Annotated in this window: 49 protein-coding genes and 2 rRNA genes (1 of these 51 cut by a window edge); 37 read left to right on the forward strand and 14 right to left on the reverse strand. The window is 73.8% G+C overall.

The genetic code is table 11. The features are described 5' to 3' along the window. The 4 genes from FH715_RS23930 to FH715_RS28655 all read left to right on the forward strand — a co-directional run. Positions 1-107: ribosomal RNA gene (locus FH715_RS23930) — 23S ribosomal RNA — on the forward strand; the annotation flags it as partial. Positions 108-201: 94 nt separating this feature from the next. Continuing rightward, positions 202-318 (forward strand): 5S ribosomal RNA (gene rrf / locus FH715_RS23935). A gap of 259 nt (positions 319-577) precedes the next feature. After that, a complete protein-coding gene (locus tag FH715_RS28650; protein WP_211367761.1) occupies positions 578-1,519 on the forward strand; it encodes a hypothetical protein in 942 nt (313 codons plus the stop codon). Continuing rightward, entirely contained in the window at positions 1,516-2,226 is a 711-nt protein-coding gene (locus tag FH715_RS28655; RefSeq protein ID WP_246108938.1) for a tetratricopeptide repeat protein, read from the forward strand. Before FH715_RS28650 ends, FH715_RS28655 begins: the two co-directional genes overlap by 4 nt. A 9-nt stretch (positions 2,227-2,235) precedes the next feature. Here the strand turns inward: FH715_RS28655 and FH715_RS23945 are convergent, their stop codons facing one another. From FH715_RS23945 to FH715_RS23955, 3 genes are read right to left on the reverse strand one after another with little or no spacing between them, the layout of a single operon-like run. Further along, positions 2,236-4,044, reverse strand: a complete 1,809-nt coding sequence (locus tag FH715_RS23945; RefSeq protein WP_139648800.1) for an IucA/IucC family protein — start codon at positions 4,042-4,044, stop codon at positions 2,236-2,238. Continuing rightward, on the reverse strand, positions 4,041-4,625 hold the full coding sequence (locus FH715_RS23950) for a GNAT family N-acetyltransferase (protein ID WP_139648803.1): 585 nt from the start codon (positions 4,623-4,625) through the stop codon (positions 4,041-4,043). The genes FH715_RS23945 and FH715_RS23950 overlap by 4 nt, the downstream gene beginning before the upstream one ends. 48 nt (positions 4,626-4,673) lie before the next feature. Beyond that, positions 4,674-5,960 carry a DUF1015 family protein gene (locus FH715_RS23955; protein WP_139648805.1) on the reverse strand — a complete coding sequence of 429 codons (1,287 nt, stop codon included), beginning with the start codon at positions 5,958-5,960 and terminating at the stop codon, positions 4,674-4,676. Positions 5,961-6,004: 44 nt separating this feature from the next. Here FH715_RS23955 and FH715_RS23960 point away from each other — a divergent pair, with 44 nt between their 5' ends. The 6 genes from FH715_RS23960 (at position 6,005) to FH715_RS23985 (ending at position 12,684) form a co-directional block, all read left to right on the forward strand. Continuing rightward, the gene (locus FH715_RS23960) at positions 6,005-7,054 is read left to right on the forward strand and encodes an HAD-IIA family hydrolase (protein WP_139648806.1); all 1,050 of its coding nucleotides are present in this window, start codon (positions 6,005-6,007) and stop codon (positions 7,052-7,054) included. Positions 7,055-7,447: 393 nt separating this feature from the next. After that, positions 7,448-7,741: a hypothetical protein gene (locus tag FH715_RS23965; RefSeq protein ID WP_139648808.1), complete on the forward strand. Its 294-nt coding sequence runs from the start codon at positions 7,448-7,450 to the stop codon at positions 7,739-7,741. An 8-nt stretch (positions 7,742-7,749) separates the two neighbouring features. Beyond that, positions 7,750-8,571, forward strand: coding sequence for a TlyA family RNA methyltransferase (locus FH715_RS23970; protein ID WP_139648810.1), 822 nt, complete (start codon positions 7,750-7,752; stop codon positions 8,569-8,571). Between the two features lie 65 nt (positions 8,572-8,636). Continuing rightward, on the forward strand, positions 8,637-9,524 hold the full coding sequence (locus FH715_RS23975) for an NAD kinase (RefSeq protein WP_139648936.1): 888 nt from the start codon (positions 8,637-8,639) through the stop codon (positions 9,522-9,524). A 41-nt stretch (positions 9,525-9,565) separates the two neighbouring features. Then, on the forward strand, positions 9,566-11,353 hold the full coding sequence (recN, locus tag FH715_RS23980) for a DNA repair protein RecN (protein WP_139648813.1): 1,788 nt from the start codon (positions 9,566-9,568) through the stop codon (positions 11,351-11,353). 206 nt (positions 11,354-11,559) lie between these two features. Then, positions 11,560-12,684 (forward strand): glycosyltransferase family 4 protein, encoded by a 1,125-nt coding sequence (locus FH715_RS23985; protein ID WP_139648815.1) that lies wholly within the window; start codon positions 11,560-11,562, stop codon positions 12,682-12,684. Between the two features lie 493 nt (positions 12,685-13,177). Here the strand turns inward: FH715_RS23985 and FH715_RS23990 are convergent, their stop codons facing one another. After that, complete coding sequence (locus tag FH715_RS23990; RefSeq protein WP_211367757.1) at positions 13,178-14,206, reverse strand: LacI family DNA-binding transcriptional regulator; 1,029 nt, start codon at positions 14,204-14,206, stop codon at positions 13,178-13,180. A gap of 141 nt (positions 14,207-14,347) precedes the next feature. On the opposite strand from FH715_RS23990, the gene FH715_RS23995 reads away from it, so the two are divergent. Beyond that, positions 14,348-15,280, forward strand: coding sequence for a glycoside hydrolase family 16 protein (locus FH715_RS23995; RefSeq protein ID WP_139648819.1), 933 nt, complete (start codon positions 14,348-14,350; stop codon positions 15,278-15,280). Positions 15,281-15,361: 81 nt separating this feature from the next. Here the strand turns inward: FH715_RS23995 and FH715_RS24000 are convergent, their stop codons facing one another. Beyond that, complete coding sequence (locus tag FH715_RS24000) at positions 15,362-17,227, reverse strand: glycoside hydrolase family 15 protein (protein WP_139648821.1); 1,866 nt, start codon at positions 17,225-17,227, stop codon at positions 15,362-15,364. A gap of 288 nt (positions 17,228-17,515) precedes the next feature. On the opposite strand from FH715_RS24000, the gene FH715_RS24005 reads away from it, so the two are divergent. The 13 genes from FH715_RS24005 to der all read left to right on the forward strand — a co-directional run bounded on the left by FH715_RS24005 (position 17,516) and on the right by der (position 32,633). Beyond that, entirely contained in the window at positions 17,516-19,195 is a 1,680-nt protein-coding gene (locus tag FH715_RS24005; RefSeq protein WP_425472772.1) for a CTP synthase, read from the forward strand. A gap of 5 nt (positions 19,196-19,200) precedes the next feature. Beyond that, entirely contained in the window at positions 19,201-19,845 is a 645-nt protein-coding gene (locus FH715_RS24010) for an NUDIX domain-containing protein (protein ID WP_139648825.1), read from the forward strand. 55 nt (positions 19,846-19,900) lie between these two features. Further along, positions 19,901-22,015 carry a tetratricopeptide repeat protein gene (locus tag FH715_RS24015; RefSeq protein ID WP_425472773.1) on the forward strand — a complete coding sequence of 705 codons (2,115 nt, stop codon included), beginning with the start codon at positions 19,901-19,903 and terminating at the stop codon, positions 22,013-22,015. An 82-nt stretch (positions 22,016-22,097) separates the two neighbouring features. Further along, entirely contained in the window at positions 22,098-23,210 is a 1,113-nt protein-coding gene (gene ald, locus FH715_RS24020; RefSeq protein ID WP_139648827.1) for an alanine dehydrogenase, read from the forward strand. A gap of 488 nt (positions 23,211-23,698) precedes the next feature. Beyond that, positions 23,699-24,733, forward strand: a complete 1,035-nt coding sequence (locus FH715_RS24025) for a ParA family protein (RefSeq protein ID WP_097230285.1) — start codon at positions 23,699-23,701, stop codon at positions 24,731-24,733. Beyond that, positions 24,718-25,317 (forward strand): hypothetical protein, encoded by a 600-nt coding sequence (locus FH715_RS24030; RefSeq protein WP_211367758.1) that lies wholly within the window; start codon positions 24,718-24,720, stop codon positions 25,315-25,317. The genes FH715_RS24025 and FH715_RS24030 overlap by 16 nt, the downstream gene beginning before the upstream one ends. 49 nt (positions 25,318-25,366) lie before the next feature. After that, positions 25,367-26,506, forward strand: a complete 1,140-nt coding sequence (locus FH715_RS24035) for a segregation and condensation protein A (RefSeq protein ID WP_139648829.1) — start codon at positions 25,367-25,369, stop codon at positions 26,504-26,506. Beyond that, positions 26,503-27,180: an SMC-Scp complex subunit ScpB gene (scpB, locus tag FH715_RS24040; protein ID WP_246108941.1), complete on the forward strand. Its 678-nt coding sequence runs from the start codon at positions 26,503-26,505 to the stop codon at positions 27,178-27,180. Before FH715_RS24035 ends, scpB begins: the two co-directional genes overlap by 4 nt. Continuing rightward, positions 27,180-28,376 carry a pseudouridine synthase gene (locus FH715_RS24045; protein WP_139648831.1) on the forward strand — a complete coding sequence of 399 codons (1,197 nt, stop codon included), beginning with the start codon at positions 27,180-27,182 and terminating at the stop codon, positions 28,374-28,376. The genes scpB and FH715_RS24045 overlap by 1 nt, the downstream gene beginning before the upstream one ends. A gap of 79 nt (positions 28,377-28,455) precedes the next feature. Next, a complete protein-coding gene (locus FH715_RS24050) occupies positions 28,456-29,541 on the forward strand; it encodes a prephenate dehydrogenase (protein WP_139648833.1) in 1,086 nt (361 codons plus the stop codon). Positions 29,542-29,723: 182 nt separating this feature from the next. Then, positions 29,724-30,437, forward strand: a complete 714-nt coding sequence (gene cmk, locus FH715_RS24055) for a (d)CMP kinase (protein WP_139648835.1) — start codon at positions 29,724-29,726, stop codon at positions 30,435-30,437. A gap of 2 nt (positions 30,438-30,439) precedes the next feature. Then, on the forward strand, positions 30,440-31,084 hold the full coding sequence (locus tag FH715_RS24060) for a lysophospholipid acyltransferase family protein (protein ID WP_139648837.1): 645 nt from the start codon (positions 30,440-30,442) through the stop codon (positions 31,082-31,084). A 58-nt stretch (positions 31,085-31,142) separates the two neighbouring features. Then, entirely contained in the window at positions 31,143-32,633 is a 1,491-nt protein-coding gene (gene der, locus FH715_RS24065) for a ribosome biogenesis GTPase Der (protein WP_139648839.1), read from the forward strand. Positions 32,634-32,661: 28 nt separating this feature from the next. Here the strand turns inward: der and FH715_RS29470 are convergent, their stop codons facing one another. Together FH715_RS29470 and FH715_RS24075 are read right to left on the reverse strand one after the other, a co-directional pair. Continuing rightward, the gene (locus tag FH715_RS29470) at positions 32,662-32,910 is read right to left on the reverse strand and encodes a hypothetical protein (RefSeq protein WP_139648841.1); all 249 of its coding nucleotides are present in this window, start codon (positions 32,908-32,910) and stop codon (positions 32,662-32,664) included. A gap of 388 nt (positions 32,911-33,298) precedes the next feature. Further along, positions 33,299-34,102 carry a hypothetical protein gene (locus FH715_RS24075; RefSeq protein WP_139648941.1) on the reverse strand — a complete coding sequence of 268 codons (804 nt, stop codon included), beginning with the start codon at positions 34,100-34,102 and terminating at the stop codon, positions 33,299-33,301. Between the two features lie 463 nt (positions 34,103-34,565). Between FH715_RS24075 and FH715_RS24080 the strand changes: the two genes are divergently transcribed. Next, positions 34,566-34,781 (forward strand): hypothetical protein, encoded by a 216-nt coding sequence (locus tag FH715_RS24080; protein WP_097230276.1) that lies wholly within the window; start codon positions 34,566-34,568, stop codon positions 34,779-34,781. Between the two features lie 81 nt (positions 34,782-34,862). On the opposite strand, the gene FH715_RS24085 is transcribed toward FH715_RS24080, so the two are convergent. Next, the gene (locus tag FH715_RS24085) at positions 34,863-35,819 is read right to left on the reverse strand and encodes a phosphatase PAP2 family protein (RefSeq protein ID WP_246108942.1); all 957 of its coding nucleotides are present in this window, start codon (positions 35,817-35,819) and stop codon (positions 34,863-34,865) included. Between the two features lie 371 nt (positions 35,820-36,190). Between FH715_RS24085 and FH715_RS24090 the strand changes: the two genes are divergently transcribed. After that, on the forward strand, positions 36,191-37,750 hold the full coding sequence (locus FH715_RS24090; RefSeq protein ID WP_139648845.1) for an MFS transporter: 1,560 nt from the start codon (positions 36,191-36,193) through the stop codon (positions 37,748-37,750). 133 nt (positions 37,751-37,883) lie between these two features. Beyond that, positions 37,884-39,080, forward strand: a complete 1,197-nt coding sequence (locus FH715_RS24095; RefSeq protein WP_139648847.1) for an acyl-CoA dehydrogenase family protein — start codon at positions 37,884-37,886, stop codon at positions 39,078-39,080. An 88-nt stretch (positions 39,081-39,168) separates the two neighbouring features. Here the strand turns inward: FH715_RS24095 and FH715_RS24100 are convergent, their stop codons facing one another. Then, positions 39,169-39,609, reverse strand: coding sequence for a cell division protein SepF (locus tag FH715_RS24100; RefSeq protein WP_139648849.1), 441 nt, complete (start codon positions 39,607-39,609; stop codon positions 39,169-39,171). A 361-nt stretch (positions 39,610-39,970) separates the two neighbouring features. Between FH715_RS24100 and FH715_RS24105 the strand changes: the two genes are divergently transcribed. The 4 genes from FH715_RS24105 to FH715_RS24120 all read left to right on the forward strand — a co-directional run bounded on the left by FH715_RS24105 (position 39,971) and on the right by FH715_RS24120 (position 44,232). Next, positions 39,971-40,885 (forward strand): S1 family peptidase, encoded by a 915-nt coding sequence (locus tag FH715_RS24105; protein ID WP_139648851.1) that lies wholly within the window; start codon positions 39,971-39,973, stop codon positions 40,883-40,885. 494 nt (positions 40,886-41,379) lie between these two features. Beyond that, positions 41,380-42,450, forward strand: a complete 1,071-nt coding sequence (locus tag FH715_RS24110) for a S1 family peptidase (protein WP_139648853.1) — start codon at positions 41,380-41,382, stop codon at positions 42,448-42,450. A 153-nt stretch (positions 42,451-42,603) separates the two neighbouring features. After that, on the forward strand, positions 42,604-43,788 hold the full coding sequence (locus tag FH715_RS24115; RefSeq protein WP_139648855.1) for a DUF5685 family protein: 1,185 nt from the start codon (positions 42,604-42,606) through the stop codon (positions 43,786-43,788). 111 nt (positions 43,789-43,899) lie between these two features. Next, entirely contained in the window at positions 43,900-44,232 is a 333-nt protein-coding gene (locus FH715_RS24120; protein ID WP_139648857.1) for a chaplin, read from the forward strand. Between the two features lie 94 nt (positions 44,233-44,326). Here the strand turns inward: FH715_RS24120 and FH715_RS24125 are convergent, their stop codons facing one another. Together FH715_RS24125 and FH715_RS24130 are read right to left on the reverse strand one after the other, a co-directional pair. Further along, entirely contained in the window at positions 44,327-45,355 is a 1,029-nt protein-coding gene (locus tag FH715_RS24125; RefSeq protein WP_139648859.1) for an aspartate-semialdehyde dehydrogenase, read from the reverse strand. A 108-nt stretch (positions 45,356-45,463) separates the two neighbouring features. Then, complete coding sequence (locus FH715_RS24130; RefSeq protein WP_139648861.1) at positions 45,464-46,399, reverse strand: helix-turn-helix domain-containing protein; 936 nt, start codon at positions 46,397-46,399, stop codon at positions 45,464-45,466. Positions 46,400-46,590: 191 nt separating this feature from the next. On the opposite strand from FH715_RS24130, the gene FH715_RS24135 reads away from it, so the two are divergent. Further along, a complete protein-coding gene (locus tag FH715_RS24135) occupies positions 46,591-47,439 on the forward strand; it encodes a phytanoyl-CoA dioxygenase family protein (RefSeq protein ID WP_139648863.1) in 849 nt (282 codons plus the stop codon). A 142-nt stretch (positions 47,440-47,581) separates the two neighbouring features. Next, positions 47,582-48,406 (forward strand): pentapeptide repeat-containing protein, encoded by an 825-nt coding sequence (locus tag FH715_RS24140; RefSeq protein ID WP_139648943.1) that lies wholly within the window; start codon positions 47,582-47,584, stop codon positions 48,404-48,406. A gap of 99 nt (positions 48,407-48,505) precedes the next feature. Here the strand turns inward: FH715_RS24140 and FH715_RS24145 are convergent, their stop codons facing one another. Next, the gene (locus tag FH715_RS24145) at positions 48,506-48,709 is read right to left on the reverse strand and encodes a cold-shock protein (RefSeq protein ID WP_097230264.1); all 204 of its coding nucleotides are present in this window, start codon (positions 48,707-48,709) and stop codon (positions 48,506-48,508) included. Between the two features lie 212 nt (positions 48,710-48,921). Then, positions 48,922-49,602 carry an HAD family hydrolase gene (locus FH715_RS24150; RefSeq protein ID WP_246108943.1) on the reverse strand — a complete coding sequence of 227 codons (681 nt, stop codon included), beginning with the start codon at positions 49,600-49,602 and terminating at the stop codon, positions 48,922-48,924. A gap of 278 nt (positions 49,603-49,880) precedes the next feature. On the opposite strand from FH715_RS24150, the gene FH715_RS24155 reads away from it, so the two are divergent. From FH715_RS24155 to FH715_RS24165, 3 genes are all read left to right on the forward strand, one after another. Beyond that, positions 49,881-53,336 (forward strand): DNA polymerase III subunit alpha, encoded by a 3,456-nt coding sequence (locus FH715_RS24155; protein WP_139648865.1) that lies wholly within the window; start codon positions 49,881-49,883, stop codon positions 53,334-53,336. After that, positions 53,333-54,316, forward strand: coding sequence for a DNA polymerase Y family protein (locus FH715_RS24160; RefSeq protein WP_139648867.1), 984 nt, complete (start codon positions 53,333-53,335; stop codon positions 54,314-54,316). The genes FH715_RS24155 and FH715_RS24160 overlap by 4 nt, the downstream gene beginning before the upstream one ends. A gap of 124 nt (positions 54,317-54,440) precedes the next feature. Next, positions 54,441-55,307, forward strand: coding sequence for an esterase/lipase family protein (locus FH715_RS24165; RefSeq protein ID WP_139648869.1), 867 nt, complete (start codon positions 54,441-54,443; stop codon positions 55,305-55,307). 15 nt (positions 55,308-55,322) lie between these two features. On the opposite strand, the gene FH715_RS24170 is transcribed toward FH715_RS24165, so the two are convergent. Continuing rightward, positions 55,323-55,979: a pyridoxamine 5'-phosphate oxidase family protein gene (locus tag FH715_RS24170; protein ID WP_246108944.1), complete on the reverse strand. Its 657-nt coding sequence runs from the start codon at positions 55,977-55,979 to the stop codon at positions 55,323-55,325. Between the two features lie 238 nt (positions 55,980-56,217). On the opposite strand from FH715_RS24170, the gene FH715_RS24175 reads away from it, so the two are divergent. Next, a protein-coding gene (locus FH715_RS24175; RefSeq protein ID WP_139648872.1) for a pyridoxal phosphate-dependent decarboxylase family protein crosses the window boundary here: on the forward strand, positions 56,218-57,298 show its 5' portion. The gene runs 464 nt beyond the window's last position; 1,081 of the gene's 1,545 nt are visible here — the first part of the coding sequence; its start codon is at positions 56,218-56,220; its stop codon lies off the right edge, out of view.

The raw sequence follows: 57,298 nt of genomic DNA on the forward strand, positions 1-57,298 counted from the left end.
ACTTGATGGGGTAAGGCTCCCTGGAGACCACGGGGTTGATAGGCCGGAGATGGAAGCCTAGTGATAGGTGGAGTTGACCGGTACTAATAGGCCGAGGGCTTGTCCATAGATGCTCGCGTCCACTGTGAATTCAAACATCGCACTTGTTGTGCTTTCAAACTGAACAGTGTGCTTGTTCGCTTGGAGCACTTCTTTTAGTGTTTCGGTGGTCATGGCGGAGAGGAAACGCCCGGTTACATTCCGAACCCGGAAGCTAAGCTCTTCAGCGCCGATGGTACTGCATGGGGGACCGTGTGGGAGAGTAGGACGCCGCCGGACAATCATTGATGGGACCTCTGGTTCCCCAGCGTAACTGGCTGGGGAACCAGAGGTCCCTTTTTTGTTTCTGGCACCATTGCATGGAGAGAGAAGAAAGGGGTCACGGCGATGTCTGACTCTTCCGACGACCGTTCCTCGGAAAGGCCGGAGCGCGACGCGCGTGGGCGCGGTGGCGCTTCCGGGGCTCGCCGTGACGACGACCGGCCGCGTTCCGGACAGCAGGGCTGGCGCGGCGGCGAGCGGCGGGAGTTCCGCCGCGATGACCGTCCTCGGCAGGATGGCCGGGGCGGCGGTTTCCGTCGTGACGACCGGCCGCGCCAGGACGGGGACGGCCGGCGGGAGTTCCGCCGTGACGACCGTCCTCGGCAGGATGGCCGGGGCGGCGGTTTCCGTCGTGACGACCGGCCGCGCCAGGGCGGCGGCGACCGCGGGGACTTCCGGCGCGACGACCGTCCCAGGGACGATCGTCCTCGATGGAACGACCGCGACCGCGACCGCGACAGGAACCGGGACCGGGACGGCGACCGCGGTGGGTACCGCCGTGACGACCGGTTCCGTGACGACCGTTCGCGTCGGGATGACCGGCCGGGCGGCGGGGGTCGTTTCCGGGATGATCGCCCGAGGCGGGATGACCGGCCGCGTGACGATCGTCCGCGTGAGAATCGTTTCCGGGACGACCGTCCGAGGCGGGACGATCGGGACCGTGACCGGGGGTTCCGTCGTGACGACCGTGGCCGCGATGACCGGCCGGGCGGCGGCAGCGGCGGTGGGTACCGCCGTGACGATCGGCGGCGGCGGGATGACCGGCCGGGCGGCGGGGGTCGTTTCCGGGATGACCGGCCGAGGCGGGATGACCGGCCGCGTGACGATCGTCCGCGTGAGAATCGTTTCCGGGACGACCGTCCGAGGCGGGACGATCGCGACCGTGAACGCGGTGGGTACCGTCGAGACGACCGGCCGCGTCGCGACGACCGGCCGGGCGGCGGCGGTGGGTACCGTCGCGACGACCGTGACCGGGACCGTGGGCCCCGCCAGGGCGGCGACGGGCGGCGGGAGTTCCGCCGTGACGACCGGCCGCGCGGTGGCGGGTACCGGCGCGACGACCGCGGTGGTGGCGGTGGCTACCGGCGTGACGACCGCGACCGGGGTGAGCGTTCGGGGCGCCCGCCGCAGCGGCGGCTGCCGATCCCGGACGACGTGACGGGCGAGGAGATCGACCGTTCCGTGCGGCAGGAGCTGATGAGCCTGCCCAAGACGCTGGCCGAGGACGTCGCGAAGAACCTGGTGATGGTCGCCAAGCTGCTGGACGAGAACCCGCAGCGCGCCTACGAGTACTCCAGGACCGCGCTGCGGCTCGCCTCGCGGGTCGGCGCGGTGCGGGAGGCCGCCGGCTTCGCCGCCTACGGGGTGGCGAAGTACTCGGAGGCGCTCAACGAGTTCCGCGCGGCCAAGCGCATGACCGGTTCGACGCATCTGTGGCCGATCATGGCGGACTGCGAGCGCGGCATCGGCCGTCCCGAGCGGGCGCTGGCGATGGCCGGCGAGCCCGAGGTGAAGCGGCTCGACCGGGCGGGGCAGGTCGAGATGCGGCTGGTCGCGGCCGGCGCGCGGCGCGATCTGGGGCAGCCGGATGCCGCCGTGGTGACGCTCCAGAGTTCGGAGCTGTCCTCCACGGCGGTGCACCCGTGGACCGCGCGGCTGCGTTACGCCTACGCGGACGCGCTGCTCTCCGTGGGCCGGGAGTCGGAGGCGCGGGAGTGGTTCGCCAAGGCGCTGGAGGCGGACCAGGGCGGCACCACCAACGCCTCCGACCGGCTGGCGGAGTTGGACGGGATCGAGTTCGTCGACGCCCTGGACCCGGAGCTGGACGAGGAGCTGGACCGGGGAGTGACGGGCGACCGGGACTGAGTCGGGTTCCTAGCGCTCCGCGGGGCGGTGGTCGGCCAGCGGGTTGTCCAGTTGGCCGACCAGGTGGGACTGGTCCTCGTCGGGGTTCTCGATGTCGACCATCTGCTTGTTGTTCTTCAGCTGGAGGCGGTTGAGGCAGACCCGGTGGAAGGTGTCGGCGAAGAGGTCGTAGCGTGCGAACTTCTCCGCCAGTTCGGGCACCGAGCGCTGGTAGTCGGTGACGGCCTCCGAGACGGTGCGCCAGAAGGTGTCCTCGTCGAGGAGGCCGTCGTTGACCAGGATCGCGTTGAGGAAGCGGAAGACGCAGTCGAAGACGTCCGTGAAGACCGACAGCGGCCAGAGGTCGTCTTCGGGGGTGGGGAAGCGGACGCGTGCGACGTCCTCGGGCACCTCGCGGTCCTCGTTGAGGACGCCGATCTCCTCGGCGAGGTCCTTCATCAGGACGCGGACGGGGACGCCGTTCTCCAGGACCAGGATCACGTTCTCGCCGTGCGGCATGAACACCAGGTCGTGCGCGTAGGCGCAGTGGACCAGCGGGACGAGGTAGGCGTCGACATAGCGGCGCAGCCACCGCTCGGCGGGCAGCCCCGACTCCTTGATCAACCCGCCGACGAACGACGGGCCTTCGGGGTCGGCGTGGAGCAACGAGGCCATGGTGGCGAGCCGTTGGCCGGGGGCCAGCGCGGGGAGCGGGCTCTCGCGCCAGAGGGCGGCGAGCATCTTGAGATAGGAGGAGCGCTTCGGCGCGGCCTCCTCGTAGTGCCGCGGGTGGTAGCCGATCGCGGCGTGCTCCCTGAGGATGCCGAAACCGTACCGGTGCAGCACCTCGTCCCCGTTGACCAGTTCGAGCAGCCAGTCGTTGATGGCCGGGGTGACGCGCATGTAGCGGGCGGAGAGGCCGCGGACGAAGCCCATGTTGAGGACCGAGAGCGAGGTCTTCACGTAGTGCTTCTCGGGGTGGTCCTGGTTGAAGAACGTGCGGATCGACTGCTGCGCGCGGTAGCGGTCCTCGCTGCCGCCGAGATGGACCAGGCGGCGCTGGGCGACTTCGGCGGCGAAGGTGACGGAGATCTTGTTCCGCCACTGCCAGGGGTGGGTGGGCAGGAGGTAGTAGTCGTCCAGGTTCAACCCGAGGTCGGTCATCCGCCGGGCGAGCGTCGCCCGTTCGGCCTCGCTCAGCTCGCCGGCGAGCAGGGAGTCGTAGTCGAGGTCGGCGCAGGCGGTGAACGTGGCGTGGTCGCGGTGGGCGGCGAGCCAGGTCAGGTGGAGGGGGGCGCCGGCCTCGGGCGCGTAGGCGTGGTACTCGGCGGAGTCGAAGCCCAGGCGGCCGTTGTTGGCGACGAAGCAGGGGTGGCCCTCGAACATGCCGGCCTCGACGGTCTGGAAGTCGGTCGTCGCGAGGGCGGCGGGGTCGTGCGCGCGGTGGGTGAGGCGATAGGCGGCGCTGGCCAGCGTGGAGCTGACCTCCTCCAGATAGACGGGGAGGATCTCGTCGCTGAGCTGGAGCGACTCGCGGAATTCGAGGATCAGGTCGAGGGCGTCCAACGGCAGCCGTTCGCCGGCGCGTTCCCTGGTGATGCTGGCCGGGTCGACCAGCCAGTGGTCGAGGGTCAGGCGGCGGGCCTCGAAGCGGTAGACGACGGAGCCGTCGTCGCTGTGCAGGGCGTAGCTGCCGTCGGGCTGCTCCTTGGGGGCGAGCAGCAGTTCGTGGGAGAACTCGGCGATCGCCTTGCGTATCAGCAGGCGGGTGGCCCGCTCCCAGTACTCGGGGTTGAGGTGGGCGACGGTGGAGTCGGGGGTGGGTGTCGTGGGGGTCATCGGGCCGCTCCGGGGTGTCGCTGGCTGACGGCTGCCTGGTGCTGTGCGCGGGTGCAGAAGCTCAGAAGCCCGGTCTTGTCCGGGAGTTCGATCTCCCGCTCCGGTAGGAACCCGACGGCTTCGTTGAGTCGGTGGACCGCCTTGTTGCCGGCGTCGGGCTCGACGACGACCCGCTGGTGGGCGGGGTCGGCGAAGAGCAGCTCCATCACGGTCTCGATCACGGCCAGGGTGAAGCCGTGGAGCGGCGTTCCGGTGGGCGCGACGAGGAAGTGCATCCCGATGTCGCCCTCGCGCACCGGGTAGGTCGTGCCGACGGGTTCGCGCGCCGGGTCGTAGGTCTCGACCAGGAAGGCGGGCGTGCCGTCGTGGTGACCGAGGTGGGCGGTGCGCGCCGGGTCGGCGTCGATGGTGCGGTACTCCTCGACGACATCGTCGAGAGTCGCCTCGGTCATCATCCAGTAGACCGCCTTGGGGTGGGTGAGCCAGCGGTGCAGCAGCGGGCAGTCGACGTCGGGGTCGACCGGTCGCAGGGAGAAGGTGCCGAGGGCGGGGTGGTCGCGGGTGTAGGGCTGACCGCGCATGGAACTCCAAGTCGCAGAACGGGGGACTGGGAGTGAGGTTAGCCTGTCCTAACTTTCGTCGGCAATCCGGTCGGGCGCCTCGTCGGCCAGGTCACGCAGCACCAGACCACTCGCCGGCTTGGGCCCGAACGAGGTCGACTTCTGCGGCATCACCACGCCCGCCTCGGCCAGTTCGCGCACCGTCGCCTCGCTCACCGGCCGCAGCAGCACCGCGCTGCCGCCGAGCCGGCGGGCCTCGCCGAGGGCGCTGGGCGCGTCGTGCAGATAGCGCACCCGGGCGCCGTCGCCCGCGGCCTCCCGGCCGGGACACCAGAGGTGGTCGACCAGCGCGGAGTGCAGCACCGTCGCGTCCAACTCCCGCCAGCGGGACGGCCGGTCCTGCGGAACGGTGCGCGCCAGCAGCTCGGGGCACGGCCGGTCCAGCAGATGGAACGCGTCACCGTCGGCCAGCAGCAGCGCGGGGCCCTCGGCGGCCCCCAGCCGAGCCAGCGCGGACTCCGGCGGGCCGGGCACCCGGGTGGCGCGGAAGGCGCCGCCCAGGCGGCGCAGCGCGTCGTCCGGGGTCAGCCAGGGCAGCACCCGGTGGATCGCCCGCACCCGCAGCGGGTGGCGCGCGGCGTCCACCAGCAGCACCAGGGTGCGGTCCCACGGCGGGCGCCCGCCGTGCTCCCCGTGCAGCCGCAGCGCGGTCGCCCAACGGTGGTGACCGTCCGCGATCAGCGCCCGGTGGTGGGCCAACTCCACGTTGACGGCCGCCTGTTCGGAGCGGTCGTGGATCGGCCAGACACGGTGGCGCACCCCGTTGGGGGTGACGGTGTCCAGCAGCGGGCGGCCCTCCGCGGCGCGCTCGACGGCGGTCGCGGCGGGGCCGGCCGGGTCGCCCCGGTAGGAGAGCAGCAGGGGTTCGAGGTTGGCGTGGGTCGCCCGCATCAGCGACGCCCGTTCCTCGACGACGTCCGCCATCACGCTCTCGTGCGGCAGCACCACGCCCGCGGCCGGCGGGGAGAGCGCCAGCGCGCCCAGCAGCCCGCGTTGCAGCACGCCCGCCGCCTCGGTGCGCTGCTCGTACACGTACAGCCCGGGGCGGGGGTCGGCGGTCAGCACGCCGTTGGCGCGCCAGTGGCGCAGCCGCGCGGCGGCGGCGGCGTGGTCGGCGCCCTCCGGGAGGATCAGCCGGACCACGTTGTGGGGTTCGGCGGTCTCCAGGCGTTTTCGGCCGTCCGGTTGGACGACCACGTCGTAGGGGGGTGAGGTGACGGCGGCCAGATCGCGCACGCGCTGGGGTTGGTAGCGCACGGCGTGGAACGGGGCGAGGGTGAGGCCCGCTACATGCATCCTGGCATGGTAAGCCGCGCGGCCGTGCGCGATGATGCCGTGCGATGGCTGACTCGACGAACGACCTCAGGACACGCCCCTCCGGCTCCACCGAGCCGCTGCACCGGGCCTACGACACGGCGCTGTTGGACCTGGACGGAGTGGTCTACGCGGGCGGCGCCGCCGTGCCGCACGCCGTCCCGGCGCTCGCGGAGGCGCGCGAGGCGGGGATGGGGCTCGCGTATGTCACCAACAACGCCGCCCGCACGCCCGGGACCGTGGCCGAGCACCTCTCCGCGCTGGGCGTTCCCGCCGAACCCGACGAGGTCGTCACCTCGGCGCAGGCCGTCGCCCGGCTGATCGCGGAGGCCCTGCCGGCCGGCGCGCGGGTGCTGTGCGCCGGCGGCGAGGGGCTGCGGGTGGCTTTGGCCGAACGGGGGTTGACGCCGGTGGACTCGGCGGAGGACGAACCGGCCGCCGTCGTCCAGGGCTACGGCGGCCCCGACCTGCCGTGGGGCGTCCTCACGGAGGCCGCGCTCGCGGTCAACCGCGGCCTGCCGTGGTACGCCTCCAACACCGACCTGACCATCCCCAGCGGGCGAGGCATCGCGCCGGGGAACGGCGCGGCGGTCGAGGTGGTGCGGATCGCCAACGGCCACCGCCGCGCCCCGGTCGTGGCCGGCAAGCCGCAGCCGCCGATGCACCGGGAGACGATCATCCGGACGGGCGCGCGGCGGCCGTTGGTGGTCGGTGACCGGCTGGACACGGACATCGAGGGCGCGTGGGCGGGGGGCGTGGACTCGTTGCTGGTGCTCACCGGCGTGGCGGACCCGGCCCAGCTGCTGGCCGCCGAGCCGAGGCACCGGCCGACCTATGTCGCGGCCGACCTGCGCGGCCTGCTCGCCCCGCACCCCGAGGTGCGGTCGGCCGCCGACGGCGGGTACCGGTGCGGGGGGTGGTGGGCCGGCACGGAGTCGGGCCGCCTGGCCGTCCGTGCGGCCGGGGGTGTCGGCGGTGCGGACCCGGTTGACGGGCTGCGGGCGCTGTGCGCGGCGGCGTGGTCGGCGGACGTGGCGCCGGACGCGGAGGGGGCGCTGGCGGCGCTGGGGTGGTGACGGGGGTGGACTTTCGCCGCTGGGTGGCGGGGGTTGGTCGACCGCGGTGCCGCGCTGGTTGGGTGGGTTGTCGTCCTCGGCCCGGTGGGTGGTTGCTCGCGCCGTTCCCCGCGCCCCTGGTTGGTCGTGGCGTGTGTGGGTGGTCGGGTGCGCGTTGTGCCGGCGGTGGCCCGTGAGGGGCGCGGGGAACTGCGCGGTGCATGGGTGGCGGGGGTTGGTCGACCGTGGTGCCGCGCTGGTCGGGTGGGTTGTCGTCCTCGGCCCGGTGGTGGCTTGCTCGCGCGGTTCCCCGCGCCCCCGGTTGGTCGTGGCGCGTATGGGCGGCCGGGGGAGCACCCCCGGCGGGGGTGCCGTTGTCGGGGCCCGAGCGGCCCGAGCGGGTAGCGTCGGGGCATGTGTTCCGCGCAGATCGATGAGCCCGGTGAGCCCCAGGTGCCCCAGGTGCCCGAGGAGCCGGCGGAAGAGGCCGAAGGGCCCGCCCCGTTGGGGGTGGGGGTGACCGGCACCGGGCACGGGCCGGTGGACGCGGTGCTGGCGCGGCTGGCCGACGTGGACCAACTCGGTGTCGGGGGCCACCGCGAGGTGTACGAGGATGTGCACGACGGCCTGCGGCGGACGCTGGCCGCGCTTGACGAGCAGCCATCCGGCCCGCCGGTGCCGCGGGCCCCCGAACACCCCAGGAGCTGAACGCCCCCGTGGCAGCGACACAGCGACGGCTCAGCCGGCTCGACGCGGAACTGGTGCGCCGCAAGCTGGCCCGTTCCCGTGACCACGCGCGTGGCCTGATCGAGGCCGGGCGGGTCACCGTCAACGGCAACCCCGCCGCCAAGCCGGCGACGCAGGTCGCGACCAGCGCGGCGCTGGTCGTCCGCGAGGACGCGGACGATCCCGGGTACGTCTCCCGCGGCGGTCACAAACTGGCCGGTGCGCTGGAGGCGTTCACCCGGCTCGGGCTGCGGGTGGAGGGGCGGGTGGCGTTGGACGCCGGCGCCTCGACCGGCGGGTTCACCGACGTGCTGCTGCGGGCCGGCGCCGCGGGCGTGATCGCGGTCGACGTGGGGTACGGGCAGTTGGCGTGGCGGCTGCGGGCGGACGAGCGGGTCACCGTCAGGGATCGGACCAACGTACGGGAGTTGACGCCGGAGGACGTCGGCGGGCGCCTCGTCGATCTCGTGGTCGGCGACCTGTCGTTCATCCCGTTGGGGCTGGTGCTGCCGGCGCTGGTGCGCTGCGCCGCGCCCGAGGCGGACCTGGTGCTGATGGTGAAGCCGCAGTTCGAGGTCGGGCGGGAACGGCTGGGCAGCGGCGGGGTGGTGCGTTCGGCCGCGCTGCGCGAGGAGGCGGTGCTCGGCGTCGGGCGACGCGCCGCCGAGCTGGGGCTCGGGGCGAGGGGCGTGGCTCCGAGTCCGCTCCCCGGGCCTTCGGGCAATGTTGAATACTTCCTGTGGCTGCGCGCCGGAGCACCCGCCCTGGACCCGGCCGCCGTGCACCGAGCCGTGACGGAAGGGCCCAGGTGACCGAAGTGACCAGCGAAGAAGCCGAGCCGCGTGACGAGCGAGGGCCCGAGGATCCGCCCCGCACGGTGTTCGTGCTCGCCCACACCGGGCGCCCCGCCGCCGTGCGCAGCGCGGAGCGGGTCGTCGCCGGGCTGCTGGGGCAGGGCGTCGGGGTGCGGTTGCTGGCCGAGGAGGCCGCCGACCTGCCGTTGCCGGACGCCGTCGAGCGGGTCGCGAAGACCGACTGCGACGGCCGGGTGCTGGACGGCTGCGAGCTGCTGGTGGTGCTCGGCGGTGACGGGACGCTGCTGCGCGGCGCCGAGTTCGCCCGCGCCTCCGGCGTCCCGATGCTCGGCGTCAACCTGGGGCGCGTCGGCTTTCTCGCCGAGGCCGAGCGGGAGGACCTGGACCACCTGGTGGAGCGGGTGGTGGGCCGGCGTTACGAGGTCGAGGAGCGGATGACGCTCGACGTCACCGTCCTGGGCGACGGCGAACTGCTGCACTCCGACTGGGCGCTGAACGAGGCGGCCGTCGAGAAGGCCGCGCGGGAACGCGTGCTGGAGCTGGTGATCGAGGTCGACGGGCGGCCGGTCTCCGGCTTCGGCGGGGACGGCGTGGTGTGCGCCACCCCGACCGGGTCGACGGCGTACGCGTTCTCGGCCGGCGGCCCGGTGGTCTGGCCCGAGGTGGAGGCGCTGCTGATGGTGCCGATCTCGGCGCACGCGCTCTTCGCGAAGCCGCTGGTCACCGCGCCGGACTCGATACTGGCCGTGGAGGTGGGGCAGCACACGGGGCCCGGTGTGCTGTGGTGCGACGGGCGGCGCAGCGTGGACCTGCCGGCGGGCGCCAGGATCGAGGTGCGGCGGGGTGCGGTGCCGGTGCGGTTGGCCCGGCTGCACCGGGCGCCGTTCACCGACCGGCTGGTGGCGAAGTTCGCGTTGCCGGTCGCCGGCTGGCGAGGTGCTCCGCACTGATGTTCGGGCACCGTCGTCGCCACGGGGCCCGTTAACCTCGTATGGTCGTATCCGTGTTGGAGGAAATGCGGATCAAGAGCCTCGGCGTGATCGACGACGCCGTGGTCGAGCTGTCCTCCGGCTTCACCGCTGTGACGGGTGAGACCGGTGCCGGCAAGACCATGGTCGTCACCAGCCTCGGGCTGCTGCTGGGCGGCCGGGCCGACGCGGGTTACGTACGCGTCGGCGCCCCGTCCGCCGTGGTCGAGGGCCGGATGGCGCTGCCGCCCGACGCCCCCGCCGCGCGCCGCGCGCAGGAGGCCGGCGCCGAACTGGACGAGGGAGCGTTGCTGCTCAGCCGCACCGTCTCGGCCGAGGGGCGCTCCCGGGCGCACGTCGGCGGGCGTTCGGTGCCCAACGGGCTGCTGGCCGAGCTGGGCGAGGAGCTGGTCGCCGTGCACGGCCAGACCGACCAGCAGGGGCTGCTGCGCCCGGCCAGACAGCGGGAGGCGCTGGACCGCTACGCGGGCGAGGGGGTCTCCGTTCCGCTCGCCGCCTACCAGGACACCTACCAGCGGCTGCGCGTGACCGCCGGCGAGCTGGCGACGTTGACCACCAGGGCGCGGGAGAGGGCCCAGGAGGCCGATCTGCTGCGGTTCGGCCTGGACGAGATCGCCGCGGCCGAGCCGCGCGCCGGGGAGGACGCGGAGCTGGCGGCCGAGGCCGAACGGCTCGGCCACGTCGAGGCGTTGGCCTCCGCCGCCGCGCAGGCGCACGGCGCGCTCGCCGGCGACCCGGCCGACCAGGAGGACGTGGACGCGGTCACCCTGGTCGGCGGCGCCGGCCGGGCGCTGGAGGCGGTGCGCTCCCACGACCGGGCACTGGCCGAGCTGGCCGACCGGCTCAACGAGGTCGGCATCCTGCTGGCCGACGCGGCCGGCGAGCTGGCGGGCTACGCCGACGGGTTGGAGGCCGACCCGCTGCGGCTGGCGGTCGTGGAGGAACGCCGGGCGCTGCTGGCCGGCCTGGTCCGCAAGTACGGCGAGGGGCCCGAAGCGGGCCTGGACGCCGTGCTCGCCTGGGCCGAGCAGGGCGCCGTCCGCCTCACCGAACTCGAAGGCGACGACGACCGCATCGGCGAACTCGCGGCCGAGCGTGACCGGCTGCGCGCGGAGCTGACCGAGCTGGCGCTCGCGTTGAGCGAGGCGCGCACGGACGCGGCCAAGCGGTTCGCCGACGCCGTCACCGAGGAGCTGACCCAGCTCGCCATGCCGCACGCCAGGGTGCAGGTCGCCGTGCGGCAGACCGAGGGCACCGAGTCCGACGAGGCGGACGACCTGGTCGAACTCCAGGGCCGCCACGTGCGGTTCGGCCCGCACGGCGCCGACGAGGTGGAGCTGCTGCTGGCCCCGCACCCCGGCGCCCCGCCCCGCCCCATCGCCAAGGGCGCCTCCGGCGGCGAGCTGTCCCGGGTGATGCTCGCCGTCGAGGTCGTCTTCGCCGACGCGGCGCCGGTGCCGACCTACCTCTTCGACGAGGTGGACGCCGGCGTCGGCGGCAAGGCCGCGGTCGAGGTCGGCCGCCGGCTCGCCAAGCTCGCCGACGTCGCACAGGTCGTGGTCGTCACCCACCTTCCGCAGGTCGCCGCGTTCGCCGACCGCCACCTGGTGGTGGAGAAGACCAACGACGGCACCGTCACCAGCTCCGGCGTGCGCCTGGTGCACGGCGAGGGCCGGGTGCGCGAGCTGTCCCGGATGCTCGCCGGCCAGGAGGACTCCGAGCTGGCCCGCGCCCACGCCGAGGAGCTGCTGGCGACCGCGGCGGCGCGACTGCGCGAGCGGGGGCGCTGACCGCCGCGCCCCCTCGTCCGAGTGAGTGGTCGGTGCTACCGCTGTACGGGGGTTGACTGGCATCCTGGAGGCCGTTGACACTCCCAGCGAACGCCGGGTCGCTGTGCGCGACGACGTACGCTGTCGGTGTCGGCGGCCCGGCCGTCGGCGGTAGTGACGAGGCCCGACGGCGTCGTTTCCGCAGGTCCAGTTAACGAGAGGTCGCCGTGAGCAGCTCGCCCCCGTCCCCGCGCCGCCGTGCGTCCCTGCACGTGGTGCAGCTCCTGGGCGGGGGAGGGGTGGGCACAGGGGACCATGTGCGCTCGCTCTCGGCGGGGTTGGCGGACCGCGGGCTGGCCGTCACGGTGGGCGCCGCCGGCTCGGCCGAGCGCCGCTACGGCTTCGCCTCGGCCGGGGCCCGCTTCGTCCCGCTGCCGGTCGACTCGACGCTCGCCGCCGTGCGGCTGCTGCGGCTGGCCTGCGCCGACGCCGACCTGGTCCACGCCCACGGCATACGCGCCGGGCTGCTGGCCACCCTCGCGCTGCGCGGCCGTTCCGTGCCGCTGGTGGTCACCTGGCACGCCCGCTCGACCGGCATCGGCCCCACCGCCCAACTCCGGCTGCTCTCCGAACGCCTGGTGGCGAGGACGGCCACCGTGGTGCTCGGCTCCACCTCCGACCTGGTGCATCGGGCGCGTCAACGGGGCGCGCGCGACGCGCGTCTCGCGCCGGTCGCACTTCCGGCGGCGCGTCGTTCCGCGCACGCCGACCGGATCGCCGAGACACACCGCGCCAAGCTCCGCGCGGACCTGGGCGCCCTGGACCGCCCGCTGCTGGTCGCCGCCGCCAAGTCTGGCCGCGACGGCGGGCTCGACCTGCTGCTGGCCGCCGCCCGCTACTGGCGCGACCGGCTTCCGCAGCCGCTGCTCGCGCTCGCCACGGACGGCCACGACCGGGCGTTGACGCGCGGGATCGAACGCGGGCGGCTGCCCGTCCGGCTGCTGGCGCCCGGGGAGGACCCGGTCGATCTGCTGCCGATCGCCGACCTGGCGCTGCTGCCGGCCCGTTGGGCCGGCCGGCCCCCGCTGGTCGACGGGGCACTGCGGCGCGGCGTCCCGCTGGTGGCGACCGCCGTCGGTGGGGTACCCGAAGTCGTCGGTGACGCCGGCGTGTTGGTCCCCTACGGCAAGCCCGCGGCGCTGGGCTCGGCGGTCAACGCGCTGCTGGACGACCCGGACCGCCGCGCCGCCCTGGCCATCGCCGGGCCCGCGCAGGCCCGCCGTTGGCCGACCGAGGACACCACGGCCGCCCAGGTGCTGAGCGTCTACGACGAGCTGGTCGCGGGTCGTTGACGCCGCTCGGGCGCCGTGTCCGCGCCCGCGGGCGGGGCGGCGTCCGAGCCGGGCCCGCGGGTGGATCGCCGTCCGCGCCTCGGGAGTCGGCCGCTCGCGCAGTTCCCCGCGCCCCTGGGAGGCCGGTGGGCTGGGGCCGCCGAACCACCCACGGTCGTTTGACGACGGCGCCCCGCCCCGTTGGCCCTGAGGGGCGCGGGGAACTGTCCACGTAGCGGTACTGGACGACGGCGCCTCGCCCCGGTGGCCCCGAGGGGCGCGGGGAACTGCGCGGGTAACCGTCCACGTAGCGGTACTGGATGACGGTGCCTCGCCCCGGTGGTCCTGAGGGGCGCGGGGAACTGCGCGGGCAACCCCCCACGTACCAGCACCCGACAGCGACGGACCACTCCACCCGGAGGGTGGTCGCGGGCAACCCCCCACACACCGGCACCCGACAGCGACGGACCACCCCACTCGGCCGGTGGTCGCCCCCGCTCCCCCCGGCAAGGGGCTACGCCGAGCCGCGCACCACCAGTTCCGACGGGATGACCACCGAACTCACCGGCGTCTGCGCGTCGTTGAGGCTGCGGACCAGCAGCCGCGCCATGATCTCGCCCATGTGGACGATGTCCTGCCGGACCGTGGTGAGCGGTGGGTCGGCCCAGGCCGCCGGGTCGAGGTCGTCGTAGCCGACGACCGCGACGTCCTCCGGCACGGACAGGCCGCGGGCGCGCAGCGTGCGCAGCGCGCCCGTGGCCATCAGGTCGTTGCCGGCGAAGACGGCGTCGGGGGCGGGGGAGCGGTCCAGCAGCTCGGCCATGGCGCGGGCGCCGCCGTCCACCGTGAAGTCGCCGTGCGCGTGCAGCGCGGGGTCCGGCTCCTCCAGCCCCAACGCGTCGCGGTAGCCCGCGAGTCGGTCGACCGCCGAGGTCTGGTCGAGCGGCCCGGTGATCACCGCGATCCGCCGGCGACCGCTCTCCGCGAGGTGGCGGACCGCGCGCCGCGCGCCGTCGCGGTTGTCGGTGTCCACGTAGACGAGCGAGTCGTCCTTCTCCCATCCCGGCCACCAGGGGCGCCCGCCGAAGACCGTCGGCAGCCCGGAGGCCGCGGCGATGCCGCGCAGCGGGTCGTTGGCGTGCAGCGAGAACATCAGCGTGCCGTCGACGTGTCCGCCGGCCAGATAGCGTCCCACCCGCTGGTAGTCGGCCTCCTCCTCGACCAGCATCAGCAGCAGCTGGAGGTCGTTGGCCGACAACTCGCGGCTGATGCCGCGCAGTTGACGCGCGAAGAACGGGTCGGCGAAGACCCGGGTCTCGGGCTCGGCGATCACCACGGCCACCGCTCCGGTGCGTCGGGTGACCAGTGAACGCGCCGCGCTGTTGGGAACGTATCCCAGCTCGGCGACCGAGCGTTTGACCTTCTCCCGAAGCTCGGGTCGGACCCCGGGGGTGCCGTTGACGACCCGGGACACGGTCGCCCGGGAGACCCCGGCGTGCGCCGCCACGGCCTCCAACGTGGGGTGGGCAGCGGACACCTTCACATCCTCTTGTCTCTCGTAGCCCCTTGACGGTACAGGCAAGCGGCGGCAGTGTGCAGTGTCACGACATGAGAGCGCTCTCACACCGTTCAACTCCCCGTTCCCCCACGGAACTTCCACCCCCACACGGAAGAGTGAATTGTCATGAGCAGAAGGAAAATGCGGCGTGGGCCGCTGGCGGCCGTCGCCGCCGTGGGTGCCGCGTTGGCGGCGCTCGCCACCGTCGCCCTTCCCCAGGCCGGCGCGCAGGAGAGCGACGCGGGACCGGCGCCGTTGGTCGAGGTCTTCCGCTCCGACTTCGACGGTCCGGCCGGCAGCCCGCCCGGTGACGACTGGATCATCGACACCGGCACCGGCTACGAGGGCGGCCCGCCCAACTGGGGCACCGGCGAACGCCAGACCTACACCGACAGCCCCGAGAACCTCGGCCTCGACGGCGAGGGCAACCTGAAGATCACCGCGCTGCGCGACGGTGACACCTGGACCTCGGGTCGCATCGAGACCCAGCGCGACGACTTCGCCGCCCCCGACGGCGGGGTGATGCGCATCGAGGCCGGCCTCCAGCTCCCGAACGTCTCCGGTGACGCGGCGCTCGGCTACTGGCCCGCGTTCTGGACGCTGGGCGGCGAGTACCGGGGTAACTACTGGAACTGGCCGGGCATCGGCGAGTTCGACATCATGGAGAACGTCAACGGCCTGCCGCAGGTCTGGGGCGTGCTGCACTGCGGGGTCAACCCCGGCGGCCCCTGCAACGAGACCGAGGGGCTCGGCGCCTCGACCGGGTGTGACAGCTGCCAGAGCGACTTCCACACCTACGCGATCGAACTCGACCGCACCGGTGACACCGAGTTTCTGCGCTGGTACCTGGACGGCACCGAGTACCACTCCGTCAGCTCCGCCGACATGGACGCGGAGACCTGGGCCGCCGCCACCGACCACGGCCACTTCGTGCTGCTGAACCTGGCGATGGGCGGGGCGTTCCCCGACGGAGTCGCCGGCCAGGCCACGCCCACGGAGGCCACCGAGCCGGGGCACTCGTACCTGATCGACTACGTCTCCGTGCAGCAGACCGGCTGACCGCGCCGGGGCGCGCCCCGGAGACGACGGCGCCCCGCCTGCCCGCGGCGAGCGGGTGGCGGGGCGCGCGGTCGCGACGCCTCAGCCGGCGTAGCCGCCCGAGGCGGTCAGGCGCAGCGCGGTGTCGATCAGCGGCACATGGCTGAACGCCTGGGGGAAGTTCCCGACCTGCCGCATCCGGCGCGGGTCCCACTCCTCGGCGAGCAGGCCGAGGTCGTTGCGCAGGGCCAGCAGCTTCTCGAAGAGCTTGCGGGCCTCGTCGACGCGGCCGATCATCGCGAGGTCGTCGGCCATCCAGAACGAGCAGGCCAGGAACGCGCCCTCGTCGCCCTCAAGACCGTCGACGCCCGCCTCGTCACCCGCGGTGGGGTAGCGCAGGATGAAGCCGTCGAGCGTGGACAGCTCGCGCTGGATGGCCTCGATCGTGCCTATCACCCGCTTGTCGTCCGGCGGCAGGAAGCCCATCTGCGGGATCAGCAGCAGCGAGGCGTCCAGCTCCTTGGAGCCGTAGGACTGGGTGAACGTGTTGCGCTCCGCGTCGTAGCCGTGCTCGCAGACCGCGCGGTGGATCTCGTCCCGCAGGTCGCGCCAGCGCTCCAGCGGGCCGTCGACCTCTCCCGACTCGATCAGCTTGACCGTGCGGTCGACGGCGACCCAGGTCATCACCTTGGAGTGGACGAAGTGCCGGCGCGGGCCGCGGACCTCCCAGATGCCCTCGTCCGGCTCGTTCCAGTGGTTCTCCAGGTACTTGATCAGCTTCAGCTGGAGCAGGTTGGCGTGGTCGTTGCGCGCCAGCCCGGTCATGTGGGCCACGTGCAGGGCCTCGGTGACCTCGCCGTAGACGTCCAGCTGGAGCTGGCCGGCGGCGCCGTTGCCGACGCGCACCGGCTGCGAGTTCTCGTAGCCGGGAAGCCAGCTCAACTCGGCCTCGGCCAGCTCGCGTTCGCCGGCGATGCCGTACATGATCTGGAGGTTCTGCGGGTCGCCCGCGAGGGCGCGCAGCAGCCACTCGCGCCAGGCCCTGGCCTCCTCGTGGTAGCCGGTGCGCAGCAGCGAGGAGAGCGTCATGGCCGCGTCGCGCAGCCAGGTGAACCGGTAGTCCCAGTTCCGCGAGCCGCCGATCTCCTCGGGCAGCGAGGTGGTCGGGGCGGCGACGACGGCGCCGGTCGGGGCGTAGGTCAGCGCCTTGAGGGTGATCAGCGAGCGGACGACGGCCTCGCGGTAGGGGCCGTGGTAGGTGCACTGGGCGACCCAGTCGCTCCAGAACGACTCGGTGGCGGCCAGCGCCTCCTCGGGAGCGGCGACCGGTGGCGGCTCCTTGTGCGAGGCCTGCCAGCTGATGGTGAACGCGACCCGGTCGCCGGCGGCGACCGTGAAGTCGGCGTAGGTGGTCAGGTCCTTGCCGTAGGTGTCGACCGTGGTGTCCAGCCAGACCGAGTCCGGTCCGGAGACGGCCACGGTCCGGTCGTCGACCTTGTGCACCCACGGCACGATCCAGCCGTAGGAGAACCGCATCCGCAGCGCGGAGCGCATCGGCACCCGGCCGCTGACGCCCTCGACGACGCGCACCAGCTGGGGCGCCATCTCACCGCGCGGCGGCATGAAGTCGGTCACCCGCACGGTGCCCCGGGGGGTGTCCCACTCGGACTCCAGGATCAGGGAGTCCCCGACGTAGCGGCGGCGGCTGGCGGGCGGCGGCGGCATGTCCTTGCCGTGCGCGGGCCCGACTCTCCAGAAGCCGTGTTCGTCGGTGCCCAGCAGCCCGGCGAAGACCGCGTGGGAGTCGAATCGCGGCAGACACAGCCAGTCGGCCGATCCGTCGCGGCAGATGAGGGCGGCGGTCTGCATGTCGCCGACCAGTGCGTAGTCCTCGATGCGCCCGGCCACTTGAAACTCCAGTCGAACGGCGCCGCCCCCCGTGGGACGTGCGGAAACTTCCTCGCCCATTCCGGCGTCCAGGCAGGATACGACGCCTGGAGGACATCCGCTGGACACCGGGGAAACCGTTCTCTGTGACCGGGTGCTCTTGTTCGTATTAGTCGGTAAATGTCGAAAGGCTGAGCTTGGGTGCTTTGTGCCGCACCTTCGCTGTTACCCTGGTAGCCCGTGGACCGGAGGGCCCGAAAACCTTCGAACACTCACCGTCGGCACCCCCGGGCGAGCAGCCCGTGCGGAGCCGTTGTGTATCCGCCTCGCGACCACGGGAGCCCCGTTTTGGCCATGCCGCCCAGTTCCATGACGACAAAGACGACCAAGTTCATCTTCGTCACCGGCGGGGTCGCCTCCTCGCTCGGCAAGGGGCTCACCGCTTCCAGCCTCGGTGCCCTCCTCAAGGCGCGCGGCCTGCGCGTCACGATGCAGAAGCTGGACCCCTATCTCAACGTCGACCCGGGCACGATGAACCCGTTCCAGCACGGCGAGGTGTTCGTCACCAACGACGGCGCCGAGACCGACCTGGACATCGGCCACTACGAGCGCTTCCTCGACGTCGACCTCGACGGCAGCGCCAACGTCACCACCGGCCAGATCTACTCCACCGTGATCGCCAAGGAGCGGCGCGGCGAGTACCTGGGCGACACGGTGCAGGTCATCCCGCACATCACCAACGAGATCAAGCACCGCATCCGGCGGATGGCCACCGACGACGTCGACGTGGTGATCACCGAGGTCGGCGGCACGGTCGGCGACATCGAGTCGCTGCCCTTCCTGGAGGCCGTCCGCCAGACGCGGCACGAGGTCGGGCGGGACAACGTCTTCGTCGTCCACATCTCGCTGCTGCCCTACATCGGCCCCTCCGGCGAGCTGAAGACCAAGCCGACCCAGCACTCGGTCGCCGCCCTGCGCAACATCGGCATCCAGCCGGACGCCATCGTGCTGCGCGCCGACCGCGAGGTGCCCACCGCCATCAAGCGGAAGATCTCGCTGATGTGCGACGTGGAGGAGGCCGCCGTGGTCGCCGCCATCGACGCCAAGTCGATCTACGACATCCCGCCCGTGCTGCACGCCGGCGGGCTGGACGCCTACGTGGTGCGCCGGCTCGACCTGCCGTTCCGCGACGTGGACTGGACGCAGTGGAACGACCTGCTCGGCCGCGTGCACCGCCCGGAGCACGAGGTCACGGTCGCGCTGGTCGGCAAGTACATCGACCTGCCCGACGCCTATCTGTCGGTCACCGAGGCGCTGCGCGCCGGTGGCTTCGCCAACAACGCGCGCGTGACCATCAAGTGGGTCACCTCCGAGGACTGCCGGGTGCCGGGCGGCGCCGAGCGGCAGCTGTCCGACTGCGACGCGATCTGCATCCCCGGAGGCTTCGGCGAGCGCGGCGTCGAGGGCAAGATCGCCGCGATCACCTACGCCAGGGAGCACCGGCTCCCGCTGCTCGGGCTCTGTCTCGGCCTCCAGTGCGTGGTGATCGAGGCGGCGCGCAGCCTGCTGGGCATCCCGGAGGCCAACTCGACGGAGTTCGACAAGGCCGTCGCGCACCCGGTGATCTCCACGATGGAGGAGCAGCTGGACATCGTGGCGGGCGAGGGCGACCTGGGCGGCACCATGCGGCTCGGGCTCTACCCGGCGAAGCTCGCCGAGGGCTCGATCGTCCGCGAGGCCTACCAGGACGAGCCGTACGTCGAGGAGCGCCACCGGCACCGCTACGAGGTGAACAACTCCTACCGCTCGGAGCTGGAGAAGAAGGCGGGACTCGTCTTCTCCGGCACCTCCCCCGACGGGAAGCTGGTGGAGTTCGTGGAGTACCCGCGCGAGGTCCACCCCTATCTGGTCGCCACGCAGGCGCACCCGGAGCTGCGCTCCCGGCCCACCAGGCCGCACCCGCTCTTCGCCGGGCTGGTCGGTGCCGCCGTGCGGGCCCGGCGCGAGACCCCCGGGGCGGACGTGGCGTCCGCCGCCGGGGGAGACTGAGGGGTATGACCGACCAGTCCTCGGCGCCGCTCGCCGACTCTCCGACGCAGTGGCCCGTCACCGCGACCGAGACCCCGTTCACCGGCAACAAGACCAGCGTCCGCACCGACGAGGTGCGGCTCCCCGACGGCGGCCGGGTGCACCGCGACTACCAGGTGCACCCCGGCTCCGTCGCGGTCCTCGCGCTGGACGAACGGGACCGGGCCGTGGTGATCGAGCAGTACCGGCACCCGGTGCGCCACCGGCTGTGGGAGATCCCCGCCGGGCTGCTCGACGTGCCGGGGGAGAACCCGCTGCACGCCGCCCAGCGCGAGCTGTACGAGGAGGCGCACGTCAAGGCCGAGGACTGGCGGGTGCTGACCGACGTGTACACGACGCCGGGCGGCAGCGACGAGGCGGTGCGGATCTTCCTCGCCCGGCAGCTGTCGGAGGCCGAGGGCGAGCGCTACGAGGTGCACGCCGAGGAGGCCGACATGCGGCTGGCCAGGGTGCCGGTCGCCGACCTGGCGCGTGGCGTGCTGGCCGGCCGGCTGCACAACACCTGCCTGGCGCTGGGCGTCCTCGCCTATGGCGCGGCCCTCGCCGGGGAGGGCCCCGAGGCGCTGCGGCCGGCCGACGCGCCCTGGCCGGCCCGGCCGTTCCCGGCCTGACGTGTCCTGACCCGACGCCTCGGTGGCCTTGGCATACGCTCACCCCGTGACGGATGTGACGGAACAGACGGTCACCGACGGCGGGGGCTTCCTCGGCCGCAGCCGCGAGCTGGCGGGCCTGCGCGGAGAGATCGAACGCGCGGGCCTCGACACCCTGGCCGGCCGCCCCGCGCCCCGGGGCAGGGTGCTGCTGGTGGCGGGCCGGCCCGGCACCGGCAGGACGGCGTTGGCCGAGGCGTTCGCGGCCGAGCTCGCCGCCTCGGGCGACTACCCCGACGGGCTGCTGACCGCCCGGCTGACCGAGCCGGGCGGCACCCCCGTCACCGTGGAACGCGCGGCGCGCGAGCTGCTGGCCCAGCTCGGTGTCGCGGCGCCGGCCGGCGGCGGCGACGAGGACCTGGCCGACCTGCTGCGCGAGACCCTCGACACCAGGTCGGCCGTGCTGCTGCTGGACGACATCGCCGGCGCCGAGCAGCTGGCCGAGCTGGTGCCCGAGCACCGCGCCTGCGTGGTGGTGGCTGTCGCCGGCGGCCCGTTGACCAAGGTGCCGGACGTGCGGCCCTGCGTGCTGGGCGGGCTGGACCGGCCCAACGCGATCCGGCTGCTGGAGCGCGGCGCGGGACCGGTGCGGATCACCGTCGACCCGGGGGCCGCCGACCATCTCGCGGAGATCTGCGGCGACCTGCCGGCCGCGTTGAAGCTCACCGCCGGCTGGCTCGCGCTCCACCCCGACCACACGCTGGTCGACGCGGTGCGCGGCTTCGCCGCCGGCGCCGAGCGGCTGCCCTCGCCCGAGGGCGACGCCGCGTCCGACCCGGCCGAGCTGCCGCTGCGCCGGGCCTTCGGCCTGGTGCACGCGGCGCTGCCGGCGCAGGCGGCGCGGCTGCTGCGGCTGCTGGCGCTGGCGCCGGGCGGGCTGGTCGACGACCATGTCGCGGCGGCGCTGGCGGGCGCGCCGATCGGGGTGGCCCGCACGCTGCTCGACGACTTCGTCGCCTTCGGGCTGCTGCACGCGGCCGACCCGGGCGGCCCGCCGGGCGTGGGGCCCGGTTACCGGGTGCCCGGCTGTCTGGCGCCGCTGCTGTCCGGGCTGTTGGAGGCGGAGGAGCGGCCGGGCGAGGTGCTGCTGGCGCGCGCCAGGATGCTGGAGCGCACGGTGCGCCAGCTGCGCGCCTGCCTGGCCACCACCGAGCCGGCCGGTTCGCCGGCCGCCCGCTGGCTGAGCGAGCTGCCGCGGGCGCTGCGCTTCGAGAGCCCGAAGGCCGCCGCCCGCTGGCTGGACGCCCGGCTGCCCGCGCTGTTGGCCGCCGCGCGACTGGCCGTGGACGACGGCGAGTTGGACACGTTGGCCCGTCGGGTGGTGGCGGCGCTGACCCGGGCCCTGATCGCCCACCGGGGCACGGAGGAGGCGGCGCCCGAGCTGTACCGGCTGCACGAGCTGGTGCTGGGGGTCGCCGAACGGCAGGGGCTGACCAGGGAGCAGGCCGCCGCCCTGCTGAACCTGGGCGATCTGGACGTGCGCACCGGCCGGCTCGCCGGGGCGCTGACCCGATACCGGGCCGCGCTGGAGGTGGCGCGCGGCGAGGGCGACGCGGCCGACCCGCTGGCCGTCGGCCGCACGCTGGAGTCCATCGGCGGGACCTACGCGGAGCTGAACGACTGGCAGCGCGCCGCCGACTGGTACGGGCGGGCCGTGGCGCTGGCCCAGACCCGCGACGACCTGGCGGCCGAGGCCAGGCTCCAGGGCCGGATCGGCGCCGTGCTCTCCTACGACGGGCAGCTGGAGGAGGCGCTGCGCGCCTGGCGGGCGGCGGCCTCGGCGCACCGCAGGTGCGGGGACGCCCACGCGTACGCGCGCGCGCTGACCGAGGCGGCCCGGGTGATGGAGTACGCCGGGCAGTACGAGGAGTCCGAACGCACCGGGCGCGAGGCGCTGCGGCTGGCCGCCGGGACCGGCGACCAGCGGTTGCAGGCGGCGCTGCGGATGCGGCTCGCGGACACCGCCGACCGTCTCGGCCGCACCGACACCGCCGCCGTGCACCGGGCGGTGGCCGAGCAGATCCTCGCCGCTCCCGAGGAGCCGCCCCACACGCCGGGGGCGGAGAGGGATTCCTCTGGTCCTCCAGAGGGAAACACTTGTGAAACGCAGACGAAGCGTCGCCATGATTGACTGAAAGCAAGGCCATGCGTCAGTCTTCCCTTGCTTAGAATGGCGAAAGCACCCCCTTCGCGACACAAGGACCGTGATCGACATGAAGGTTGGCATCCCCCGCGAGGTCAAGAACAACGAGTTCCGCGTGGCCATCACCCCGGCCGGAGTGCACGAGCTCGTCAGCGGCGGCCACCAGGTCTTTCTGGAGGGCGGCGCCGGTCTCGGCTCCGCCATCCCCGACGAGGAGTACCTCGCGGCCGGCGCCACCGTGCTGCCCGAGGCGGACCAGGTCTGGGCCGAGGCCGACCTGCTGCTGAAGGTCAAGGAGCCGGTCGCCGAGGAGTACCACCGGCTGCGCAAGGATCTGACGCTCTTCACCTATCTCCATCTCGCCGCGTCCCGCGAGTGCACCGACGCGCTGCTGGCCGCCGGTACCACCGCGATCGCCTACGAGACGGTCGAGGCGCGCGGCGGGCTGCCGCTGCTCGCCCCGATGTCGGAGGTGGCCGGGCGGCTCGCGCCGCAGGTCGGCGCCTACCACCTGATGCGCCCGACCGGCGGGCGCGGCGTCCTGCCGGGCGGCGTCCCCGGCAGCCCGGCCGGCCACGCGGTGGTCATCGGCGCGGGCGTCTCCGGGTGGAACGCGACGCAGATCGCGGTCGGGCTCGGCTTCCAGGTCACCGTCCTGGACAAGGACACCGACAAGCTCCGGGCCGTGGACCGCGTCTTCGGCACCCGGGTGCGCACCGTCACCTCACACGCCCTGTCGCTGGAGCGCGAGGTGCTCACCGCCGACCTGGTGATCGGCGCCGTCCTGGTCCCGGGCGCCCGCGCGCCCCGGCTGGTCAGCGGCGAGCTGGTCTCCCGGATGCGCCAGGGAAGTGTCCTTGTCGACATCGCGATCGACCAGGGCGGCTGCTTCGCCGACTCCCGCCCCACCACCCATGCCGAGCCGACGTTCCCCGTGCACGGCTCGCTCTTCTACTGCGTGGCCAACATGCCCGGCGCCGTGCCCAGTACCTCAACGCACGCGCTGACCAACGCGACGCTGCCGTACGTGGTCCAACTGGCCTCCCTCGGCTGGCGTTCCGCGCTGGGCGCCGACCCGGGCCTGGCGGCCGGGCTCAACACGCACGAGGGGCTGGTCGCCCACCGGCCGGTCGCCGAAGCTCACCAACTGGCCTTCACCGCGCCCTCCGAGGTGCTTGCCTGAGCCGCCCGGGACCCGGGGCGACACCCCCCGGGTCAACTCCCCGCGTCAACATCGGGAATGTCACACCGGCGCGTTCGATGACCGTGTCGATTCAGCCACTCGGGCGCTTGTCGGTGTCGTCCGATCCGTCCCCAACTCCGCGCTCACGTCGTGGTTTAGCGGTCCGAACGGGGGTGAGATGCCCCGGCTCGCGAAGCATGGGGCCTTGACAAGTGATTGTTCGATGGCCGACACATCCGTGCCGGTCCGGTGGATTGTGTTGCTGCGGACCGCCGACACGCCATAGAGTCGCCAAACGTCGGCATGGTGCAACGCTGACTCTGTCTAGAAGTTCCCTGGTCCCCAAGGAGGTAAGACGACTTGTGAATGAGTCGATAATTACTCCCAGGGGAGCACAGGTCCCGGAGCGGCGTCAGAGCGCCTCGGATTCGACGGGCAACGGCTCCGTCGCTGTTCATCCCTTCGCAACCCACCAGAGCCAACCGAGCATGACAGCGCATCAGAGCACGGACGGCCACGAGACCAGTGCCGTCACAGCGAACCGTACGGCCGGCGAGTCCGACCGTTATCCCGACTACGAAGACATCCCCGACGGCCAGTTCTACGACCCGGACGCCGAATACGAGCCGGACCCCGAATACGCGGCGACCATCGCCCCGGACGCGGCCCGGCAGCGTCGGGAGCGGATCGGCCCCACCGGCCGGCCCCTGCCGTACTTCCCCATCCCGGGACCGCTCAGCGAGCGCGGCCCGGCGAAGGTCATCGCCATGTGCAACCAGAAGGGCGGCGTCGGCAAGACCACGTCGGCCATCAACCTGGGCGCGGCGCTGGCCGAGTACGGACGCCGGGTCCTGCTGGTGGACTTCGACCCGCAGGGCGCGCTCTCCGTCGGCCTCGGGGTCAACCCGATGGAGCTGGACCTCACCGTCTACAACCTGCTGATGGAACGCGGCATGGCCCCCGACGAGGTGCTGCTCAAGACGGCGGTCGCCGGCATGGACCTGCTGCCGAGCAACATCGACCTCTCGGCGGCCGAGGTGCAGCTGGTCAGCGAGGTGGCGAGGGAGTCCACGCTCCAGCGTGCGCTCCAACCGCTGCTCAGCGACTACGACTTCATCATCATCGACTGCCAGCCCTCGCTGGGCCTGCTCACCGTGAACGCCCTCACCGCGGCGCACAAGGTGATCGTGCCGCTGGAGTGCGAGTTCTTCGCGCTGCGCGGCGTGGCCCTGCTCACCGAGACGATCGAGAAGGTCCAGGAGCGGCTCAACCCCGAGCTGCGGCTGGACGGCATCCTCGCCACGATGTACGACTCGCGCACCGTGCACAGCCGAGAGGTGCTCGCCCGGGTCGTCGAGGCGTTCGACGACAACGTGTACCACACGGTCATCGGCCGCACCGTCCGGTTCCCCGAGACCACCGTCGCGGGCGAGCCGATCACCACCTACGCCTCCAACTCGGTGGGGGCGGCGGCCTACCGACAGCTCGCCAGGGAGGTGCTCGCCCGGTGCCACGCCGAGTGAGCCTTCCGGCGGCCGACGAACTGTTCCGCAGCACGGGTGGGGCGGCCGTCCAGCCGTCGAGCCCCTCGACCTCACAGGAGAACGCGGCGGCGGAGCCCCAACGGGCCCCGTCCGCCGACCAGTCGGGCGAACCGGCGGGCTCCGGCGCGCCGGGGGCGCCCGACGAGGGCGCGGGCGAGGGGCGTGCGCGCCGCGAGCCCAGGCCCGGCGCGCCGCGGGAGCGCGGCGGTCGGGAGGAGCGGCTTCCCGCCCAGGCGAAGCGGGACGGCTCCGGCCGGCCCACCGTTCCCCCCGCCGGAGGCCAGCCCACGGCCCCGGGTCGCGGCGCCCCCGCGGCACCGCAGCGCAAGGGCCGTGCGGCGCGGCGGCCGAGTGGCCGCGAGCGGCACGACGAGAAGATCACCGTCTATGTCTCGGCGGAGGAGTTGATGGACCTGGAGCACGCGCGGTTGGTGCTGCGTGGCGAGCACGGGCTCGCCGTCGACCGGGGCCGCATCGTGCGCGAGGCGGTCGCCGTGGTCCTCGCCGACCTCGAATCCCGGGGCGACGCCAGCATCTTGGTGCGGCGCCTGCGCGGGCGCTGACCGCGCGGCGCGCGCCGCCCGACGGTGGCGCGGAGTAACGTGCCCGGCGATGACCCCGCCCGCCCGCCGCCGCCCCCTGGGCCGGGGCCCCTCCGGCCCCGAGGCGACGCCCGACGAACGGGCCGCCGCACACCCCGCGGCGGCCCCTTCGCCCGTGCCCCCGCCGGGGCGCGAACAGCGGGGCGAGCCGGCGACCACCGCCGTGGACGACCCGCCGCCGGGGGAGGCGGACCAGGCGGTCGCCGGGCGCGAGGACCCAACCCCGGCCCCCGCGCCGGACGATGACCCGCCCGCCCCCGCGGAGCCGGACGGTCCGGCCGAGGAGGACGCCCCCGACGACGGGAAGTTCCGCGTCGTACTGGAGAACTTCTCCGGCCCCTTCGACCTGCTTCTCCAACTGATCTCCCGACACCGGCTGGACGTCACCGAGGTGGCGCTCTCGCGGGTCACCGACGACTTCCTCGCCCACCTGCGGGCCATGGGGCCGGACGGCGACCTCGACCAGACCACCGAGTTCCTGGTCGTCGCCGCCACCCTGCTGGACCTCAAGGCCGCCCGGCTGCTGCCCACCGCCGAGGTGGAGGACGAGGCCGACCTGGCGCTGCTGGAGGCCAGGGACCTGCTCTTCGCGCGGCTCCTCCAGTACCGCGCGTTCAAGCGGGTCGCCGAGATCTTCGCCGACCGGCTGGCCGACGAGTCGCGGCGCCACCCGCGCACCGTCGGCCTGGAGCCGCACCACGCGGAGCTGCTGCCCGACGTCGTGATCAGGATCGGCCCCGAGGGCTTCGCGCAGCTCGCGGTCAAGGCCATGCAGCCCAAACCCAAGCCCGCCGTGTACGTCGAGCACATCCACGCCCCGCTGGTCAGCGTCCGCGAACAGGCCGAGGTGGTCGTCGGCAGGCTGCGCGAGGCCGGCGCGCTCACGTTCGCCGAGCTGACGGAGGACGCCCCGGACACGTTGACCGTGGTGGCCAGGTTCCTCGCGCTGCTGGAGCTGTACAGGGAACGCGCGGTCGCCCTCGAACAGCCGGAGGCCCTCGGCTCGTTGCTGGTCCGCTGGAGCGGCGCGGAGCCGGGACGGGCGCTGGTCAGCGACGAGTTCGACCAGGCGGCGGGGGACGGCGGCGGGCGCGGCGCACGTGACGAGGACGGAACCGAGGCGAGCGACAGGGAAGGCGGAACGGCATGACCACCCCCGAGGCCCCCGCACACCGGGACCCCGAGCAGGACGCGGAGCGGGACCCGGTCGACGAGCGGGAGGAGGCGCCCGTCGCCCTCCGGCCGGCGCTGGAGGCCGTGCTGATGGTCGTCGACGAGCCGGCGACCGAGGAGCACCTGGCCCGGGTGCTGGGGTACCCCCGTCGCGCCGTGGCCGACGCCCTGCGCGAGCTGGCGGACGAGTACACCAGGGACGGCCGGGGCTTCGAGCTGCGGCTGGTCGCCGGCGGCTGGCGCTACTACACCAGGCCGGCATACGCCTCCGTCGTGGACGGCTTCGTGCTGGACGGCCAGCACGCCCGGCTGACACAGGCGGCGCTGGAGACGCTGGCCGTGGTCGCCTACCGCCAGCCGGTGAGCCGTTCCCGGGTCTCCGCGATCCGCGGCGTGAACTGTGACGGCGTGATGCGGACCCTGCTCCAGCGCGGGCTGCTGGCCGAGGCGGGCACCGAACCCGAAACAGGTGCGATCCTGTATGTGACGACGCACTACTTCCTGGAACGGATGGGGCTGCGCGGCCTGGACGAGCTTCCGGAGCTGGCGCCCTTCCTCCCCGAGGCGGACCAGGTCGAGGGCGAGAGCCAGGAGGGGGTGCCGTCGTTCGACGTAGATGCAGACGACGGCGACTCCCCAACGGATCATTGATGCGAAGCAGTGGCAGGAACAACGACAACCGGAGCTCCGGCGGCAACGGCGGCCGAGGCCGCGACTCCAGCCGGAGCACGAGCCGGAACACCAGCCGGAACACCAGCCGGAGCTCCCAGCGGGACAACCGCGGCGCGGGCAACAGCCGCGACGACCGCCAGCAGCGGTCCGGCCGCCCCCCGCGCCCCGAGGAGCGCCGCTACGACCAGGGCGGACGCGGCGACGACAGGAACGCGCCCGGCGGCCGGGGCCGGGGCGGCCAGGGCGGCCCCGGAGGCCGGGGCGCTCCCGGTGGCAAGGGCGGCGGCCCCGGAGGCAAGGGCGCTCCCGGTGGCAAGGGCGGCGGCCCCGGCCGTCGGCGTCCCGCTCCGCCGGCCAGGTCGCGCGAGTACGAGGCGCAGATCGAGGAGCGCAACCGGGAGCGGCACGCCAACAAGTCGACGGCCTCGAAGCTGCCCAAGACGTTCGACGAGCCCGAGGGCGAACGCCTCCAGAAGGTGCTCGCCCGCGCCGGCCTCGGCTCCCGCAGGGCCTGCGAGGAGCTGATCGACCAGTCCAGGGTCGAGGTGAACGGCCGGATCGTCACCTCCCAGGGGAAGCGGGTCAACCCCGACCAGGACGAGATCAAGGTCGACGGGCTGACCGTGGCCAGCCAGTCGCACCTGTACTTCGCGCTGAACAAGCCGGCCGGCGTCGTCTCCGCGATGGAGGACCCGGAAGGCCGCCAGTGCCTCGGCGACTACGTGCAGAACCGCGAGACCCGCCTCTTCCACGTCGGCCGGCTCGACACCGAGACCGAGGGCCTGCTGCTGCTCACCAACCACGGCGAGCTGGCCCACCGGCTGACCCACCCCCGTTACGGCGTGACCAAGACCTATCTGGCCGCGATCCAGGGCCCCATCCCGCGTGACCTGGGCAAGCGGCTGAAGGAGGGCGTCCGGCTGGAGGACGGCCATGTGCGGGCCGACCACTTCCGGGTGGTGGAGAACACCGGGAAGAACTACCTGGTGGAGGTCGTGCTGCACGAGGGCCGCAAGCACATCGTGCGCCGGATGCTGGCCGAGGTCGGCTTCCCCGTCGACCGGCTGGTGCGCACCGGGTTCGGCCCGATCGTGCTGGGCGACCAGAAGTCCGGCTGGCTGCGCCGGATGACCAACACCGAGGTCGGCCGGCTGCTGCGCGAGGTCGGCCTCTGACCGGCCGGCCCGGCCCGCACGGCCGCTGACCTGTCGAAAACGTTCGGAACGTGTCGGGAGCGGCGACTACCCTGAGGGGATGCGCACCGCTCTCGTCATCGGCTGCGGTCTGATCGGGACCTCCGTCGCCCTGGCGCTCTCCGCGAGGGGCGTCCGCGTCCATCTCGACGACCACGACCACGACCGCCGCCGCACCGCCGCCGCCCTGGGCGCCGGCAGCGAGGAGCCGCCCGAGGGGCGGGTGGAGCTGGCCGTGGTCGCGGTGCCGCCGACCAGGATCGCCGCCACCGTCGTCGAGCTGCAACGGCGGGACGCCGCCCACGCCTACGTGGACGTGGGCAGCGTCAAGGCGGGGCCGGCGGGCGAGTTGGCCGCGCTCGGCGGGGATCCGACCAGCTACCTCGGCACCCACCCGATGGCGGGCCGGGAGCGCTCCGGGCCGCTGGCCGCCTCGGCCGACCTCTTCGAGGGCAGGCCCTGGGTGCTCACCCCGACGTCGCGCACCAGGACCGAGGCGGTCAACCTGGTCCTGGAGCTGGCCTCGCTCTGCCGCGCGGTGCCCGTGATGATGGAGGCGGCGGCCCACGACCGCGCCGTCGCGCTGGTCTCCCACACCCCCCAGCTGGTCTCCAGTCTGGTCGCCGCCCGGCTGGAGAGCGCCGAGGAGTCGGCCGTGCGGCTGTGCGGCCAGGGCATCAGGGACGTCACCAGGATCGCCGCCTCCGACCCCCGGATGTGGAGCGAGATCCTGGCGGCCAACCCCGGCCCGGTCGCCGACGTGCTGGCCGAGGTCGCGGGCGACCTGGAGCGGACGGTCAGTTCGCTGCGCGCCCTGGCCTCCGCCGACGAGGCGAAGCGCGCCGAGGGCGCCGAGGGCATCGAGGCGGTGCTCCGCCGGGGCAACGCGGGCCGGGAGCGGGTGCCGGGCAAGCACGGGGCGGCGCCGGCCAGTTATGAGACGGTCGCGGTGCTGATCAGTGACCGCCCGGGCGAGCTGGCGGCGATCTTCGCCGACGCCGGCCGCGCCGGCGTCAACATCGAGGACGTGCGGATCGAGCACGCGACCGGCCAGCAGTCCGGGCTGGTGCAGCTGATGGTCGAGCCGTCGGCCGCCCCGCCGCTGGCGGCGGCCCTGCGGGAGCGCGGCTGGTCCCTGCGGCGGTAGCGGCCCTCCCCGCCGTCGCCGTCGCGGTCGTCGACGGGCGGCCGGCGGGCGGCCCGCGCGGGGCCGGTACCCTTGCCCGATGGGCTCGCCCGGTCCCACCGCGCCGGGCCGCCCGCGCGCCAGCGGGGAACCCGGGCCCGTCGAGGGGGCCGGCGCCCGCTTCCCGTCCCGAACTGCGAAAGGTGTCCACTTCCGTGGCTGCAACTCCCGTCGTCGTCGCCATCGATGGCCCCTCCGGCACCGGCAAGTCGAGCACCTCCAAGGCGGTGGCCGCGCGGATGGGGATGCGTTACCTGGACACCGGGGCCCAGTACCGCGCGATCACCTGGTGGATGCTGCACGCCGGCGTCGACATCGACGACCCCCGCGCCGTGGCCGCCGCCGCGGGGAAGCCGAGCATCGTCTCCGGCACCGACCCGCTGGCGCCCAGCATCACCATCGACGGCACCGACGTCGCCGCCCCGATCCGGGGTGAGCGGGTCACCGGCGCGGTCAGCGCCGTCAGCGCGGTGCCCGAGGTGCGGACGCTGATCACCGACCTCCAGCGTTCCATCGCCGCCGAGGCCGACGGCGGCATCGTCGTCGAGGGCCGCGACATCGGTACCACCGTGCTGCCCGACGCCGACGTCAAGATCTTCCTGACTGCCTCGCCCGAGGTGCGGGCCGCCCGCCGCAGCGCCGAGGTGTCCGGCCGCGCCGGCGCCCCGGCGGCCGGCGGCGCCGACGTCGCCGCGACCCAGGCGGCGCTGCTGCGCCGCGACGCCGCCGACTCCGGCCGCAAGACCTCGCCGCTGGCGAAGGCGGGGGACGCCACCGAGGTGGACACCAGCGAGCTGACCCTGGAGCAGGTCATCGAGTGCGTGGTCACCCTCATCGAGGAGCGGGGGCGGCGGTAACGATGACCCCACCCGGCGCCAGGGGCGCCGTGGCCGGCCACCGGCTGGCGCGCGGGGTGGTCCACACCGTGTGGCGCCCCCGGGTGCTGGGGGCGTGGCGCGTGCCACCCGCCGGCCCGCTGATCCTCGCGGTCAACCACACCCACAACGTCGACGGCCCGCTGCTCTTCGGCACCGCCCCGCGGCCGGTGAGCTTCCTGGTCAAACGGGAGGCGTTCGTCGGCCCGCTGGGCGCGTTCCTGCGCGGCGTCGGCCAGATCCGCGTCGACCGCGAGGCGACCGACCTGGCCGCGGTCCGCGCCGCCCGCGGGGTGCTGGAGCGGGGCGGCGTGCTCGGCGTCTTCCCCGAGGGCACCCGGGGGAACGGCGACTTCACCGCCGTCCGCGCCGGTCTCGCCTACTTCGCGCTCCGCTCGGGCGCCCCGATACAGCCGGTCGCCGTCCTGGGCAGCGACCGCCAGGGGCGGCTGGTGCGTTCCCTGCCACCGCTGCGCGGCCGGGTGGACGTGGTCGTCGGCGAACCGTTCACCGTGGGCGGGGGCGGGGGAAGCCGACGCGGCCGGGCGGCGTTGGACAGGGCGACCGACGAGATCAGGGTCCGGCTGGCCGCCCACCTGCGGGACGCCAGGCTGACCACGGGCCGCTAGCGCCCGCACCCCACCATCCACGACGGAACGACACGACGGACGAGGTAGAAGCGACGCCATGAACGACCAGAACTCCCAGGGCCCCGAGCCCGCGCCGCACGAAGGGCAGCTGGCCGGTCAGGGCGCGCTCGACGCCGGCGACTACGACGAGTTCCTGCGGATCGCCCAGGAGGAGGGGTTCGAGGCCGACGAGATCGAGGGCGAGCTGGCCGCCGCGAACGCGGGGCCGCTGCCCGTGCTGGCCGTCGTCGGCCGGCCCAACGTCGGCAAGTCGACGTTGGTCAACCGGATCCTCGGCCGCCGCGAGGCCGTCGTGGAGGACCGCCCCGGCGTCACCAGGGACCGCGTGACCTACGAGGCCGAGTGGGCGGGCCGCCGGTTCAAGGTGGTGGACACCGGCGGCTGGGAACAGGACGTGCTGGGCATCCAGGCGTCGGTCGCCGCGCAGGCCGAGTTCGCCATCGAGACCGCGGACGCCGTGGTGCTGGTGGTGGACGCCACGGTCGGCGTCACCGACACCGACAGCGCCGTGGTCAAGCTGCTGCGCAAGGCCGGCAAGCCGGTGGTGCTCTGCGCCAACAAGGTCGACGGCCCCAACATGGAGGCCGACGCCGCCTACCTGTGGTCGCTCGGCGTGGGGGAGCCGCACCCGGTCTCGGCGCTGCACGGCCGCGGCACCGGCGACATGCTGGACGCGGTGCTGGAGGCGCTCCCGGAGGCGCCGGCGCAGACCTTCGGCGACATCGTGGGCGGGCCGCGCCGGATCGCGCTGATCGGGCGCCCCAACGTCGGCAAGTCCTCGCTGCTCAACAAGGTCGCCAACGAGGACCGCGTGGTGGTCGACGCCACCGCCGGCACCACCAGGGACCCCGTCGACGAGCTGGTCGAACTGGCCGGCAAGACCTGGCGGTTCGTCGACACCGCCGGCATCCGGCGCAAGGTCCACCTCCAGGGCGGCGCCGACTACTACGCCTCGCTGCGCACCGCCGCCGCGCTGGAGAAGGCGGAGGCGGCGGTGGTGCTGATCGACGTCACCGAGCCGATCAGCGTGCAGGACACCCGGATCATCACCATGGCCGTCGAGGCGGGCCGGGCGCTGGTGATCGCCTACAACAAGTGGGACACCCTCGACGAGGAACGCCGCTACTACCTGGAGCGGGAGATCGAGCAGGAGCTGGTGCGGGTGCGCTGGGCGCCCCGCGTCAACGTCTCGGCCCGCACCGGGCGGCACCTGGAGAAGCTGGTGCCGGCGATGGAGACCGCGCTGGAGAGCTGGGGGGCGCGGGTGCCGACCGGGCGACTCAACGGCTTCCTCGGCGAGTTGGTCGCCTCCCACCCGCACCCGGTGCGGGGCGGCAAGCAGCCGAGGATCCTCTTCGGCACCCAGGCCGGCACCCGCCCGCCGCGGTTCGTGCTCTTCGCCTCGGGCTTCCTGGAGGCCAGCTACCGCCGCTTCGTCGAGCGGCGGCTGCGTGAGGAGTTCGGCTTCGAGGGGACCCCGATCCAGCTGTCGGTGCGGGTGCGGGAGAAGCGCTCACGGAGGAAGTGAGGGCGGGGCCGGCGCGCCGCCCCCGCCCTCAGCGCTCCCCGGCCGCCTCGGGACGGCCGGGGAGCAGCTCCGCACGGAACTGGCCCCCCGGCCGGTACTCCAGATGGCGCCAACTCCCCACGCCCACGCCCCTGATCGTGTTGAAACCGACGAAACGCAGCTCCTCCTCGCCACTGCGGTCACCCGGCAGCGTCCGGAAGAGCCGCCGGTACTCGGCGCAGAGCGAGTCGTAGATCGGCGTCTGCGAGCCGCCGGCGCGTTCGTAGGGCGAACGCATTCCCGGGATGGCGCTGGACGCGGGACGGAGCGAGGCGGAGGGCCGCCGGGGTTCGTAAGGGTGCACGTCCAACCAACGACCGGACCCCGCCCCGGATGCGGCCCCACCCAGCTCCGCACCCACCCGGGGGTGCCCGAACGACCACACGAGCACCCCCAGGGGCGCGGGTAACCACACGAGCAACCCCCCACAACCAAGGGGCGCGGGGAACTGCGCGAGCAACCCCCCACCGAGGCGCGGACGACGACGCACCACGACCCCCACCCCACGGTGGTCGCACCGCGCCCCCGGAGGGGGCAGGCGCGCGAGCACCCCCCACCGAGGCGCGGACGACGACGCACCACCACCCCCACCCCACGGTGGTCGCCCCCCGAAACCCCCGGAGGGATCAGGTGCCGGCCAGCGGCATCGCGGCGGCGACCAGCAGCCCGCCGGCCGCCGCCTTCTCCAGGGCCTCCCGCAGCATGTCCTCCCTCGGCTGCTGCCCGATCGTGCCGGCCGGCGCCGCGTAGACCAGCACGGTGTGCCGCTGGTTCGCCGTGGCCCGCCAGCCGTCCGTGACCGAGAGCGGCTCGTGCGCCTGCCACCAGGCGCTCGCGTCCCCGCCGGCCGGGTCGCTCTGGAGCACCGCGTGCAGCTTGCCCATCGCCAGCAGCACGGACCAGCCGGGGAGCCGGGCCGGCGCCGTGCCGACGTCGGAGATCGGGACGAAGCCGCCCTCGATCAGCAGCGGCAGGAAGTCGTCGCCCGGCCCCTGCGAGCCGGGGCGCACGATCGGGGTGGTCGGCTCCACCACGATCGCGGGGTACAGCTCGCCCTCGATCAGGATCTGGCCGCAGGTGACGCCGAGCACCGCCTGGCCGCGTTCGGCGGGGTTGGGCTCGGTGGGGGGCGCCGCCGGCGCCGCGGCCTGCTGGCCCTGGCTCTCTCCGGTGATGGAGCGCACCGCGCCGCGCAGCTGCTCCTCGGAGACGGAGACCACCTGGGAGGGGATGCAGGAGGCGTGTGCGAAGGCCAGCACGGCCGTCTCGCCGCCGACGAAGAGCACGGTGCTGGTGCGCTCCTGGGTGGTGCTGCCGGGGGTGCGGCAGGAGGTGCAGTCGTAGGCGCCCGGGGCGTTCTCGCCCGCGAGCAGCCGGTCGGCCTCTTCGTCGCCGATCTCGGCGCGTACGTCGTCGCTGACGTCGAGCAAGGGGGACACGGTCGCTCCTCGGTAGGGGTATGCGCCCGCCGTTGACGGCGGGTGCCCCGTGCTCAACGGCGGGAGACGCGCCCGGGTCACGCTGCGACCGCCACCGTGAGGGGGCCGCCGCGACGAACGTCGGACGAACGCGCGGTGTCCGGCGGGAAACCGGCACCGCACGGAACGTCGCCACCTGGACGCGCGACGGTCAGTCGCCATAAACCAGCCGTTCACCGGGAGCCATCGGAAGCGTGAATGAGCTGTGGGGAGGGAAACGCCCGTCACGCGCCGGAAAAACCGCCGCAGAACGTGAGCGAGGTGTGCTCTCCGTCCTTTCCTCGCGGCCGGCCATTACACAACGCGCACTTTCCCGCGAAAGTACGACCGGGGACGAGGCCGTGACACAAGCGTGACCGTTTCCCGCTCCTGGACGCCCTTCCTGGGGCCGGCGGGCAGGCCCTACGGTGGGGCCATGCCATCGCTGCCGAAGCCCCCGAGGCCCCCCGAGGACGACCCCGACACCTATCTGGGCATGGCCGCGGACCAGGCCGAGGAGCGCGCCAGGGGGCGTGGTTGGCGCACCGTGCGCCGGCTGGCGCCGGACGCGATCGTGACCATGGAGTTCATGCCGGGACGCCTCAACTTCGCGGTGCGCGACGGCGCGGTCGAACGCTGCTGGCGCGGCTGAACGGCCCTGCCCCGCACGTTCCGAGCTCCGACGCCCGCGTCCTGCCCACGACCCGGCTCAGTGCCGCGTTCAGCGCCGCGTTCAGCGCCGGGTGGCCGGGCCGACCGGCTGCTCCGGGTGCGCCGGGTGCGGCCTGCTGGTGCCGCGCACCGTCACCGTGGTGAGCCGTCCGCCGCTGGTCCTGCCGGCCGCGACGGCCGGCTGGGTGTGCGGTCGGGGGTCCCCGTCGGACAGCGGCGAGACCGGCAGCTCCGGGTGGCGGTGGTCGCCGTTGACGGGCGGTGCCGCCCCCGGGGAGGTGTCGGGCGCGACCTGCGCGCGGTTCCAACGCCGCAGCACGGCGGTGTCGATCCGGGTGATCAGCGGCTCGCTCCACGGCAGCGCCAGCAGGATCAGCAGCCCCGCCGCCCAGCCGAGAAGCACGTCGCTCACCCAGTGGGTTCCCAGATAGACGGTGGTCGCGCCGACGCCGAGCGCGAAGACGGAAGCGATCACCAGCAGGGTCCGGCGCGCGGTCGGGGTGGTGGCCAGATAGGCCAGAATCCCCCAGGTCACGACGGCGTTGGCGGTGTGGCCCGAGGGAAATATATCGCCGGTCAGCCACATCTCGTTGGAGCCTATGGTGGTCGCGTAGTGCGGCCCCTCGCGGCCCATTCCGATCTTGGCCGCGCCGACCGAGAGGTTCAGCAGCAGCAGCGCGCACGCCATCACCAGCAGCGGGCGCAGCGTCCGCTGGCGCCAGCAGCGCCAGCCGAGCCAGGCGGCGATCAGCACCGCCGTCGGGCCGCGCTGCCCCAGGACCACGAAGTAGTCGAGGAACGCGTGGAGCTCGGGCCACTGCTTGTACGGACGGAAGAGCATCACCTGCCAGTCCAGGCGGACCAGCCAGCTCGTGGTGCAGACCGCCGCCACGATGGCCGCGTAGATGGCCGCCGTGACCCAGAGCAGCCCCAGGCGGGTGCGGCTCATCACAGGAGTCGGCACGTCGGGCGGCCGTGGCTCCTGTTCGAGGCGGGCGAAGAATCGGTCGATGCGCACTCTCGCAAGATTACCGGTCGTGATACGCGACTTCCTCCCGAGGCCCGCCTTCGTAATGGCTATGTGATGTGCCGGGTGATACGGGTGAATCTCCAATTCGTCGGGCTTCACGAATTCCGGCGCCACCGGATAAGTGTCCGGGCATCTTTTCCGGTACTCGTTCATCTGCTTTTTCGGTGGGGTCGGCGCCGGTGAACGGGAGCCGGTGAACGGAACGGGTGCGCCCGGTGGCCGGCGAGCGTCGCCGCGGGGCCGCCGCGGGGCTGCCGTAGGGTGGCTCACCGTCCGCCCTCCCCTCTCGCCCGCGTCCGCGCAGCGCGAGGTTCCCCCGAGACGGTGAGGGACCTCGAAGCGCGGGAGTAGGTGCGTAGATGCCCGGGACGTCCCACCCCGGGGCCGGCGCCGCCGAACGGAACCGTTGGACGGTTCTGGTGGTGCTGTGCGTCAGTCTCTTCCTCGTCGCCGTCGACGCCACGGTGCTCCATGTCGCGGTGCCCGCCCTCACCGAGGACCTGCGGCCCGGCGGCATCGAACTGCTGTGGATCGTCGACGCCTACCCGCTGGTCTGCGCCTCGCTGCTGATTCTCTTCGGCACGCTGGGCGACCGCGTCGGCCGGCGGCGGGTGCTGCTGCTCGGCTACGCCTGCTTCGGCGTCGCCTCCGCGCTGGCCGCGCTGGCGCCCGGGCCGCTGCCGTTGATCCTGGCCCGCGCGCTGCTGGGAGCCGGCGGCGCGATGATCATGCCGGCGACCCTCTCCATCCTGCGGCAGGTCTTCCCCGACCGCCGTGAGCGCGCCCTGGCCATCGGCATCTGGAGCGCGGTCGCGGCCGTCGGCGCGGCGATCGGGCCACTGGTGGGCGGGGTGCTGCTGGAACACTTCTGGTGGGGCTCGGTCTTCCTGGTCAACGTGCCGCTGATGGCGCTCTGCCTGCCGGTCGCGCTGGCGCTGGTCCCCGAGTCACGCGGCACGGGCGAGGGCCCCTTCGACGTGACGGGCGCGCTCTGTGCCGCCGGCGGGCTCTTCGCGGCGATCCTGGCGCTCAAGCGCACCGGCGGCGGCGACCTGGTCACGCCGGGCACGCTGCTGGCAGCCCTCCTCGGGGCGCTGCTGCTGACGATCTTCGTCCGGCGGCAGCGGGCGGCCCGGCGGCCCCTGTTGGACCTGTCGGCGTTCGCCAGGCCGGCGTTCGGCGCCTCCGCCGGCTGCGTGGTACTGACCGTGCTGGCGCTGGTCGGGTTGGCCCTGGTGGCCGCCCAGTACCTGCAACTGGTCCTCGAACTCTCGCCGTTGGAGACCGGGCTGCGGCTGCTGCCGCTGAGCCTGTCGGCGATCTGCGCCGGGTTGCTCGGTTCCCGGATGCTGGTGCGGCTGGGGCCGCGCGCGATGGTCTCCGGCGGGTTCGCGTTGACCGTGGTGGCGGTGCTGCTGCTGACCGGCCTCGACGACGTGGACCGGCCGCTGCTGCTGAGCGCCGGGTTCGTGCTGTTGGGCTTCGGCCTGGAGACGACGCTCTTCGGCGCCTACGAGTCGCTGCTGAACGACGCCCCCGCCGGTCAGGCCGGCGAGGCGGCGGCGGTGGGGGAGACCGCGTACCAGTTCGGCGCCGGCGTCGGGATAGCGGTGCTGGGCAGCGTCATGAACGCCCTCTACGCGCCGGCGGTGCGCGGTGCCGACGGTGTTCCCCGGGAGGACTCGCGGGACGCGGCGCACTCGCTGGGCGAGGCGCTGACGGTGGCCGACCGGTTGGGCGGCCCGGCGGCGGAGGCGCTGCGCGCGGCGGCGCGGGACGCGTTCGTGCACGGGATGCGGATGACGCTGCTGACCAGCGCGGCGCTGCTGGCCCTCGGCGCGCTGCTGGCCCTCCGGCTCCCGGCCACCGGCCCCGGGGCCCCGCGCCCCCTCGCCACGGCGGACCGGTCCCGCGACTGACCCCCACCGGCGCGCCGGGCCGCGGTCGACCGCCCACGTGGCCACCCCGGCACCGCCGTCGCCCCGCACCGGCGGTAACGTCCGCCACAACCGCTCACCCCGTCCCGTCCCTCCGTGCGAGAGGCCGTCCCCCATGACCGAAGCCCCCGCGGGCCGCCCCGCGTTCGACCCCGCCGACCCGCTCGGAGTGGACGACCTGCTGTCGTCCGAGGACCGCGCGGTCCGCGACACCGTGCGCCGTTGGGCGGCCGAACGGGTGCTGCCGCACGTCGCCGACTGGTACGAGCGCGGCGCCGTCGACGACCCCAGGGGGCTCGCGCGCGAGCTCGGCGGCCTGGGCGCGCTGGGCATGTCGCTGCGCGGCTACGGCTGCGCCGGGGCCTCGGCCGTCCAGTACGGGCTGGTCTGCCTGGAGCTGGAGGCGGCGGACTCCGGCATCCGTTCGCTGGTCTCGGTGCAGGGTTCGCTCGCGATGTACGCGATCCACCGCTTCGGCTCCGAGGAGCAGCGGGAGCGGTGGCTGCCCGGCATGGCGGCGGGCGAGCTGATCGGCTGCTTCGCGCTGACCGAGCCGGACCACGGCTCCGACCCGGCGGGGATGCGCACCCGCGCCGAACGGGACGGCGACGGCTGGGTGGTGACGGGCCGCAAGATGTGGATCACCAACGGTTCGCTGGCGGACGCCGCGGTCGTGTGGGCCAGGACCGAGGACGGCGTGCGGGGCTTCGTGGTGGAGGCGGGGACGCCGGGGTTCGCGGCGCGGGACATCCCGCACAAGGGGTCGTTGCGCGCCTCCGTCACCAGCGAGCTGACGCTGGACGGGGTGCGGCTGCCGGCCGACGCGGTGCTGCCGGGGGCGCGCGGGCTGCGCGGCCCGTTGAGCTGCCTGGCGCACGCCCGTTACGGCATCGTCTGGGGGGCGCTGGGCGCGGCCCGCAGCTGTCTGGGGGCGGCGTTGGAGTACGCCACGACGCGCGAGCAGTTCGGCAGGCCGCTGGGCGGCTTCCAGCTGACCCAGGCGAAGCTCGCCGACATGGCGCTGGAACTCCACAAGGGGCTGTTGTTGGCGCTCCATCTGGGGCGGAGGATGGACGCCGGCACGCTGCTGCCCGAGCAGGTCAGCTTCGGGAAGTTGAACAACGTGCGGGAGGCGCTGACGATCTGCCGCACCGCCAGGACGATCCTGGGGGCCAACGGCATCTCGTACGAGTACCCGGTGATGCGGCACATGGCGAACCTGGAGTCGGTGCTCACCTACGAGGGCACGAGCGAGATGCACCAGCTGGTGCTCGGCAAGGCGCTGACCGGCCTGGACGCCTTCCGCGGCTGAGCCGGGGGGCGGGGCGCGGGACGTGCCTCGGGGCGCCGCCTGCCGGGCGGCGCCCCGATCTCCGGCCGTCGGGCCCCGGTCGGGGCCGTCAGCTCTGGTTGAAGAAGCCGTCCTCGTCGTGCCGGGGCGTCTCGGCGACCACCTGGTAGGTGGCGGGGGTGAGCAGGAAGACGCGGTTGGCGACCCGCTTGATGTCCCCGCGCAGCCCGAAGTTGAGCCCGGCGGCGAAGTCGACCACACGCTTGGCGTCCCCGGCCTCCAGGAGAGTCAGGTTGATCACCACGGGCACGCCGTCGCGGAACAGCTCGCCGATGCGGCGGGCGTCCCTGAAGTTCTCCGGGGTGACCATCGCGATCCGGCTGCCTTCCTCCTCGGCCGCCTCGGCAGCCACCCGCAGCTTCGGGTCGGTGGTCCAGGGCGCCGGGCTGTCCCCGGGCTCCGGGCCCTCGGCGTACTCGTCGTCGTAGTAACGCATCTCGCTGTCGTCGACGAGGCCCAGCCAGGCGCTGGCCTTCCGTACCGATCCCATGGTCGCCTCCTCTCCTGACGCGGCCTCTACCCGTCCGCCCGTCTATGGTCGTCCATGATGCGCTTGTGGTGCCATGTGGATACCTGGCTGTTATGAGTTTCGTGACGGTTCTGGTGCATTCGGCGTACCGCCCCATCAGCGAAGTTGTCGTGTGCGGATGCTGACGGGGAGTGAGTTCCGTTCGGCCCGCCAAACGGGTGAGAGTACCGGACGTCCTGGCCGAAAGGTGTTCTCGACAACGGCGGTTCCTGTGAAGAAGATTCACCCAGCGCTTGTCAGGGTCATGACCTTCACGTGACCCCGGCCACGCCTCACGGCCCGACACCCCGCGGGCCATCCGTTCCTTGACTGGAGGAAACACGTGAGTTCGAAGCGCACCAACTCCCACAGACGCGGCTCCCGCCTGGGGCTGATCGCCGCCGGAACCGGACTCCTCGCCGCCGCCTTCGCCCTGCCGGGCGGGGCGCAGGCGGAGGAGGCCAGGACCTTCTCCGCCTCCGAGCTCTCCACCGCGGGCGACGCGGTGCTCGCCGCCGACATCGCCGGCACCGCCTGGCTGGTGGACGAGGAGACCAACACCCTGGAGGTCACGGTCGACGAGACCGTCACCGACGCGGAGATCCGGGAGATCACCGAGCAGGCGGGAGACCTCGCCGGCGCCCTCACGATCGAGCGCGCCGAGGGAGAGATCACGCGGCTGATCGCGGGCGGGGACGCCATCTACGCGTCCGCGGGCTGGCGCTGCTCCGCCGGCTTCAACGTCAGCATCGGCGGCTCGGCCTACTTCCTGACCGCCGGCCACTGCACGGAGGGCCTCCCGGGCTGGTACACCAACTCCGGTCTCAGCACCTACATAGGCCCGAGCGTCGACGCCAGCTTCCCCGGCGACGACTACGGCCTGGTGCGCTACGACAACTCCTCGGTCCCGCGCCCCGGCGTGGTGAACCTGTACAACGGCACCACCCGGGACATCACCGGCGCCGCCAACGCGACCGTCGGCCTCTCGGTGACCCGCTCCGGCAGCACCACCGGCGTCAGCGGCGGCTCGGTGACCGGGCTCAACGCCACGGTCAACTACGGCGGCGGTGACATCGTCTCCGGTCTCATCCGGACCAACGTCTGCGCCGAGCCCGGCGACAGCGGCGGCCCGCTCTTCTCCGGCAGCACCGCCATCGGCCTCACCTCCGGCGGCAACGGCAACTGCTCGGTCGGCGGCACGACCTACTTCCAGCCGGTCGTCGAGGCGCTGAACGACTACGGGGCCAGCATCCTCTGATTCCCCGTCGGCCCCACGAGGGCCCTCCCGCCGCGCACGAGCGGCGGGGGCGGGCCCAGGCCGCCGCCCTCACCCGAACCCGGGTGGGGGCAGTGGTGCGTTCGGGGGGCGCGTGTGAACGCCCCTGTGAGGCGTGCCCGGCCCATGGTGGCCACGGAGGAGGCTGTGACTACCCCGAGCAGCGATTTCAAGCCAGGTCTATACCAGCGCATGTGACGTTCCGTGCGCCCCTGCGCGCCGGTACGTCACACCTCACGCGCCCCAACTGTGCGTCTATTGAGGGGGAAATCCGGAGTGTTCCGGACGGTTTATGCGCGTAACCCGCATCAGTGTGATGATCTGGTCGGGGCAGGAACTTGTCCTTGTGTGACCCAGGGGCTCATGGGAATACTCGCCGGTACCGCTTGGCATGGACGTGGCGGGCCAGCACAGGGTCTGGCCGGGTCCTTGCTACTCCGGAGCGCATGCTCCAACCCCCACAGGAGGAAAAAAGCGTGACTCATCGACGCACGTCAGCCCGGCGCATCACGGTTGCCGCCACCGGTGTGGCAGCCCTCTTCGTCGGCTCGTTCGCCGTCGCTCAAGCGAGCGCCAGCCCGGCGGACGAAGCCACCCCGAGCGTGCTGACCTCGACCGAGGCCGGTACGCTCGCGACCACCCTGGTCGAGGAGCTGGGCGACACCGCCGCAGCCGGCACCTACTTCGAATCCGACTCGGGGACCCTCGTGGTCAACGTCCTGGACGAGAGCGCGGCGGCTCTCGTGGAGGAGTCCGGCGCCGAGGCCCGGATCGTCGAGAACAGCCAGGAGACCCTCAACGAGGTCATGACCGAGGTCGACACGTTCGCCGTGCCGGGCACCTCGTGGTCCGTGGACCCCGTGAGCAACGCGGTCAAGGTCAAGGTGGACACCACCGTGTCCGAGGCCGACCTGGCCGACATCCAGGCGGGTGTCGCCGACCTGGGCGGCCTGGCCTCCCTGGAGTCGGTGAACGGCGAGTTCCAGCCCTTCGTGGCCGGCGGTGACGCCATCTACAGCTCGGGCGCCCGCTGCTCGGCCGGCTTCAACGTGAACGGCGGTACCGCGTTCCTCACCGCCGGCCACTGCGGCAGCGTCGGCAGCAGCTGGTCCGACACCTCGGGCGGTTCGCCGATCGGCACCCTGACCGACGGCGAGTTCCCGAACTCGGACTACGCGCTCGTCGAGTACAGCAGCGGCAGCGGCGCCAGCGAGGTCAACCGCTACGACGGCAGCACCCAGTCCATCAGCGGCGCCGCCGAGGCGGTCGTCGGCCAGGACGTGGAGCGTTCCGGCAGCACCACCGGCCTGCACGGCGGCTCGGTGACCGGCACGGACGTCGCCGTCAGCTACCCGGAGGGCACGGTCTACGGCACCATCGAGACCGATGTCTGCGCCGAGCCCGGCGACTCGGGCGGCGCGCTGTTCTCCGGCAGCGACGCGGTCGGCCTGACCTCCGGTGGCAGCGGCAACTGCTCCTCCGGTGGCCAGACCTTCTTCTACCCCGTCACGGACGCCCTGGCCGCCACCGGCTCGCAGCTTCCGTAACGGCCCCCGGGCCCGGCCGTCCCCGTGGCGGCCCGGCCAGGGTGAGCACCACCTTTTTCCGGACCCCCGGTCGCAACCGCGGCCGGGGGTCCGCGCGTCCTGGAAGCGTGGGATGGGCGGGGCCGATGTGGCCCCACGGTTCGGGGAGCGCGCGTGTTCGGCATCATCAGACCCTGTCAGCACCGCTTGTCCCGGGGGCTGCGCGAGGAGTGGACGGCCCACCTGTGCGGCCTCTGCCTCGCGTTGCGCGGGACGCACGGCCAGGCGGCCAGGGTCGCCACCAACTACGACGGGCTGCTGGTCTCGGTGCTGCACGACGCCCAGCTGCCGGCGCCGCGCCCCGGCGGGCGGCGCACCGCCGGCCCCTGCCCGCTGCGCGGGATGCGCACCGCCTCGGTCGCCGAGGGCCCGGGTGCCCAACTGGCCGCTGCGGTCTCCCTGGTGCTGGCCTCGGCCAAGATCAGGGACCATGTGGCGGACGGCGACGGCCCGTTCCGCCGCCGGCCGCTCGCCGTGGCCGCCACCCGGGTCGCCGGGAGCTGGGACGCGGCGGGCGCCAGGGGCGGCGCCGGCGTCGGCTTCGACACGGGGGTGCTGGTCGAGGCGGTGGAACGGCAGCAGTCCATCGAGGAACGCACCGCGCTCGGCAGCCCCCTGCTGGCCGTCACCGAGCCCACCGAGACCGCCACCTCCGCCGTCTTCGCCCACACCGCGCATCTCGCCGGGCGCCCGGGGAACGCGGTGCCGCTGGCGGAGGCCGGCCGGCTCTTCGGCCGGCTCGCCCATCTGCTGGACGCCGTCGAGGACCTGGCGTCCGACCGCGCCGCCGGCCTGTGGAACCCGATCGACGTCACCGCCACCCCGGCCGCCGAGGTCCGCCGGCTCTGCGACGACGCGGTGCGCGGCGTCCGACTCGCCCTGGCCGACTGCGAGTTCGGCGACGGCAGGCTGGCGCACACGCTGCTGGTCCACGAGCTGGAACGGGCCGTGGAGCGCGGCTTCGGCGCGGCCTGCTCCCACGCCTCCGGCTCCCACGCCCCGGGCCCCTACGCCCCGGGTCCGCCCGCCCCCGGCGGCCCCGGCGGTGGCTTCGGGCCGCCGCCGCCCCCGACCGGGAAGCCGCCGCTGATCCGCGGCCGGCTGGCCGGCTGCGCGGTGTGGACCGGACTCTTCTGCACCTGCCAGGTCTGCTGCCGCTCGGAGTACCAGGAGCCGTGGCGCGGCCGGGGCCGCGAGGGGTGGTGCCACAAGTGCGGTGACTGCTGCGACTGCTGTGACTGCTGCCGGTGCTGCAACTGCGGCGGTGGCGACGGCTGCTCCTGCGACTGCAACTGCTGAGGGGCGCGCGGCGCTGGACGACACGCCTCCGAGTGGAGTAATGCCCAGGTCGGCGGCGGGGCTCGCGGTGAGATCTTCCCGTTCAGTTCTTCCTCACCGAGGGGTAACCCCATGCGTCTTCGCACCGCTGCGGCCGTCACGGCCGTTGCCTGCACCGTCGTTCTCGGCGCCGGATCGGCCGCCTCCGCCACCGAGCAGCACTCGCCCCGCACGATCTCCGACCACGGGGACAAGGGCGACAAGCACGACAAGGGTGACAAGCACGGCAAGGGTGGGCACCACAGCGGTGCCGGCGCCGTCGGCTTCGCCGCTGGTTCGCCCGGCGTGCTGTCCGGCAACAACATCCAGGTCCCGATCCACATCCCCGTGAACGTCTGCGGGAACTCGATCAACCTCATCGGCCTGCTCAACCCGGCCAGCGGCAACATCTGCGTCAACGCCTGACCCGACGCACCCGCCGTACCCGACGTGACGAAGGTGGCCCGCGTCCCGGTTCCCACGAACCGGGACGCGGGCCACCGCCCGTTCCGCGCGGGCCTCAGCCCAGCTCGGCGGCCACCAGCTCCGCGATCTGCACCGCGTTGAGCGCCGCGCCCTTGCGGAGGTTGTCCCCGGAGACGAAGAGCGAGAGCCCGTTCTCCACCGTCTCGTCCCTGCGCACGCGCCCCACGAACGAGACGTCGCGACCGGCGGCCTGGAGCGGGGTCGGGATGTCGGAGAGCGCCACGCCCTCCGCCTCGCCGAGCAGTTCGAGCGCCCGGCGCGGGGTGAGGGGGCGGGCGAAGCGGGCGTTGAGCTGGAGCGAGTGGCCGGTGAAGACGGGGACCCGCACGCAGGTGCCGGCGACCGGCAACCCGGGGATCTCCAGGATCTTGCGGGTCTCGTTGCGGAGCTTCTGCTCCTCGTCGGTCTCCTCCAGGCCGTCGTCCACGATCGAACCGGCCATCGGCAGCACGTTGAACGCGATCGGCCGCACATACTGCTCGGGCGCGGGGAAGTCGACCGCCGCGCCGTCGAAGGTGAGCGCCGTCGCGTCCTGGGCCAGCGCGGACTTCGCCTGGGCGTGCAACTCGGCGACGCCGCTCAGCCCGCTGCCGGAGACCGCCTGGTAGGTCGTGGCCACCAGCGCGGACAGCTCCGCCTCGCGGTGCAGCGGTCGCAGCACCGGCATGGCCGCCATGGTGGTGCAGTTGGGGTTGGCGATGATGCCCTTGGGGCGCTCCGCGATCGCGTGCGGGTTGACCTCGGAGACGACCAGCGGGACCTCGGGGTCCATCCGCCAGGCCGAGGAGTTGTCGATCACCACGGCGCCGGCGGCGGCGACCTTCTCGGCCAGCGCCTTGGAGGTGCTCTTCCCCGCGGAGAAGAGGGCGATGTCGAGGTCGGAGAAGTCGGCCGTGGCCGCGTCCTCGACGGTGACCTCACCGTCGCCCCACGGGAGGGTGCGACCGGCCGAACGGGCCGAGGCGAAGAGCCGCAGCCGCTCCACCGGGAACTTCCGTTCGGCGAGAATCGCGCGCATCACGCCGCCGACCTGTCCGGTCGCGCCAACGATCCCGATCTTCATGGGGCTCCTTACCTCGGTGCTGGTAGCCGTCTTCCGCCTCCTACCCTGCCCGCTGGAACTCCTGCCAGCCAGTTCTTTGACGCTGGTCACACTCCCGGCACGCCGCGGTCACCCCGGGGAGCCGCCGTCCCCGGCGCGTTCGGCGCGGTACGCGCCGGGCGGCACCCCGTAGCGCTCCCGGAAGAGCCGGCTGAAGTGGAACGCGCTGGCGAAGCCGGCGGAGGCCGCCACCCTGGCCACCGAGAGGTCGGTGACCTCCAACAGCCGTGCCGCGTGCCGCAGTCGGGCCTCGCGCAGCGCCCGCATCGGCGGCTGGCCGAGCTGCTCGGCGAAGAGGTGTGCCAGCCGGGAGGGGGAGAGCGCCACCCGGGCGGCCAGCGACGCCACGGTGTGCGGGGCGCCCGGGTCGGCCGCGATCAACGCCGCGACCCGGCGCACCCTGGCGTCCACGCCGTCGCGCGCCACCGGCTGCGCGCCGGGGGCGCGCGCGGTGGAGCCGGCCAGCACCACGATCTCCTCCAGCGCGCCCAGCGCCAGCTCCCTGGCCGCCGAGCCGTGCGCCACCGCCACGGGCCCCGGCGCCTCGGCCGGCCGGGGCGCGGGCCCCGGGGCCTCGCCCGACCAGCGGGCGTCGGCCGCCATCCGCGCGAAGGCGCCGGCGATCCGCGCCCGCGCGAACTCCGGGACGCCGCGCACCGCGTAGAGCCCGCCGCCGGCCGAGCGGTGCGGGCGCAGCCAGCCGGCCCAGGCGGGCCTGGCCTGGCAGTGCACCCACCAGAAGGCCCACCGCTCCGCGCCCTCGGCGACCGCGTACCTGTGGGGCGCCCGGGGGCCGAGGGCGACCAGGTCGCCGGGGCCGGCCGTGGTCTCGTCGGGCCCCTGACGCAGCAGGCCGGTGCCGGCGACGGTCCAGGTGAAGAGCCAGCTGTCCGCGCCGCGCGGGCGGCCGACGGCGTAGCCGGGCCGCTCGTCGAAGTACCCCACGGTCAGCAGCCCGGGCGGGGGAGCAGCAGCCCCGGGCAGGTCCCCAGCGTTCACGGGCATCCTCCAGGCCACCGGGCGCGCCTAGCGTCGGAACGGACAACGAAGCGAACGGTCGAGGCCAACGGCCGCGGGAACGGGCCGTGGGGAGCCGCGCGACCGTCGAGGTGCGAGCCAAACAGACATCCCCGGCACACGCCACCCCGTCAGGAACAAGCGACGAAGACGACGACGGCACCAGCGGGAGCGATGAGATGACTACAGCCGAGACCCACCGAGCCACCGACGACACGGAAGGAGCGCTGCCGCAGTCCGAGCGGCTGCGCTTCCAGGAGCAGGGGTTCCTGGTGCTGCGCGGGCTCTTCGCGCGCGAGGAGATCGAGGAGCTGCGGGCCGAGTTCACGGCGATCGGCGAGGGCGGCCGGGTGCCGGGGCACTTCGAGCCGAGGGAACCGGTACCCGGCGAGCCCGAGGACCCCCTGGCGCGGCTGCCCCGGGTGATGCACCCGCACCAGATCAGCCAACTGGCGCTGCGCTGGCTGCTGGACGCCAGGCTGCGCGTGGTGCTGGAGGGGCTGCTGGGGGAGGAGCCGCTGGCCGCGCAGAGCATGTTCTACTACAAGCCGCCGGGCGCCAGGGGGCAGGCGCTGCACCAGGACAACTTCTATCTGCGGGTCGAACCCGGCACCTGCGTGGCGGCCTGGGTGGCCTGCGACCTGATCGACCGTGACAACGGCGGTCTGGAAGTGGTTCCCGGCACCCATGAGATGGACATCTTCTGCCCGGAAGAGGCCGATCCGACGCTCTCCTTCGTGCGGGAGTACGTTCCCCCGCCGCCCGGGCTGGCCGCGGTGCCGGTCGACATGGAACCGGGCGACGTGCTGTTCTTCAACGGCAGCCTGGTCCACGGCTCGCAGCCCAACCGCACGGCCGACCGGTTCCGCCGCTCGTTCATCTGCCACTACGTGGGGCGTTCCACGGAGCGGATCGGGACCTGGTACCCGACCATGGCGATGAGCGGCGACCGGGTGCGGCTGCCGGAGAGCGTGGGCGCCGGCCCCTGCGGGACGGAGTTCGACGACGGCGGGCGCGCGCCGCACTGACCGGCGCGCGCCCGACCCCGCACGCCCCCGGCCGGCCCTGACCCCGGCCGGGGGACAATGGGGCGCACGAGGAACCACGGGACCACGGGGACCCGTGGGACGAAACGACGGGGGTGTCGCGGTGGCGGACGGGACGGCGCCGGTGACGGCGGGCGCGCGGCGGCGGCTGGCGCTGGTCGGCGACTGCGCCGACTGCCACGGGCTGTGCTGTGTGGCGCTGCCGTTCACCGCCTCGGCGGACTTCGCGCGGAGCAAGCCGGCCGGCACCCCGTGCGGTCATCTGGGCGCCGACTCCGGCTGCGGCATCCACGCGAGGCTGCGGGACTCCGGCTACGCGGGGTGCGCGGTCTTCGACTGCTTCGGCGCCGGCCAGCGGGTCTCCCAGGTCACCTTCGGCGGCCGGGACTGGCGCGAGGACCCGGGGCTGGCGCGGCGGATGTTCGCGGTCTTCCCGGTGCAGCGCCAGCTCCACGAGCTGCTGTGGTACCTGACGGTCGCCCGTTCGCTGCCCGCCGCCGCCCCGTTCGCCGACCGCCTCGCCCCGGCGCTGGCCGAGACGGAGCGGCTGGTCGACGCCGAGGCGGACGAGCTGCTGGCGCTGGACGTGGCGGCGCACCGCGCCGGGATCAACGAGCTGCTGCTCGCGGTGAGCGAGCGCGCCAGGGCCGGGCTGCCGGCCGCGCGCCGCTACCGCAGGGGCGCCGACCTGGTCGGCGCGCGGCTGCGCCGGGCGGACCTGCGCGGCGCCAATCTGCGGGGCGCGCTGCTGCTCGCGGCCGAGCTGGGCGGGGCGGACCTGCGCCGGGCGGATCTGATCGGCGCGGACCTGCGCGCCGCGGACCTGCGCGGCGCCCGTCTGGACGGCGCGCTCTTCGTCACCCAGGCCCAGCTGAACGCGGCGCGCGGCGACGAGGCGACGACCGTCCCCGAGGGGCTGACCCGGCCGGCGCACTGGCGGGCTGCCTGACCCTGCACGGGGCCCGGACACGGCCAGGGGCCGGGACATGGCGAAGGGCCCCGCCCCCGTGAGAACGGGGACGGGGCCCTGGCACGCCGTGGGGCGAGATCAGGCGGGAACGATGTTCTCCGCCTGCGGGCCCTTCTGGCCCTGGGTCACGTCGAAGGTCACCTTCTGGCCCTCGTGCAGCTCACGGAAACCGGAGCCCGAGATGTTGGAGTAGTGGGCGAACACGTCGGCGCCGCCACCCTCCTGCTCGATGAAGCCGAAGCCCTTTTCGGCGTTGAACCACTTGACGGTGCCTGAAGCCATCCCTGCGTCTCCTTCGGGGGCAGACCCGGAACCGCACCTTGCGGAGCCGGAGTCGCTGTGATGATTTCCCCCTTCCGGAAACAACCGGAAAATGAAAAAAGGTGCCCACCGAACGTAGTAACGGACGGGAAGAGCACCTGAAATTCTTGGGAACCACAACTGCAACTTCCGCCACCGTAGCACAGCGGAGCGGTCCGCGTCCGGTGCTCCCGTCAGGCGTGGGCGCCCAGCAGCGCGGGCAGTTCGCGCATGTCGTGGAAGACGGTGGTGCGGGGGCCGGCGAGCCAGTCGGCGGGGGTCAGTCCGCCCGCGTAGCCGAAGGCGCGCATCCCGGCGGCGCGGGCGGCGCGCACGCCGTACTGGCTGTCCTCGACCACCGCGCAGCGGGCCGGCGGCACGCCCATCCGCCGCGCCGCGTGCAGGAAGAGGTCGGGCTCGGGCTTGCCCCGTTCCACCTCGCTGGCGCTGAAGATCCGGCCCTCGAACCTGGCGCGCAGCCCGGTGCGCCCCAGGGTGCGGCGCATCTTGTCGTGGCTCCCGCTGGAGGCGATGCAGGACAGCGGTATCGGCAGCGCGTCCAGCGCCTCGGAGACGCCGGCCACCTCGGCCAGCTCGGCGTCGATCACGCGGGCCAGCCGGGCCCGGTACTCCTCGCCCCAGCGGACGGCCAGCTCCTCGCCGAGCCGTTCGGCGATCTGTCGCGCGACCGCGCGCTCGGAGCGGCCGAGGAAGCGGTCGACCACCTCGTCCTCGGTCAACGGCCAGCCCAGCTCGGCGCCCAGCTCCAGGCAGACCTTCAGGGCCAGCGGCTCGCTGTCCACGAGCACGCCGTCGCAGTCGAAGATCACCAGGTCGAACGAGGGGTCGAGCGGGGGTACGGGGGGAGTCGCCACCCGGGAAGCCTAACGCGCGAGGCGTGCGCCCAGGGGCGTGAGAAGCCTCGCACGCGCGGGGCGCGGAATCCGGGGCGGGTGGACAACTCGGGGCGCCGCGCGGGGCGTTGCCCGCCCGTCGCTTTTCGGCCAGTCAAGATCACCGAAAGCCCGGGTGACCTGCGAAGGACATCACTCGCACACGCGTTCGATGGCTGGTTTATGGTGGACCGGAACGGCGGGGGAGACGGGCCGGAGGACGGCCTGGGGGGCGGTGCGCGAAGAGAGGCGGTGCGGCGATGGCGGGGTTCACTCATCTCCATGTGGCCTCCGGGTTCTCGCTCCGCTACGGCGCCTCCCACCCCGAGCGGCTGGCCCGGCGGGCCGGGGAGCGGGGGATGGAGGCCGTCGCGCTCACCGACCGCGACACCCTGGCCGGCGCGGTCCGCTTCGCCAAGGGCTGCGCGGCGGCCGGGGTGCGTCCGGTCTACGGCGTCGAGCTGGCCGTCGGCCCGCCCGATGAGCGCGAACGCACCGCCACGCAACGCCGCCGCACCCCCGTGCGCGGGGGCGCGTTCACCGACGAGTCGGCGCCCCGGGTGGTGCTGCTGGCCAGGGACGGCGCCGCCGGCTGGGCCGAGCTGTGCCGGCTGGTCACCGCGGCCCACGCCGGCGGCGGGGAACGGCCGCTGCTGCCCTGGCCGGAGCTGGCCGCCGGCGGCGGGCGCGGCGTGCTCGCGCTGCTGGGGCCGGACTCCGAGCCCGGGCGCGCGCTGACCGCCGGCCGCCCCGACCGGGCGGTGCGGCTGCTGGCGCCCTGGCGGGAGCTGTTCGGGCCGGCGCTGCGGCTGGAGGTGGTGGCCAGCGGCCCGGAGCGCACCGCGGCCCGCACCCTGGGCCTGGCCGCCGAGACCGGCGTCGTCCCGGTGCTCGGGAACGCCGTCCGCTACGCCGACCCCGGCCAGGGCCCGGTGGCCGACGTGCTGGACTCCGCCCGCCGGCTGGTGCCCATCGACACCCGCGGCGCCCTGGACGCCGGCGAGCGCTGGCTGAAGGACCCGGCCTCGATGGAGCGCGAGGCCGAGCGGGTCGCCCGCGCCGCCGGCTACGGCCCCGACGCCGCGCGGCGGCTGCTGGAGCACACCGCCGAGACCGCGCTCTCCTGCCGGGTCGACCCCGAGGACGACCTGGGCCTGGGCAGCGTGCACTTCCCCGAGCCCGCGCTGGTCGGCGCCGAGCGGCGCACCGCCGCACGGGTGCTGCGCTCCCGCTGCGCCGCCGCGATGACGCTCCGCGGCCACGCGGGGGACCGGGCGCGGTGGGACCGGCTCGACGCCGAGCTGGCGATCGTCGAACGGCTCGGCTACGCCTCGTACTTCCTGACCGTCGCCCAGGTGGTCGAGGACGTCCGCGCGCTGGGCATCCGGGTCACCGCGCGCGGCTCGGGCGCGGGGTCACTGGTCAACCACCTGCTGGGGATCGCCGCCGCCGACCCGGTGGAGCACGGGCTGCTGATGGAGCGCTTCCTCTCCCCGCGCCGCCCGGTCCTGCCCGACATCGACGTGGACGTCGAGTCGGCCCGCAGGCTGGAGGCGTACCGGGCCATCTTCGCGCGCTTCGGCGAGGAGCGGGTCGCGACCGTCGCCATGCCGGAGACCTACCGGGTGCGGCACGCGGTGCGGGACGTCGGGCTGGCGCTCGGTATCGAGCCGGCCGAGGTGGACCGGCTGGCCAAGGCGTTCCCGCACATCAGGGCCGGCGACGCGCGCGCCGCGCTCGCCGAGCTGCCCGAGCTGCGCGGGGTGGACGCCGACGCCTACGGGCCCCGGATGTGGGAGCTGGTCGAGGCGCTGGACGGGTTGCCGCGCGGGGTGGCGATGCATCCGTGCGGGGTGCTGCTCTCCGACGCCTCGCTGCGCGCCCGCACCCCGGTGGTGCCCACCAGCGGGGAGGGGTTCGCGATGTCCCAGTTCGACAAGGAGGACGTGGAGGACCTCGGGCTGCTCAAGCTCGACGTGCTCGGGGTGCGGATGCAGTCGGCGATGGCGCACGCCGTGGCCGAGACCGAACGGGCCGCGGGCGAGCGGATCGACCTGGACCGGGTGCCCGAGGGCGACCCGGAGACCTACCGGCTGATCCGTTCCAGCGAGACCCTGGGCTGCTTCCAGATCGAGTCCCCCGGCCAGCGCGACCTGCTGGGCCGGCTTCAGCCCGTGGACTTCCACGACCTGGTGGTCGACATATCGCTCTTCCGGCCGGGGCCGGTCTCCGCCGACATGGTCACCCCGTTCATCGAGGCCAAGCACGGCCGGCGCGCGGTCCGTCTCCTCCACCGCGACCTGGAGCCGGTGCTGCGGGAGACCCACGGTGTGGTGGTCTTCCACGAGCAGATCATCGGGGTGATCGCGACCATGACCGGCTGCGACGCCGGGCTGGCCGACGAGGCGAGGCGGGCGCTGTCCGACGCGGAGCGCCTGGGCCGGGTGCGGGTCTGGTTCTCCGAGCTGGCCGAACGGCGCGGCTACGCGCCGGAGGTGGTCGCCCGCGCCTGGGAGAGCGTCCAGTCGTTCGGCGCCTACGGCTTCTGCAAGGCGCACGCGGTGGCCTTCGCCGTCCCGACCTACCAGTCGGCCTGGCTCAAGGCCCACCACCCGGCCGCGTTCTATGCCGGGCTGCTCACCCACGACCCCGGGATGTACCCCAAGCGGCTGCTGCTCGCCGACGCCAGGCGGCGCGGGGTGCCGGTGCTGCCGCTCGACGTGAACCGGTCCGACGCGGTCTATCGAATCGAACTGGAGTCTGAATCCGGGCTGTGGGGTGTGCGGTTGGCGCTCGGCGAGGTGAAGGGCATCGCCGAGGAGGAGGCGGCCAGGATCGCCGCCGGCCGCCCCTACGCCTCGCTGCCCGACCTGGTCCACCGCGCCGCGCCCAGCCGCCCGGTCGCCGAACGGCTCGCCACCGTCGGGGCGTTGGACGCCTTCGGCGAGAACCGGCGCGACCTGCTGCTGCACCTGGCCGAGCTGCACCGCCAGCGCCGGGGGCGGCGCCCCGGCGCGCGCCAGCTGCCGCTGGCCGACGCCGCCCGCACCCCGCCGGCCGGCCTGCCCGACCTGGACGGGGACGAGCGCCTGGACGCCGAGCTGGGCGTGCTCGGCATGGAGACCCAGCGCCATCTGCTCGCCGACCACCGCGCGTTCCTCGACGAGCTGGGGGTGGTCGACGCACGCCGGCTGCGTGACGCGGCGCACGGCGAGACGGTGCTGGTGGCCGGCGCCAAGGTCGCCACCCAGACCCCGCCGATCCGTTCGGGGCGGCGGGTGATCTTCGTGACCCTGGACGACACCAACGGCCTGGTCGACCTCGCCTTCTTCGAGGACAGCCACGCCGCCAGCGCCCACACCGTCTTCCACTCCTGGCTGCTGCTGGTGCGCGGCACGGTGCAGCGGCGCGGGCCGCGCACGTTGAGCGTGGTCGGCGAGATCGCCTGGGACCTCGCCGACCTGGCCGAACTCCGCGCCGCCGGCGGCCTGCCGGCGGTCGCCGAGCACCTCGCCCACACCGAGGAGGCGGCGGGCGAACGGGCGGCGGCCAGTGAACGGGAGGAGGGCGGCCGGGAGGCGGGGGCGGAGGTCACCCGGCGGATCGAGCAGCCGGGCGGCCACCCGCTGCACCCCTGGGCCGACCTGCGGCCGGCCGGCGAGTCGGCCAAGGTGCCGCGCAAGCTCTGGCACGCCAGCCCCGGGAGCGCGGGATGACCGGGCGCGCGGTGCTCCAGGTCCGCTTCCTCGGCCACCGGCCGGAGGAACACCCGGCGCTGGTGGGGCTGCTCACCGACCTCACCCCCGTGGTGCGGGCGCTGCCCCCGGAGGGCGCGCTCGCCGATGTCGGGGGCGCGCTGCGCTACTTCGGCGCCGACGCGGAGCGGCTGGCGGGGCTGCTGCGGGTGCGCGCGCTGGCGCGGCACGGCGTGGACTGCGCGGTGGGCGTCGCCCACAACCCGCTGCTGGCCCGGCTGGCCCTGGTCGGCCGCGACGGGCCCGGGGTGTGGGCGGTGCCGGGCGACCCCGGGGGCGTCGCCGCGTTCCTCGCCGGGCTGCCGGTGGACGCGCTGCCGGGGGTGGGCGCCTCGACCGCACGCGCGTTGGCCGGCTACGGGCTGGGAACGGTGGGCCGGTTGGCCGCCGCGCCGCCCGCCGCGCTGCAACGGGTGCTCGGCGCGCGCGAGGCGCGCCGGCTGCGCGCGCTGGCCGAGGGGCAGGACCCCACGCCGGTGGTGCCCGGCGCCCCCGAGCCCACGCTGGCGGTCGAGCACCGCTTCGACCGCGACGAGCTCGACGCCGGCCGGCGTCACCGCGCGCTGCTGACCCTCGCCGACGAGCTGGGCTACCGGCTGCGCGGCGCCGGCCAGACCGCCGGCGCGCTGACCCTCACCGTCCGCTACGCCGACCACGCCACCACCACCCGGCGCCGGGGGCTGGCCGAACCGACCGCGCACACCCCGGCGTTGCTCGCGCTCGCCGACGCCCTGCACGAGGCGCTCGGGCTGCAACGCGCCCGGGTGCGCGCGGTCGCGCTGCGCGCCGAGGGGCTCGCGGCGGCCGAACGCGCCACCCGGCAGCTCTCCCTTGACCCGGCCGACGAGCGCCGGCGCGGCGCGGAGCGGGCCGCCGACCGGGCCAGGCGCAGGTTCGGGGAGCGGGCCGTGGGGCCGGCGGCGCGTACGGTCGTGCCGTGAGCGAGCCGTGAAGACTTCTTCACCGTCCCGCGTGTGGGCGGGGCGGGTTACCCGCCCGTAACTTGGCATGGGCCCGTCACTGTGACGCGAGCCACACCGCAGACCACGGGTGAGGAGAGCCGCCATGCCCTTCGGGACAACCACACCATCACGCGCCAACCGATTCGCCCTGTTCGCCGGCCTGTTGGCCCTGCCCCTGCTCGCGCTGCCCGGCGGCACCGCGAACGCGGCGGCCCCGACCGGCGGTTGGAACGAGTCCGACTGCTCGTCGGAGCACCGCCCCGTCGTCCTGGTCCACGGCACCGGCGCCAACGGCACCGTCAACTGGCTGGGGCTCGCCCCCTATCTGGTCGACCGCGGCTACTGCGTCTACTCGCTGGACTACGGCCAGCTGCCGGGAGTGCCCGTCCTCGCCGCGCTCGGCCCCATCGAGGAGTCGTCGGCGCAGCTGGCCGACTACGTCGACGAGGTGCTGGCCACCACGGGCGCCGACGAGGTGGACCTCGTCGGCCACTCCCAGGGCGGGATGATGCCCCGCCACTACCTCAAGAACCACCCGGGCGCCGCCGACAAGGTCAACGCCCTGGTCGCGCTCGCCCCCAGCACCAACGGCACCACGCTGTCCGGGCTCACCACGCTGCTCGACATCGTCCCCGGGCTCGCCGACGCCATCGACACCTTCACCCCGGCCCTGACCCAGCAGGTCGTCGGCTCCGACTTCCTGACCGAGCTGAACGCCGACGGCCACACCGTCCCCGGCGTCGAGTACACCGTGATCGCCACCCGTTACGACCAGGTCGTCACGCCGTACGAGACGCAGTTCATCGACGAGCCCGGCGTGCGCAACGTGCTGCTCCAGGACCTCTGCCCGCTGAACGTCTCCGAGCACGTCTCCATCGGCCTCGGCGACCGGATGGCCTTCCACGAGGTGGTCAACGCCCTCGACCCGGCGGGCGCCGAGCCGACCGACTGCCGCCACCTCGTCTCCTGAGGGGCCTTCGCCGTCTCACTCCCCGTAGAGCCGCTGGGCGTAGGCCGGGCCGTAGTGCTCCTCCAACACCTCCAGCGGCTCGTCGGGGCGCTCCAGCGCCTTGGCGAGCCGGGCCCTGGTCGGCAGCACGTCCGGCCGCCAGCTCTCCGGCTCCCAGGCGCGGGAACGCAGAAAGGCCTTGGCGCAGTGGTGGAAGACCTCCTCGACCTCCACCAGCAGCGCGAGCCGGGGGCGGTTGCCCCGGACCACCATGCGGTCCAGGAACGGCGCCCGGCTGACGATCCTGGCGCGGCCGTTGACCCGCAGCGTGTCGCCACGCCCCGGCAGCAGGAAGATCAGGCCGACCCGGGGGTTGCGCAGGATGTTGTGGAAGCCGTCCACCCTGCGGTTCCCCGGGCGGTCGGGTATCGCGAGGGTGTGGTCGTCCAACACCAGCGCGACGCCTGCCGGATCGCCCTTCGGCGAGACGTCGAGCCGGCCCTCCGCGTCCGAGGTGGCGACCAGGCAGAGCGGCGAGTGCGCCAGCCACTCCCGGTCCCACGAATGAAGCGCCGTGCGGACCTTGTCCCTGGTGTACGGCTTGGGCTCGCCGACCAGCGCGGTCAACTCCTCCTCGCTGGCGACCTCGTGTATCTCCCCGGCTCTCCGCCAGGGCGTCTCGTCGTCGACCACCACGTGCTCCTCCCCGTCCCAAGGAGGCCCCGAATCCCCCGGGCTCTCCTGCTCGGCGAGCCTACTCCCGCCCACTGACAGTGGCGTCGGCGAAGCCCGGTGTGGCAAGGCTCGGTTGCAAGGTTAGGTGTGCCTAACCTAAATTGTCGTGGGTTGCCGTCCGGCCACGCTCTCCGGACACGTAGACCCCCACGACAGCCGCGACACCCGAGACAAGGGACGCCACCGACTCATGAGCATGTCCGGCCACGTACCCACCGTGCCCGCGCCCGACCCCCTGAGGGAGCCCGACCTGCTGGCCGCCGACCCCGAGGGCATCGTCGAGGTCGGCCGCCTCGTCGGTGAGTTGACCAGCGAGGCCGCCAAGGCCCTGCGCCGCAGGAGTGGCCCGCTCCCACCGCTCACGCCCCTCGAACTCGCCCACGTGGTGGACGCCCAACTCCCCGAGGGCCCGCTGCCGGCCGACGGCGGTGGCCGCGAGGCGGTGCTCGCGCTGGCCAGGACCTACGCCAGCCACACCGTCGACCTCGCCGACCCCAGGGCAGCCGCCCACCTCCAACCCCCGGCGCTCGGCGTCGCCACCGCGACCGACGTGCTGGCCTCCGCGTTCAACGCCTCCGTCGACACCTGGGACAGCGGCCCCGTCGCCGTCGAGTTGGAGAGCCGGCTGGTGCGCGCGCTCACCGCGCTCGCCGGCTACGGACCGGGGGCCGACGGCGTGCTCACCCCCGGCGGCACCGCCTCCAACCTCCAGGCCCTGCTCATCGCCCGCGACACCGCGCTGCGCGCCCAACGCGACGTCAGAAGCGCGGGACTGACCGGAATGGCCACCCAACCCGTCCTCTACTGCTCGGAGTTGGCACACTTCTCGGTCGCCAGGGCCTGCTCCGTGCTGGGCCTCGGCGAGGAGGCCGTCCGCCCCGTGCCCGCCGACGCGCACCGCAGGATGACCGCCGAGGCACTGGAGAAGGCCCTCGAAGCGCGCGCCGGGAACGAACTGCCGATCGCCGTCGTCGCCACCGCCGGTACCACCGACTACGGCTCCGTCGACCCGCTGCCCGAACTCGCCGCCACCGCCCACCGCCACGGCGCCCGGCTGCACGTCGACGCCGCCTACGGGGGCGGCGCGCTCTTCTCCGACCGGCTGCGCCCGCTGCTCGACGGCATCGAGCACGCCGACTCGCTCACCATCGACCTGCACAAGACCGCCTGGCAGCCGGCCGCCGCCAGCGTGCTGCTGGTCCGCGACCGCGCCGACCTGACGACCAGCACCGGGCTGCGCGTCGCCTACCTCAACCCCGACGACGACGGAGCCGCCG

This window comes from Streptomyces sedi (assembly GCF_006335015.1).
Classification (GTDB): Bacteria; Actinomycetota; Actinomycetes; order Streptomycetales; family Streptomycetaceae; genus Streptomyces; species Streptomyces sedi.

Excerpts from the sequence above, each read along its gene's own strand:
- recN (WP_139648813.1), top strand. The coding sequence starts at position 9,566 with ATGGTCGTATCCGTGTTGGAGGAAATGCGGATCAAGAGCCTCGGCGTG.
- FH715_RS23955 (WP_139648805.1), bottom strand. The coding sequence starts at position 5,960 with ATGCATGTAGCGGGCCTCACCCTCGCCCCGTTCCACGCCGTGCGCTAC.
- FH715_RS24120 (WP_139648857.1), top strand. The coding sequence starts at position 43,900 with ATGCGTCTTCGCACCGCTGCGGCCGTCACGGCCGTTGCCTGCACCGTC.
- FH715_RS24090 (WP_139648845.1), top strand. The coding sequence starts at position 36,191 with ATGCCCGGGACGTCCCACCCCGGGGCCGGCGCCGCCGAACGGAACCGT.
- FH715_RS24005 (WP_425472772.1), top strand. The coding sequence starts at position 17,516 with ATGACGACAAAGACGACCAAGTTCATCTTCGTCACCGGCGGGGTCGCC.
- FH715_RS29470 (WP_139648841.1), bottom strand. The coding sequence starts at position 32,910 with ATGCGTTCGCCCTACGAACGCGCCGGCGGCTCGCAGACGCCGATCTAC.
- FH715_RS24035 (WP_139648829.1), top strand. The coding sequence starts at position 25,367 with ATGACCCCGCCCGCCCGCCGCCGCCCCCTGGGCCGGGGCCCCTCCGGC.
- FH715_RS24050 (WP_139648833.1), top strand. The coding sequence starts at position 28,456 with ATGCGCACCGCTCTCGTCATCGGCTGCGGTCTGATCGGGACCTCCGTC.
- FH715_RS28650 (WP_211367761.1), top strand. The coding sequence starts at position 578 with ATGACCGTCCTCGGCAGGATGGCCGGGGCGGCGGTTTCCGTCGTGACG.
- FH715_RS24160 (WP_139648867.1), top strand. The coding sequence starts at position 53,333 with ATGACCGGGCGCGCGGTGCTCCAGGTCCGCTTCCTCGGCCACCGGCCG.
- ald (WP_139648827.1), top strand. The coding sequence starts at position 22,098 with ATGAAGGTTGGCATCCCCCGCGAGGTCAAGAACAACGAGTTCCGCGTG.
- FH715_RS23995 (WP_139648819.1), top strand. The coding sequence starts at position 14,348 with ATGAGCAGAAGGAAAATGCGGCGTGGGCCGCTGGCGGCCGTCGCCGCC.
- FH715_RS24080 (WP_097230276.1), top strand. The coding sequence starts at position 34,566 with ATGCCATCGCTGCCGAAGCCCCCGAGGCCCCCCGAGGACGACCCCGAC.
- der (WP_139648839.1), top strand. The coding sequence starts at position 31,143 with ATGAACGACCAGAACTCCCAGGGCCCCGAGCCCGCGCCGCACGAAGGG.
- FH715_RS24010 (WP_139648825.1), top strand. The coding sequence starts at position 19,201 with ATGACCGACCAGTCCTCGGCGCCGCTCGCCGACTCTCCGACGCAGTGG.
- scpB (WP_246108941.1), top strand. The coding sequence starts at position 26,503 with ATGACCACCCCCGAGGCCCCCGCACACCGGGACCCCGAGCAGGACGCG.
- FH715_RS24135 (WP_139648863.1), top strand. The coding sequence starts at position 46,591 with ATGACTACAGCCGAGACCCACCGAGCCACCGACGACACGGAAGGAGCG.
- FH715_RS24060 (WP_139648837.1), top strand. The coding sequence starts at position 30,440 with ATGACCCCACCCGGCGCCAGGGGCGCCGTGGCCGGCCACCGGCTGGCG.
- FH715_RS24045 (WP_139648831.1), top strand. The coding sequence starts at position 27,180 with ATGCGAAGCAGTGGCAGGAACAACGACAACCGGAGCTCCGGCGGCAAC.
- FH715_RS24125 (WP_139648859.1), bottom strand. The coding sequence starts at position 45,355 with ATGAAGATCGGGATCGTTGGCGCGACCGGACAGGTCGGCGGCGTGATG.
- FH715_RS23960 (WP_139648806.1), top strand. The coding sequence starts at position 6,005 with ATGGCTGACTCGACGAACGACCTCAGGACACGCCCCTCCGGCTCCACC.
- FH715_RS24155 (WP_139648865.1), top strand. The coding sequence starts at position 49,881 with ATGGCGGGGTTCACTCATCTCCATGTGGCCTCCGGGTTCTCGCTCCGC.
- FH715_RS24145 (WP_097230264.1), bottom strand. The coding sequence starts at position 48,709 with ATGGCTTCAGGCACCGTCAAGTGGTTCAACGCCGAAAAGGGCTTCGGC.
- FH715_RS24095 (WP_139648847.1), top strand. The coding sequence starts at position 37,884 with ATGACCGAAGCCCCCGCGGGCCGCCCCGCGTTCGACCCCGCCGACCCG.
- FH715_RS24130 (WP_139648861.1), bottom strand. The coding sequence starts at position 46,399 with ATGCCCGTGAACGCTGGGGACCTGCCCGGGGCTGCTGCTCCCCCGCCC.
- FH715_RS24165 (WP_139648869.1), top strand. The coding sequence starts at position 54,441 with ATGCCCTTCGGGACAACCACACCATCACGCGCCAACCGATTCGCCCTG.
- FH715_RS23945 (WP_139648800.1), bottom strand. The coding sequence starts at position 4,044 with ATGACCCCCACGACACCCACCCCCGACTCCACCGTCGCCCACCTCAAC.
- FH715_RS23965 (WP_139648808.1), top strand. The coding sequence starts at position 7,448 with ATGTGTTCCGCGCAGATCGATGAGCCCGGTGAGCCCCAGGTGCCCCAG.
- FH715_RS24025 (WP_097230285.1), top strand. The coding sequence starts at position 23,699 with ATGACAGCGCATCAGAGCACGGACGGCCACGAGACCAGTGCCGTCACA.
- FH715_RS24100 (WP_139648849.1), bottom strand. The coding sequence starts at position 39,609 with ATGGGATCGGTACGGAAGGCCAGCGCCTGGCTGGGCCTCGTCGACGAC.
- FH715_RS23950 (WP_139648803.1), bottom strand. The coding sequence starts at position 4,625 with ATGCGCGGTCAGCCCTACACCCGCGACCACCCCGCCCTCGGCACCTTC.
- FH715_RS24000 (WP_139648821.1), bottom strand. The coding sequence starts at position 17,227 with ATGGGCGAGGAAGTTTCCGCACGTCCCACGGGGGGCGGCGCCGTTCGA.